The following is a 55,950-nucleotide window of genomic DNA, read 5'->3' as shown; positions in this document are numbered from 1 at the left end:
GCATCGGCCGAGGGCGAAACGCTGCTGTTTGCCGAAATCCGCCCCGAGGATTATGCGAAGTCGCGGGCGGAAAACACCTATCTGGTGGATCTCGGCCGCCCGGCCTAGAGGCTGATCAGGGCCGTTCCGACGACGGCCAATGCCGCGCCAGCCCAGGCGCGCGGAGCGGGCACGATGCCGGTGCGCGCCCAGACCATCGGCAGGATGACGACCGGCGTCATCGACGAGAGCGTCGAGACGATGCCGATCGTGCCATGCGCCAGCGCCGCCATCAGCAGCGACATGCCAAGCCCGACGCCGAAGAAGGCGGAGCCGACTGCAAAACCCAGAGAGTGCCTTTCGATGCGGGTCGCGGGTTTCAGCGCGGGCAGGGGCACGAGCATCAAAAGCAGGAAGAACAGCGCCGCGATGCCGGAGCGCACGGCCATCGCCGTGAACGGCTCCACGCCGCTTGCCATGGCCGGACGCGCGGCAAGGCTTCCGAGCGCCTGGCCGAGCGCGGTGACGACGCCGAGCGCAATGCCGAGCCACGGCGTTTTCTCGCCACCCTTGGCTTTGGCGCCGCTTCGAGCGCCGATTGCCAGCACGATGCCGCAGAGCACGCAGGCGATGCCGATGCCCTGCTGGAGATCGAGCGTCTCCCCGAGGAAGATATAACCGAGCCCGACGGCGAAGGGCGCCGTGAGCGAGAACAGCAGCGCGGTAGTGCGAGGACCTGCCGCATAGATCGCCGCGAAATAGGTGGTGCTGGCGATGATGATGCCGAACAGGCTGGAGGCGGCGAGGAAGCCGAGCTGCCAGGCTTCCACCGTGCGCCAGCCGCCGACGACGAGCGATGCCGCCGCCGTCATCAGGAAGGCAGCGCCCATCTGCACGCGAGCGAGGTCGAGGAGGGCCAGACGGCCGCGCAACTCGCCGACGAGCATGCCGCTCAGCGCAATGCAAACGGCGGCCGACAGGGCAAGGATTTCAGCGATGTACATGGAAAGGCCGGATGATTGATCGTCCGGCCTATCGCATAGTTTCCGGGCTTCGGATAGGGCTTTTCAGAGCCGCCCGTCCAGCGTGCCGACACGGCCGTAGAGATCCGGGCGGCGGTCGCGGAAAAGGCCCCAGCCCCAGCGCTGCTTCTCGATGGCGTCGAGGTCGAAACTGGCGACCAGCACGCCCTCGTTCTCGCGGTCCGCTTCCACCACCTTCGCACCGGTATGGTCGGCGATGAAGGAGGAGCCGTAGAAGGTCATCGACGTGTTGTTGCGGCCATCCTCGGTGCCGATGCGGTTTGAGGCGATGAGCGGCACCATGTTGGCGCCCGCATGGCCCTGCATGACGCGCTGCCAGTGCCCGGCGCTGTCGATGGTCGGGTCCTGCGGCTCCGTGCCGATCGCCGTCGGGTAGAGCAGGATTTCCGCGCCCATCAGCGCCATGCTGCGCGCCGCCTCTGGGAACCACTGGTCCCAGCAGATGCCGCAGCCGATCGTGCCGAACCGGGTCTTCCACACCTTGAAGCCCGTGTCGCCCGGCGAGAAGTAGAATTTCTCCGTATAACCCGGCCCGTCCGGAACGTGGCTCTTGCGGTAGTTGCCGAGCACCGTGCCGTCCGCATCGACGATGGCGAGCGAGTTGAAGAACGCCCGCTCAGCCTTTTCGAAATAGCTGACCGGAAGCACGACACCGAGTTCGGCGGCGAGTTTCGCGAAATGGCCGATCAGCGGGTTGCCCTCGAACGGTTTTGCCAGGTCGTAGAAGCCGGCATATTGGTCCTGGCAGAAATAGGGCGTCTCGAACAGTTCCTGGATCAGGATGATGTTCGCGCCCTGCCGGGCGGCCTCGCGCACCAGCCGTTCGGCGGTGGCGATGTTCTGCTCGATGTCCCAGGTGCAGGCCATCTGGGTGGCGGCGAGCGTTACGGTTCTCATGGCAAAGCTCCCGGTCAGGCCTGGTAGGTGACGCGGCCGTCGCAAATCGTCGTGACGGGGCGGATCGCCGCAAGGTTCGCATGTTCGGCGGCTTCCACATTGCCGGAGAGCACGACGATATCGGCGAGATAGCCGGGCTTCAGCACGCCCTTGCGGTCTTCCATGAACTCCACCCAGGCGCCGTTCTTCGTATAGGCGGCGAGCGTTTCGTTGAGCGAAAGCCGCTCGTCCTTCATGCCGTCCTTCCAGACCTCGCGCGACATGGCGCACTGGATGCAATTCATCGGATCGAGCGGCGAAACGGGCCAATCCGTCGCAAAGACAATCTCTGCCCCGGCATCGACCAGCGTGCGCCACGCGAAAGCATACGGCCAGCGGTCTTCACCGATGTAGGAAAGGTAGGGTTCGAGCGGCAGGCCGGCGCTGCCCGGCGGATGGGTCGGCTGCATGGAGGCGACGGTGCCGAGTTCCTTGAAGCGCGGGATGTCGTCCGGATGCACGACCTCGATATGCTCGATGCGGTTGCGGCTGTCGCGCTTGCCGTTCGCCTTGATCGCCGCCTCGTAGCCGTTCAGCACCATGCGCACCGCGCCGTCGCCGATGGCATGCACCGCGACCGGCAGGCCGAGCTTGTCGGAGGCGATCGCGACATCGTTGAAATGGTCTTGCGAAAACAGCGGATCGCCCTTCAGACCCGGCTGGTGGGCATAGTCCTCGACGAAGACCGCCGTGCCCGATTCCGTCACGCCGTCCATGAAGAGCTTGACGAAGTCGCAGCGTAGGCGATCGGAGTTGAAGCGCTCGCGCCAGGCGGCGGCCTTGGTTTCAAGGTCCGACAGCGGCATGAAGTTCTTCATGTGGAAGGGCATGCGCACGCGCACCGGAAGGCCGACCGTGCGCTCGATCTCGTCCAGCATTTCGAGCTGGTAGAGGCTGCCGTCCATGTTCTGCAACGAGGTGATGCCGAGCGAGGCGACATAGGCGAGGCCCTGCTTGATGATCGCGATGTCGCCGGCGCGTTCTTCCGCCGTCACATGCTCCGGATCGCCGCCGGTGCCGACGCCAAGCATTTCGCGGCCGCCGGTTTCGCCCAGGGCCGAGACCGGGCGGATGGCGTTGCTTTCGCGCAGTTCGCCGTTGGCAAGGCCGTCGTCGCCCATGACGATCTCGTTGCCGACGCCCACGTCGCGGCCTTCCAGGATGCCGCCCATCTTGAGGGCGAGCGTGTTCGCCCAGGCGGTGTGGTGGTCGGGCGCGAAGATGAGCAGCGCGCGGTCTGACAGGATGCGGTCGAGGTGATGGCGCGTCACGCGCTCGTCGTCGGAGAGGATCGTGTAATCGGCCTGCTGGGCGACCAGCAGCTGGCGCTCCGGATATTCGGCCGCATAGGCCTTGACCGCGGCTTCCAGCGCGTCAATACCCTTGACGCCGGAAAGCGACAGTTCGCTGAGTTCGGCGGAGCCGCCGAAAATATGCATATGGGCTTCGTTGAAGCCCGGCAGCACCGTGCCGCCCTTGGCGTCGATCACATGAGTGTCGGGGCCGGAAAAAGCGTCGATCTCGGCTTCGGAACCGACGGCCAGGATGCGGTTGCCGGCAACGGCGACCGCGGCTGCCCGCGGGTTCGCCTCGTCCATCGTCAGCACCCGCGCGTTGCGGATGATAAAGCTCGCTTCGGTCTGCATGGCGTGTTTCCTCGATGTTTTTTAGATTGCCCGGCGGCTGAGCGCCCGGAGGAACGTGAACAGGTCCTGGTTCTCCTCGTCGCCCAGCGGTTCGGGGTGGGAGGAGAGCTTGACGATGACCGTTTCGCTGCTGGGATCGACATAGAGCCATTGGCCATGGATGCCGATGGCGCAAAAGGCCTGGTCGGCCTCGCCGGATTGATACCATTGGCTGCGGTAGCGCCCGTTCGGCAGGTCGACATTGCGGCCCTGCTGCCAGGCCTCCTTGTCGCCGTTTTCCTGCATGTCGCGGATCCAGGCTTCCGGCACGATCTGCTTGCCATCGCGCGCGCCGCCGTTGCGCAGCAATTCGCCCAGACGCGCGAGGTCGCGCGCCGTCATGGAGACGCCGCCGGCGGTGCGCGGCGTGCCGATCGCATCCACGCTGATATCGGCATTGCCCTTGGCGCCCATCGGCTTCCACAGCAGTTCGGAGGTCAGGTCGGCGAAGCGCGCACCCGTGACGCGCTCGATGACGACGCCGAGCAGGTCGGCGTTGGGCGAGGCGTAGTAGAACGGCCCGCCATGCGGCCGCTCGGCCTTCTGCAGGGTGACGAGGAAGGAGGCGAGCGTCTCGGGCTGAATATTCGGCTCCGGCGGGTTCCAGAGCATGGCGCGGCGATAGCGCGCGAAGGCGCCGTGCGGGTCGAGATAGGCTTCCTCGAAATCAAGGCTGACGCGCATGTCCAGCACGTCGCGATAGGTGCAGTCGCCATAGACGCCGCCCTTGGCCTCGGGAAGGTAGTCCGTCACCGGCCGGTCGGGATCGATGAGCCCCTGGGCTTCGAGAATGCCGGAAACGACGGCCGTCAGCGACTTCGAGATGGAGAAGACGAGATGCGGCGCGTTGGCGTCGGCATGCGGCGCGTAATATTCCGCGACGATTTCGCCCCGGCGCATCATGACGAAGGCGTCGGTATGGGCGAAATCGAGGAAGGCGCGCGCGCTTGCGGCACCCGCAAGGCCGGTTTCCATTGCGGCGTCGAGGAAGGCGTCGCTTTGAAGCGGCACTTCCGCCGTCGCGGCCTCCGCGGAGATCACCGCCGTCGGCACGAAATCGCGGACATTCTGAAAGGTCCAGCGGCTATAGGGGGCGGTGCGCCAATTGGCGAGGGTGACATCGGCGCGGGCAAAGCCGTGCTGGTCCTTGAACGTCTTGATCATGACACATCCAGCCGAAGCGCGGGAAGGCGATGTGCCTTCCCGCGTAGGGCAGTCCTCATTTGTTTCGGCCGGGGCCGCTTACTTCTGCAGTTCGGTCCAGAGCTTGGTGTAGAGCTCCTGCACTTCCGGCGCGCAAGCGAGGTTGAACTTGCCTGCGGCCTTCAGTTCGGCCGGAATGTTGATTTCCGGCGCATCCTTCATGTCTGCCGGCATGAAGGGCTCCGAGCCCTTGATGCCATTGGCGTAGCGCGCGAAGGTCGAGATCATCGCCGCATTTTCCGGATCCATGATGAAGTTCAGGAAAAGCTTGGCGTTGTCGACGTTCTTGGCATCCTTGAGGATCGCGGCATTGTCCATCCAGACCGGATAGCCTTCCTTCGGATAGCCGTAGACGACGTCCGGATTCTGCAGACGGGCGCGGAACGAGGCGCCGTTCCAGTTCACGCCGGCGGCAAGGTCGACCTTCGAATATTTCTCGATATTGCCGTAGTCCATCGAGATCCACTTCGGCTTGGCGGCCGTGAGGATGTCGCGCGCCTTCTTGAGGACCGTGAGATCACCCGTGCAGGGCTCGCCGCCCGCATAGGTCACGACCATGTGCATGACGTCGGACATTTCCGGCACGACATTGACCTTGCCGACGAGTTCGGCCGGCGGATCGAGGAAGATGGCGGACGTGTTGATGTCGCCCTTGTAGATCGACTTGTTGACGGTCACGCCCGTGGTGCCCCACAGCCACGGAACCGTATAATGGCGACCCGTGTCAAACGGCACGTCAACCCACTGCGGATCGACGTTCTTGAAATTCTCCATCTGGTCGGGGCGCGATTCGAGCAGCAGGCCTTCCGAAATCCAGATCGGCACGACGCTCGCCGACGGCACGACGATGTCGAAGCCGTGGCCGCCCTGGCGGATCTTGGCAAGCGCCGTATCGTTCGAATCGTAGTCAGTGACGGTGACCTTGACCTTGTAGGCCTCTTCGAACTTCTTGATCATTTCGGGGCTGGTATAGTTGCCCCAGTTGAAGATGTTGAGTTCACCCTCGGCATGCGCGATGGCGGTGGAGGCCATCATGCCGGCCGCGAGTGCGATCAATCCCAGTTTCATTTTCATTGGCTGTTCTCCTTTGTCTATTCGTTGTTTTTGTTGGGGTTCCGGCTGAGGAAGAAGAAGACGGTGACGATTGCGAGCGACAGCACGAGGAAGGCTGTCGAGATCGCGTTCATCTCCGGCGTCACGACACGGCGCAACTGACCCAGCATGTAGGTCGGCAACGTATCCTGTCCACCGGACTTGACGAACTCGGTGATGACGACGTCGTCGAGCGAGATCACGAAGGCCAGCATCAGGCCGGCGAGAATGCCCGGCCAGAGCAACGGCAGCGTGACATAGCGGAAGGTCTGGAAGGACGAGGCGTAGAGGTCGGATGCCGCCCGTTCCAGCGAGAGGTCCATGCTTTCGAGCCGCGCGCGGATCGGCATGTAGGCGAAGGGAATGCAGAAGGCCGCATGCGCGACGATGAGGTAGCCGAGGCCGGAATAGCCGGTCCACACCTTGATGCGCGAGAAGAGGATCAGGAGCGCCACCGCAGTGACGATTTCCGGCACCAGCAGCGGCATGTTGATGATGGAATATTTGAAGGTGAGGCCGCGATAGGGCGCGGTGCGCGTGGTGGCGATGGCGGCGAGCGTCGCGCAGGCCGTGGCGATGACGGCCGCGACCGCTGCGATGCGCAGCGACCGCCAGGAGGCCTCCATCACCTGCTGGTTGTTCCAGGCGCTTTCGAACCAGCGCAGCGAAAAGCCTTCCCAGGTGGCGATCGAGGTGCCCGAATTGAAGGAATAGACGACGAGCGTGGCGATTGGCAGGTAGAGCAGGAAGAAGCACAGCATCGCGATCGTTGCGAAACCCGGCTGCCGTTTGATCGAGAAGGACTTAGCCATGGGCGCTGCCTCCGCTCTTGGATGCATTGCGCACGTAGTAGAGCATCGCAAACAGCACGATGATGACGAGCGTGACGGAGAGCGCCGCGCCGAGCGGCCAGTTCCGCCCCTGGCCGAATTGCAGTTCGATCAGGTTGCCGAGCATCAGGTTCTTGCCGCCGCCGAGAACGCGCGGCACGACATAGGCCGAGAGCGCCGGCACGAAGACCAGGATAGAGCCGGCGATGATGCCGGGTTTGACCAGCGGGATGACGATGCGCCACAGGACGCCGAAGCGGGAGGCGTAGAGGTCGTAGCCCGCCTCGATCAGCCGGAAATCCAGCTTTTCCAGGCTGGCATAAAGCGGCAGCACCATCAGCGGCAGGTAGACATAGGTCATGCCGAGCATGATGGCGAAGTCGGTGAACATCATCTGGATCGGCGACGAGATGAGACCGATCGACATCAGGAAGGAATTGACGATGCCCTCGCTGCGGATCACCTCCTGGATGGCGAAGGTGCGGATGAGCATGTTCGTCCAGAACGGAATGGTGATCAGGAACAGCCAGAGCGAGCGGTTGTGCGGCGCGCGCGTCGCGATGAAATAGGCCGTCGGGAAGCCGAAGATCAGGCAGAGCACGGTGGTGGCGAAGGCAAGCTTCACGCTGCGCCAGAAGATCAGGAAATGCGCGTCGGCGAGCGAAACGGTCTCGTCGAAAATATCGCGCGTGAAGAGCACGTTGAACCAGCCCTCCGAGGAGAATTCCAGCTTCACGTCGCCATAGCTGCCCGGCGCGAGGAAGGAATAGAACACCACGATGAGAAGGGGGCCGACCCCTGCGGCGAGGATCAGAACCAGGGCGGGCGCGCTGAGCAGCCAGCGATCCCGGACGTCCTTCTTCTGTCTCTGTTCGCCGACGTCCTGAGCACTGTCCGTCATCTCTAGTCCCTCAGGATCTGTGCGACGTCATCATTGATGGCGACGCTGATGCGTTCGCCAACGGAGAAGCCGCACGGGGCGCTGTTGGCGTTCTGCTGGCGCACGGTGAAGGTCTTTCCGTCGTCGATCGTGACGTGGAAATGGTTGTCCGTGCCGAGATAGACGATGGTGTGGATCGCGCCTTCCAGCACGCCGGAGCCTGGCGGGCCGAGGCGGGCGTGTTCGGGGCGGATGACGATGGTGACATTGCCCTGCGGCGTGACGCCTTCCGGATAGGTGGCGGAGATTTCCGCGCCGGAAGAGAGCCGCACGCGGGCCTTGTCGCCGGAAACCGAAACGACGTCGGCCTCCAGGAAGTTCGTCTCACCGATGAAGTCGGCGACGAAGCGTTCGGACGGGCGGTCGTAGATGTCCCAGGGTGAGCCGATCTGGCGCACCGTGCCCGTCGACATGACGGCGATGCGGTCGGACATGGTGAGCGCTTCTTCCTGGTCGTGGGTGACGAAGACGAAGGTGATGCCGGTTTCGGTCTGGAGCCGTTTCAGTTCCACCTGCATGGACTTGCGCAGCTTGAGATCGAGGGCGGAGAGCGGTTCGTCGAGCAGCAGCACCTTCGGTCGCGGTGCAAGGGCGCGGGCAAGCGCCACGCGCTGCTGCTGGCCGCCGGAAAGCTGGGTGACAGGGTTGTTGCCGCGCCCGTCGAGATGCACGAGCTTCAGCATGTCGCCCACGACCGAGTCGATTTCCGACTTCGGCTTGCCCAGCATCTTCAGGCCGAAACCGATGTTTTCGGCCACCGTCAGGTGCGGGAAGAGCGCGTAGTTCTGGAAGACCGTGTTGACCGGCCGCTGGTTCGGCAGCAGGCGGGAAATGTCCGTGCCGTCGAGCAGGACCTGCCCTTCGGTGGGCAGTTCGAAACCGGCGATCATGCGGAGGAGGGTGGTCTTTCCGCAGCCGGACGGGCCGAGAAGGGTGAAGAATTCATTCGAGCGGATTTCCAGCGAGACGTCGTTGACGGCCTGGAAGTTGCCGAACCATTTCTTGATGCCATGCATGCCAATGGCGCCGCCATGGGCACCGGTCGTTCGGGTCTCAGTCATCGGTTCCCCGTTTTTCGGCAGGCGTGTCCCGAGCTTTGCCCGATCCGCCGGCTGTCCTCTCGTCCGGCCGCTAATCACGGCTCTTATGTGATAGGCTTGTCTTGCTTATGATCACAACAAACCATAATTTGATCAAATCTGTAAAGGGCCATTTTGTGCTTTGGGAATTTATCCGCCCTGCGTGCAAAGATCACGGAATTCAGCCCTGAGACGAAAGACGGCATAGGCCGGGTCTGCAGACGGGAGGATTTGAGCATGTTGGTTGCAGCCAGTCGAGAGACTTCCGAATCGGCCAAGCAGTGGGTCTACCGCGTGCTCAGGCGGGGCATCATGACGGGCCAGTTCGAGCCGGGTGACCCGGTCACCATCAACGGCCTTGCCGAGACGCTCGGCGTCAGCGCGATGCCGGTGCGCGAGGCCTTGCACCGCCTCGTCGCCGATGGCGCGCTGGAGCTTCTCGACAACCGCCGGGTGCGCGTGCCGGACCTCGATCCGCAGCGTTTCGAAGAGGTGCTGGAGGCTCGGGTGGCGCTGGAAACCCGGGCTGCCGAGCGCGCCATGCCCTTTATCGACGAGACACGGCTCGCCCGCATGCGGGCCTTCGACAAGCAGGCTGACCAGGCGCTGGCGGAGGGCGCTTTCGGGCGGCTGGTGGAGGCAAATTTCGATTTCCACCGCTGCCTCTACGAGGCGCGGCCGGGCACCGTGCTGCTGCCGCTGATCGAATCCCTCTGGCTGCGCCTCGGCCCCTTCATGCGCCGGGCGGGCGAGACTTTGTCGGAGACCTACCAGGTCGACCGGCACGCCGAGGCGCTCGTGGCAATCGTCAAGCAGGATGCGGAAGCCCTGAAGGCCGCCATCGCCGCCGATATCCGCGACGGCGCCGGTCTTCTCGGGCGCAGCCATTTCGAACGCATCGCCGCGCTCGGGAAAACGGCCTGACGGAAAGACGGGAACTTTTGCTCTCAGGCGCTTGCCGGTCGGGGTCAATCGCCGGTAAATCTCTGCGCGATTTGTTCTGCCCGTGCGTCGGAGGCCGCCTTGAACGACAACAATGTTCTGAAATTCGAACGCCGGAAGCCGGAACCCGAGAACAAGCCCAAGGCGCCGGGACCGAAAAAGGGCCTCATCTGGCTCGCGGTCATCGCCGTGATCGCGCTCGTCTGGGCCTATTACCAGTTCCTCGCGCCGCAGGCTCTCTGAGCCCTCAATGCAGGCCGAGATAGGCCTTGCGCACCTCGGCATTGTCGAGCAGCGCGGCGCTTTCACCGGAGAGGTGGATCCGGCCGTTGACCATCACATAGGCGCGCTGCGAGAGTTTCAGCGCATGATTGGCGTTCTGCTCGACGAGGAAGATCGTCTTGCCCATGGCGGCGATCTCCGCCAGCACCTCGAAGACCCGCTTGACGACGAGGGGTGCCAGACCCAGCGACGGCTCGTCGAAGAGGATCAGTTCCGGCCGCGCCATCATGGCGCGGGCGATCGCCAGCATCTGCTGCTCGCCGCCCGACATGGTGCCGGCCGTCTGGCTGCGGCGCTCCTTGAGGCGCGGGAAGAGCTCGAACATCTGCGCTCGATCCTCCTCGAAATGCCCCATGCCGATGGGCGTCGTGCCCATCATCAGGTTCTCCTCCACGGTCATGTCCTGGAAGATCTGCCGGCCTTCCGGCACCAGCGCGATGCCGCGCCGCGAAATGCGGTTCGTCCGCAGGCTTGAAATGTCCTCGCCACGATGCAGGATGCGGCCGGACGAGGTGCGCGGCGCACCGAAAATGGTGGCGAGCAGCGTCGTCTTGCCGGCGCCGTTGGCGCCGATCAGGCTGACGATCTCGCCCTTCGAGATCTGCACGTCGACCGCTTTCAGCGCCTCGACAGGCCCGTAATGGGCATGCACGCCTTCGAATTGCAGCAGCGGGCCGGCGGTGGTTTCTGTCGTGCTCATGCCGTCACCACTTCCTCGCTGACGCCGAGATAGGCGGCGATCACCGCCGGGTCGTTGGCGACGCTGTCCGGCGTGCCGTCGGATATGACCTCGCCGTGATCAAGCACGACGATATGGTCGGCGATGCGCATGACGAGGCCCATGTCGTGTTCGATGACGAGCACGGATAGATCGCGTTCGGCGCAGAGCCGCTGGATGACCTCGGAGAGTTCCCGCGTCTCCGACGGGTTGAGGCCTGCGGCCGGTTCGTCCAGGCAGATCAGCGCCGGCGAGGTGCACATGGCCCGCGCGATCTCCAGCCGGCGCTGGCGGCCATAGGGCAGTTCGCCGGCAAGGCGGTTGGCGTCGCTGGCGAGGTTCATCTGGGACAGCCAGAAATAGGCGCGGTCGACCGCTTCGGTCTCGGCGGCGCGGTAGGCGCGGGTGCGGAAGACGCCGCTCAGCAGGTTGTTGCGGGTGGCGAGATGCTGGGCGACCAGCAGGTTTTCCACCACCGACATTTCCTTGAACAGCCGGATGTTCTGGAAGGTGCGGGCGATGCCGGCGCGGGTGACGAGGTGCGAGCCGCCGGTAATCGGCCGCGTCATCAACTGGCCGATATCCTGCGCGCCGTTGCGGCCGTTGAGCAGGATGCGGCCTTCGCTGGCGCGGTAGAAGCCGGTGATGCAGTTGAAGATCGTCGTCTTGCCGGCGCCGTTCGGGCCGATCAGCGCGGTGATGGCGCCCCTCTCGGCGGCGAAGCTGACATCACGATTGGCGACGATGCCGCCGAAGCGCATGGTTACGTTCTGCACTTCCAGAATAGGCGCTTTCATCGTCCGGCCTCCGTCTGCGGCTCAAGACGGAGCGCGATGCCCGCCTCGCTGTGGCTGGAGGGGAAGAAGGCGGGGCGGGTGAGGCGCACCAGGCCGCGGGGCTTCCAGATCATCATCACCACCATGAGGATGCCGAAGACCAGCACGCGGTACTCGGCGAAATCGCGCAGCAGTTCCGGCAGGATGGTCAGCACGATCGCGGCGAGGACGACGCCGACCGTGGAGCCGAGGCCGCCGAGCACGACGATGGCGAGGATGAGGGCGGATTCGAAGAAGGTGAAGGATGTCGGGTTCACGAAGCCCTGGTGGACCGCGAAGAACACGCCGGCAATGCCGCCCGTCGAGGCGCCGAGCATGAAGGCGGAAAGTTTCGTGAAGACGTGGTTCACGCCGAGCGAGCGACAGGCGATCTCGTCTTCGCGCAACGCTTCCCACATACGCCCGAGCGGCATGACGCGCAGCCGGTGCACCGCGTAGATGACCGCGCAGACGACGAGGAACAGCACGACATAGATGAACCAGAACTTGTAGTCGCCGCTATAGCTGATGCCGAGAAATTCATGGATCGGCACGCCGCCCTGCTTGGCCGTGCGGGTGAATTCCAGGCCGAAAAGGGTGGGGGCGGGCACGGGCGCGCCGTTCGGCCCGCCGGTGAATTCCAGCCAGTTGTTCAGCACCAGGCGGATGATCTCGCCGAAGCCGAGCGTGACGATGGCGAGATAGTCGCCATGCATCTTCAAGACCGGGAAGGCGAGGACCATGCCGAAAAGCCCTGCGAGGAACGGCGCGATGACCAGCGCGCTCCAGAAGCCGATGCCGAGATACTGATAGCCGAGCGCCAAAAGATAGGCGCCGACCGCATAGAAGGCGACGAAGCCGAGATCGAGCAGGCCGGCAAGGCCGACGACGATATTGAGGCCGAGGCCGAGCAGGCAATAGATCAGCGCGAGGATCGCGATGCCGAGGAAATATTTGTCGGCAAAGAAGGGCAGCGCGAGCCCGGCGAGGAAGAGCACGGCGAGCGGCAGGACGGGCGAGCGTTCCTGCCCGGTATTGACGGTGACGCCGGAATTGCTGCTCGTGAGCCGGCCGCGCAGGCGTTTTCCGAATTCGCTCATGCCGGCAAGCGAGACGAGCAGGCGGCCGGCCGTGATGATGGCGGCGAGCGTCACCGCGCGGCCGAGTTCGTTGCGAAAGCCGAACCCGTCGAGCACCAGACCGGAGATCGGCCCGAACAGGATGAGCGAGATGACGAAGGTGAGGACGGCTTCCTTGAGAAGGGAGGCGAGGCGGTTGTTCTGCATGGTTTTTCCTCCCGTCAGACCTTCTGCACTTCCGCCCGGCCGAGCAGGCCGTAGGGGCGGAAGAACAGGAGGATGATGAGGAGCGAAAAGGCGAAGACGTCCTTGTAGTCGGTGCTGACATAACCGGCGAACAGCGCCTCCGTCAGCCCGAGCAGGATGCCGCCGAGCACGGCGCCCGGAAGCGAGCCGATGCCGCCGAGCACGGCCGCGGTGAACGCCTTGATGCCCATGACGAAGCCGATGAAGAAGTTGAACGAGCCGTAGTTGAAGGTCACCAGCGTGCCGCCGACGGCGGCCGTCGCCGCGCCGATGACGAAGACGGAGGAGATGATCCGGTCCGTATTGACGCCGAGGATGGCGGAAATCTGCCGGTTCTGCTGGGTGGCGCGGCATTCGCGGCCGATGCGCGTGTAGTTGATCACATAGGTGAGGATGCCCATGGCGACCAGCGCTGCAATCAGGATCACCGTCTGCATATAGGTGATCTGCACGAAATGCTGGCCCTCGCCGAAGCGGAAGGCGCCTTGGATGAGGATCGGCACGCCCTGGTCGCGCGCGCCCTGCGAGATCTGCACATAGCTCTGCAGCATCAGCGATATGCCGATCGCCGAGATCAGCGGCGCGAGCTTGGTGGAGCCCCGAAGCGGCCGGTAGGCCACCCGCTCGATCGCCCAGCCGTAGATGCCGGTGATGACGCAGGTGATGATGAGGATCGAGATCAGCGCGAAAGGCACGGACTGGAAGCCGAAGAAATGCAGCACGGCGAGCGTGATCGCGGCGATATAGGCGGAGACCATGTAGACATCGCCATGGGCGAAGTTGATCATGCGGATGACCCCGTAGACCATGGTGTATCCGACGGCGATGAGGCCGTAGATCGTGCCGAGCGTCACGCCGTTGACGAGCTGCTGCGCCAAGATGAACGCGTCCATGGCGAACCCCTTTATGGATTGTTCTGGCAATCGGAGGCCGGCTGAAGGCGGGCTTCAGCCGGCCGGCTCGAAGGAGCTTAGTTGCTCGGAACCGGGGTGCCCGCGTCGTCGAAGGCGTAGAAGACGAACTTGAAGTCCTTCACGTCGCCCTTGTCGTTCCAGGCGAGATCGCCGACCGCCGACTTGACGGAGTTGCTGCGAAGCCAGGCGATCTGGTCCTCGACGGAGCCTTCCTTGGTGCCCTGGACGGCCGCGACGATGGTCTGCGCGCTGGCATAGCCGAAGAGCGTGTAATTGTCGGGCGCGATGTTCGCCTTCTTCAGCGCTGCCTGCGCGTCCGCCGTCGCCGGGTCTTCGAGCGGATTGGCGGCGGAGGAGTAATAGACGTTCTTCAGGTTCTGCGCGCCGCCGGCGGCGGTGACGATTTCGGTCTGGGCGAGCGCATCGCCGCTGACGAACTTCACGTCGAGGCCCTGTTCGTGGATCTGGCGGATGAGGGGGCCGGCTTCCGGAATGAGGCCGCCGAAATAGACGGCGGTGGCGCCGGCGCTCTTGATCTTGGTGACCAGCGCATTGAAGTCGCGCTCGCCGCGCGTCAGGCCCTCATAGAGCACCGGCTCGACGCCGCGCTCTTCCAGCGTCTTCTTCAAGGCATCGACGAGGCCCTGGCCATAGGTGTCCTTGTCGTGGATCAGCGCGATCTTGTCGAGCTTCAGCGTATCGAGAATGAAGGCGCCTGCGACCACCGCCTGCTGGTCGTCGCGTCCGCAGGTGCGGAACATGGTGTCGAAGCCGCGATCGGTGACGATCGGGTTGGTCGAGGACGGCGTGACGGTCAGGATGCCGTTGTCGTTGTAGATCTCCGAGGCCGGGATCGTGCTCGACGAGCAGAAATGGCCGACGACGGCCTGCACCTTGTCCTGGTCGACGAAGCGGTTGGCGACGGCGACGGCCTGTTTCGGCTCGCAGGCATCGTCGCCCTTCACGAGCTCGATCTGCTTGCCGTCAATGCCGCCGGCGGCGTTGACCTCGTTCACATAGGCCGAGACGCCGGTCCAGACCTGTTCGCCGAAGGTGGCGTTGGCGCCGGTCATCGGGCCGGCGACGCCGATCTTGATGGTGTCGGCAGCAAGCGCCGGAATGAGAAACAGCGAAGATGCGATCGCGGTGGCCGCGAAGAATGTCGAGAAACGAGTCATGAAAGGCTTCCCTCTGGTTAAGCCGTTGATCTTCCTTGATGCGACGCGCGTTCAATCGGCGTTCTGGTTCTTTTTTCCCGCCCGCCGCGGCTCTTCCGGCCGGGTTGGTGGCAAACGGTCTCTGTCGTGATTGCGACGCTTCCCCTGTCGCAATCCGTCGGTATTTCAAGTTGACACATGTATGATAAGTGATATATCCAAAATCCGTCAAGCAGAAATCTTGCATCGCTGCGCTAGCCGTGGAAACTGGTGCTCAAAGGTCAAAGCGACAGGGAATCGAGTGTGGGGAACGACATGGTGAACAACGCACAGCGGAACTGCCGCGTCGGGGTGGATATCGGCGGCACCTTCACGGACATCGCCCTCGATGTGGATGGCACGCTCCATTCGACGAAGGTGCTGACCGACTACACCGCGCCGGAGCGGGCGATCCTGAAGGGCGTCGCTGCCGTCGCCGAACTTGCCGGCATCGCGCTCTCGGAAATCGGCCTGCTGATCCACGGCACGACGCTTGCCACCAATGCGCTGATCGAGCGGCGCGGCGCCAAGACCGCTTTCGTCACCACCGAGGGTTTTCGCGACACGCTGGAAATGCGCACGGAAAACCGCTTCGAGCAGTACGATCTCAACATCACCCTGCCGCCCGCACTGATCGCCCGTGCCGACCGCTTTACCGTGCGCGAGCGTATGAACGCCGCCGGCAAGGTGCTGCTGGCGCTGGACAATACCTCCGTCGAGGCCGTCGTCTCGGCCATCGCGGCAGGCGGCTATGAAAGCGTCGCCATCGGCTTCATCCACGCCTATGCCAACGGCGCGCACGAGGCCGCCGTGCGCGACGCCATCGTGAAGCGCCTGCCGCATGTCTCCGTGTCGATTTCGTCGGAAGTTTCGCCGCAGATGCGGGAATTCGAGCGTTTCAACACGGTCTGCGCCAATGCCTATGTGAAGCCCGCGATCAAGTCCTATCTCGACCGTCTCGTCGTCTCGCTGAAGCAGATCGGCGTCGGATGTCCGGTCTTCATGATCCATTCCGGCGGCGGCATCGTCTCGGTGGAAAGCGCCTCGGAGTTTCCGGTGCGCCTCGTCGAATCCGGTCCCGCGGGCGGCGCGATCTTCGCCGCCGATATCGCCCGGCGCCACGGTCTCGATACGGTGCTCTCCTTCGACATGGGCGGCACGACGGCCAAGATCTGCCTGATCGAGAACCAGGTGCCGAAGACGGCCAAGACCTTCGAGGTCGCCCGCACCTATCGCTTCCGCAAAGGCTCAGGCATGCCGATCTCCATTCCGGTGGTCGAGATGGTGGAAATCGGTGCCGGCGGCGGCTCCATCGCCGGCGTCGATGCCATGCGCCAGATCCGCGTCGGCCCGCATTCCGCGGCCTCCGAACCAGGCCCGGCCTGTTACCAGCGCGGCGGCAAGAGCCCGACCGTCACCGATGCCGACCTCATTCTCGGCAAGCTCGATCCTGACAATTTCGCCGGTGGCGCCATTCCGCTTTCCGTCGAGGCGAGCCGCCAGGCGATGGCCGACGATATCGGCGCGGTGATCGGCCTCGATCCGGATGGCGCCGCCTACGGCACCTGCGAAATGGTGGACGAGAACATGGCCAATGCCGGCCGCGTCCACACGGTCGAAAACGGCAAGAACATCGCCGATTTCACCATGATCACCTTCGGCGGCGCCGGCCCGCTGCATGCCGCAAGGCTCTGCGAGAAGATGGGCATCTCCACCTTCCTCGTACCGGCCGGTGCCGGCGTCGGTTCGGCCATCGGTTTCCTCCGCGCGCCCTTCGGTTATGAATCGGTGCGCAGCGCCGTCTTCAATCTCTCTGACTTCGATTTTGCCGCTGCCAATCAGCTGCTGGACAGCATGAAGGCCGAGGCGACCGGTTTTGTGGAAGGCGGGCTCGATGCCGGCGCACCGGTGATCGAACGCACGCTCTTCATGCGCTATGCGGGGCAGGGCTGGGACATTCCCGTGGCACTCGCCGCCGATCGCTTCGATGCTCAGAGCGCGGAAAAGCTCGTGGAGCTGTTCGAAGCCGATTATGCCCGCTTCTTCGGCCGCGCCATCGAGGGGCTGGACATCGAGATCGTCAGCTGGTCCGTGAAGGCCAGTTCGCCGCTGCCGCCGGTGGAGCGGGTTGCCGCTGTCGATGAGGGCAGCCTCATCACGCCGGCAAAGACCCGCCGCCTGTTCGAAGCCGCGCAAGGTGCCTTCCTCGATGCCGGCATTCATGAGCGTGACGACCTGAAGCCCGGCGATGTCGTCAAAGGCCCCGCCATCGTCGTCGAGCGCGAGACCTCCACCATGCTCACCGCCGCCTTCAAGGCCATCGTGCAGAACGATGGCTGCCTGCGCGTCACCCGGCTGTAAGGAACGAACCGATGAACCAGTCGATGATCGATATCCATATGCAGGTCATGTGGAACCGCCTGATCTCCGTCGTGGAGGAACAGGCCCAGACGCTGATCCGCACCGCCTTTTCCACCTCCGTGCGCGAGGCGGGCGACCTCTCTGCCGGGGTCTTCGACCTCGAAGGCCGCATGCTGGCGCAGGCCGTCACCGGCACGCCAGGCCATGTCAACGCCATGGCCGAATCCGTCGCCCATTTCATCCGCGATATCGGCCCGGAAAACATCTTTGAAGGCGACGTCTACATCACCAACGACCCATGGAAGGGCACCGGCCATCTGCACGACATCACCGTCGTCACGCCCTCCTTCCATCATGGCAAGCTGGTCGGCTATTTCGCTTCCACCGCCCATGTGGTCGATATCGGCGGGCGCGGCTTCGGGCCGGATGCGCGCGAGGTCTATGAAGAAGGCCTCTTCATCCCGATCATGAAGTTCTTCGAGCGCGGCGAACTGAACCGCACGCTCATCCACATCGTGCGCAACAATGTGCGGGAGAACGACAAGGTGGTCGGCGATTTCCATGCGCTCGCCGCCTGCAACGAGACCGGCCACCGCCGGCTTATCGACATGCTGACGGAATTCAACCTCGAAGACCTGTCGATGATCGGTGGCTTCATCCTGAAGCACAGCCGCGAGGCGACGCTGGAGCGGCTGAAGAACCTGCCGCACGGAAGCTGGTCCTACAGCCTCGATCTCGATGGTTACGACGAGCCGGTCCATCTCGCGGCAAAACTCACCATCGGCCCGGAGGGCGTGCTGGTCGATTTCGACGGCACCTCGGGCATGAGCAAGTTCGGCATCAACGTGCCGCTCGTCTATGCCAAGGCCTATGCCTGCTACGGCATCAAATGCGTGGTCGCACCGGAAATCCCCAACAACGCCGCCTCGCTCGCGCCCTTCGACGTCGCAGCGCCCGAAGGCTGCATCCTCAACGCCAAGCGCCCGGCTCCCGTCGCCGTGCGCCATGTGCTCGGCCATTTCGTGCCGGATCTCGTGCTCGGCGCGCTGCACCAGGCGCTGCCCGGCCAAGTGCCGGCGGAGGGTGCCAGCGCGCTCTGGAACCTGCATATGAGCGTGCGCCCCCTCTCCGACCAGATCGGCGGCAAGGGGGCGGAAATCCTGATGTTCAATTCCGGCGGCTCCGGTGCGCGTGCCTCGCTGGATGGGCTGAACGCCACCGCCTTCCCGAGCGGCGTGCACACCATGCCGATCGAGGCGACGGAGAATGTCGGCCCGGTCATCGTCTGGCGCAAGGAACTGCGCGAAGGTTCCGGCGGTGCTGGTGCCCAGCGCGGCGGTCTCGGCCAGATGATCGAGATCGAAGCGGCCGAAGGGTTTTCGTTCCGCTTCTCCGCCATGTTCGACCGCCTGAACCATCCGGCCCGCGGCCGCGACGGTGGCCTCGACGGCGCGCCCGGCGGCGTGGCGCTCGATGACGGCACGGCGCTGAAGGGCAAGGGCCTGCAATTCGTGCCGGAAGGTCGTCGCCTTGTGCTGTCGCTGCCGGGTGGCGGCGGTTACGGCGATCCGGTCGCGCGCCCTGCGGAAGCCGTCGCGCATGACGTCAGGCATGGTTACATCACAGAGGAGCAGGCCGCGCTTTATGGCAAGGCGGGAGGCAAGGCATGAACATGATCGCGTTTGAAAGTCTTCGGGCATCCACCATCAAATCCTCGCCCTCCATGGCTGTTTCCATGGCGGCGAAGGCCATGCGGGCGAAGGGTGAGCAGGTGATCGACCTGTCGCTCGGTGAGCCGGATTTCGACACTCCCGCCCATATCGTGGACGCCGCGGTGGATGCGATGAAGCGCGGCATCACCCGCTACACCGCGCCGGACGGCCTGCCGGAACTGCGCGAGGCGATCGTCCGGAAATTCAAACGAGAGAACGGCCTCGACTATGCCATGGACGAGATTTCCATCGGCAATGGTGCCAAGCAGATCCTGTTCAATACCTTCCTCGGCACGCTGGAGCCCGGCGACGAGGTGGTCGTACCGGCGCCTTACTGGGTGTCCTACACCGACATCGTCATCCTGCATGGCGGCTTGCCCGTCATCGTGCCCTGCGGTGTCGAGCAGGCCTTCAAGATCACGCCCGAACGGCTGGAAGCGGCAATCACGCCGAAGACCCGCTGGTTCCTGTTCAACTCGCCCTCCAACCCGACGGGCGCGATCTACACCGCCGCCGAGCTGAAGGCGCTGGGCGAGGTTCTGGCCCGCCACCCCCGCGTCGCCATCATGTCGGACGAGATCTACGAGCACATTGTCTGCGCCGACGTGCCCTTCACCTCCTTCGCCAATGCCTGCCCGGAGCTTCGCGACCGCACGCTGCTCATCAACGGCGTCTCCAAGGCCTATGCCATGACGGGCTGGCGGCTCGGTTATGCGGCGGGGCCGAAGGCCCTGACGAAGGTGCTGAACAAGATGCAATCGCAGAGCACGACCTGCCCCTCGTCGATCACGCAGGTCGCCGCCGCGGCGGCGCTGAACGGCCCGCAGGATTTCGTGACGACGGCTGTCGCGGAATACAAGGCGCGCGGCGAGCTGGTGACGCGCGGCTTCCGCGCCATTCCAGGGCTTGAGGTGCGCGCGCCGGAAGGTGCCTTCTACCTCTTCCCGAAATGCGCCGCCCATATCGGCAAGACCGCGCCGGATGGCACCGTGATCGAGAACGACACAGCGCTTGCCGCCTACCTGCTGACGGAAGGCAAGGTCGCGACCGTGCCGGGCGCCGCCTTCGGCGTCGAGCCCTATATCCGCCTGTCCTTCGCCACATCGCGCGACAATCTCACCCTGGCCATCGCGCGCATCGCCGATGCCTTGGCCCGGCTTCGCTAACGAGGAACCCCATGTCCCATTTCCAGAGAGTTTTATTGACAGGGGCGGCAGGCAGCGTCGGCACGGCGCTTCGCCAGTCCGGCACGCGGCTCGGCAGGATCGTCCGGCTTTCCGATCGCAAACCTTGTGAAAACGTCGCCCCGCATGAGGAGGATTTCCCGCTGGAGCTTGCCGATTTCGATGCGGTTTCGGAAGCGGTGAAAGGCTGCGACGCCATCGTGCATCTCGGCGGGCAACCGCTCGAAGGGGCCTGGAAGACCATCCTCGATTCCAACATTTCCGGCGGCTACCACATCTATGAGGCCGCGCGCCGCCATGGCGTCAAGCGCATCGTCTATGCCAGCTCCGTGCACGCCATCGGCTACTACGAGCGCACGGAGACGATCGACGGCAGCGTGCCGACGCGGCCGGATAGCCTTTACGGCGTCTCGAAAACCTTCGTGGAAAACCTAGGCCGCTACTATTTCGACAAGTTCGGCATCGAGACAGTCTCGCTCCGCATCGGCTCCTGCTTTCCGGAGCCGACCGACCGACGCCACCTCATCACCTGGCTGTCCTATCGCGATTGCCGCCAGTTGGTCGAAAAGAGCCTGTCGGCGCCGCGCGTCGGCTTCATGGTCGCCTATGGCATGTCGAACAATTCGCAGGCCTTCTGGGACAACCGCACCGCCGCCGTGCTCGGCTACAAGCCGGAAGACAGCGCCGACGACTATGCCGACAAGGTTTTCGCCAAGACCGAGCAGGGCGACCCGAACGACCCGGCCGTGCGCTACCAGGGCGGCAGTTTCACGGCAGCCGGTCATTTCGAGGACGAGTGATGCAGGCTTCGAAGACATCTTATGACGTCGTGATCGTCGGCGGTGCCGTGGTTGGCAGCGCCACGGCCTATTTCCTCGCGACCAATCCCGATTTCACCGGCTCCGTGCTGGTGATCGAGAAGGACTGGACCTACCAGCGCTCGGCCACCGCACTCTCCTCCAGCTCCATCCGCCACCAGTTTTCCAACGCGATCAACGTCAAGGTCTCGCAGTTCGGTACGGAATTCATCCGCAATTTCAAAGAGAACGTCGCGGTCGACGACGACACGCCGGAAATCGGCTTTCACGAGAACGGCTATCTCTTCCTCGCCGGCGATGAGCGCGGCAGCGAGGTGCTGCGCCGCAACCATGAGACCCAGGTCGCCTGCGGCGCCGAGGTGTCGCTGCTCGATCCCGAGGGGCTCGGCCGGCGGTTTCCCTGGCTGAACGTCGAGGGGCTGACGCTGGGCAGCACCGGCGAGCGCGGCGAGGGCTGGTTCGACAGCGTCGGTCTCCTCCAGGGCTTCCGCAAGAAGGCCCGGTCGCTCGGCGTCGAATATATCGAGAACGAAGTTGTCGCGGTGAACCGCGAGGGCGATCGCGTGGTCTCGGTGACGACGAAGGGCGGACAGACGATCGCCTGCGGCACGATGGTCAACACCTCGGGCACCAACGGCAAGAAGATGGCCCGCATGGCCGGCCTCGACATTCCGGTCGAGCCACGCCGGCGGTCGCTGTTCGTCGTGGATTGCCGTACGCCGCTCGAAGGCCCGGTCGGCCTCACCATCGACCCGACCGGCGTGTTCTTCCGCCCGGAGGGGAAATTCTACCTGATGGGCACCTATCCGAAACACGATCCCGAGGTCGATCCAAACGATTTCGAGGTGATGCATCACGAATTCGAGGATGAGATCTGGGAGACGCTCGCCTATCGCGTGCCGGCCTTCGAGGCGATCAAGGTCGTGAACAGCTGGGCGGGGCACTACGATTATTGCACGCTCGACCACAATGTCATTCTCGGCCCGCACAGCGAGGTAAAGAACTTCCTCTTCGCCAACGGCTTTTCCGGCCATGGCCTGCAACAGTCGCCGGCCATGGGGCGGGGGCTTTCGGAACTGATCACCTATGGCGGCTTCCGCACGCTCGACCTTTCGCCCTTCGGCTACGCGCGCGTGGCCGCGAACCGCCCCTTCCTTGAAGACGCCGTGATCTGACGGCCGGGAGACAGATATGAAAACCGAGAACAAGGCCCGCAGCGGCGGCCAGGTGCTGGTCGACGCCTTGAGGATCCATGGCGTCGAGCGGGTGTTCGGCGTGCCGGGCGAGAGCTATCTGGCCGTGCTGGATGCCTTCCATGATGCGGAAAAGGCGATCGAATTCGTCATCTGCCGGCAGGAAGGCGGGGCGGCCTATATGGCGGAGGCCTATGGCAAGCTGACGGGTAAGCCCGGCATCTGCTTCGTCACCCGCGGGCCGGGCGCCACCAATGCCTCGGTCGGCGTGCACACGGCTTTCCAGGATTCGACGCCGATGATCCTGTTCATCGGCCAGGTGGCGCGCGACCAGATGGAACGCGAGGCCTTCCAGGAGATCGACTATCGCCGCATGTTCGGCCAGATGGCGAAATGGGTGGTGGAGATCGAGGATGCGGCGCGCATTCCGGAGCTCATCAGCCAGGCCTTCCACCGCGCGGTCAACGGTCGTCCGGGGCCGGTGGTGGTGGCGCTGCCGGAGGATATGCTGACGGATCTTGTGTCGGTTGCCGATACGCCGGCCTTCAAGCGCGTTGAGGCCTATGCCGGCGAGCCGCAGCTCGATGAATTGACCACGCTGCTGGCGAAAGCCGAGCGTCCGATGGTCGTCGCCGGTGGTGGCGGCTGGACGCCGCAGGCCGTTGCCGATCTCAAGACCTTTTCGGACGCCTTCTCGCTTCCGGTCGCCGCCTCGTTCCGCTGCCAGGACCTGTTCGACAACACGCACCCGAACTACGCGGGCGACCTAGGTCTGGCCGCCGGGCCGAAGCTGATCCAGCACGTCAAGGACTGCGATCTGCTGATTTCCATCGGTGCCCGCCTCGGCGAGATGACCACCGGGGCCTATACGCTGATCGATATTCCGGTGCCGAAGCAGACGCTGGTGCACATCCATCCCGGTGCGGAAGAACTCGGCCGCGTCTATCATGCGACGCTGCCGATCAATGCGAGCGTCGCCGGCTTCCTGTCGCAAGCGGCGAGGCTTAAGCCCGCCGCTGCACCCAGCTGGGCCGAATGGACGAAGGCGGCGCATGCCGACTATCTCGCAAACATCGATTACCCGCAGGTGCCCGGCCTCGTGCAGATGGGCGCGGTGATGGAATGGTTGCGCGGCCACCTGCCGGCCGATGCGATCCTGACGACGGGGGCGGGCAACTATTCCGCCTGGGCGCACCGCTTCTACCAGTACCGCACCTTCCGCACCCAGCTTGGGCCGACCAATGGCTCGATGGGCTACGGCGTGCCGGCGGCGATCGCGGCAAAAATCATCGCGCCGGAGCGCACGGTGGTCGCCTTCGCCGGCGATGGCTGCTTCCTGATGAACGGGCAGGAACTGGCGACGGCCATGCAATATGACGCCCGCGTCATCTTCCTCGTCATCAACAACGGCATGTACGGCACGATCCGCATGCACCAGGAACGAAACTATCCCGGCCGAGTTTCCGGCACGCGGCTCACCAATCCGGATTTCGCCGATCTTGCCCGCTCCTACGGCCTGCACGGCGAGACGGTGGAGAACACGGAAGAGTTCGCCGATGCCTTCCGGCGCTCGGAGGCATCCGGCAAACCGGCGCTGATCGAGATCCGTATCGATCCGGAGGCGCTGACGCCGAAGATGAGCCTGTCGCAGATCCGCGAGCAGGCGCTTGCGGCGGGCCGGTGACGGCGCTCAGTCGTCCGCTTCGCTGCCGGCCGGTTCGTCGAGCATCAGCCGGTAGCGGCTCAGGCTTTCCTCCAGATGCGCGGCCAGGGCCTGCTTGGCCGCCTTCGGGTCGCCCTGGGTGATCGCCGCGAGGATGGCGGCGTGCTCCTTGTTAATCTTCTTCAGATAGGCATTGTAGGAGCGGCCGGACTGGCGGTGTTTCAGCACGAGGTCGAAATTGATCTCGCCCATCACCGCGACGAGGAAGCGCGGAAAGTGCGGGTTGCGCGTCGCCTTGGCGATGGCGAGGTGGAATTCGAAGTCCGCGCGCGCCTCGATTTCCGCATCGCTCGTGTCGAGGTTCTCGATATAGTCGAAGGCGCGGGCGATTTCGGCGAGCGCTTCGGGCGTGCGGCGCTGGGCGGCAAGTGCGACGGACTGCATTTCCACGCCGAGCCGGAGTTCGAGGATCTGCATTGCCGAGCGGATGTCGTCGATGCGGCTGATCTCGAAGTTCAGCGTCTTGGCGTCCTTCTCCGTGACGTAGACGCCCGCACCCTGGCGGGCCATGACGCGGCCTGCCACCTTGAGCGAGGTCAGCGCCTCGCGGATGACGGTGCGCGAGACGCCGAACTCCTCGCACAACTGCGCGCTTGACGGGATCTTCTCGCCGGGCGCATAAAGTCCGGAGTCCATGCGCTCGGCCAGTTTGGCGACGACGATTTCCGCGAGATTGCCGCGCTGCGTGATGATCGACATGGCGGTCCCGCCTTTGTTGAAGTTTGCATTTATCACATATCATACATGGCGTCGTCCTTGAGGGGAAGCGCTGCGTCGTCTTCAAGTCTTTGGTTCCGGAAGCGGCTTGCACTTCGTAAAAGTTAGCATATAAGTGATAACATACCAATATGGCCACGCAACTTGAAAATCGCGAGGAGTGAAACGTGAAGAACCAGTCTGTTGTCATCGTCGGCGGCGCTTCGGGCCTCGGTCTCACGACGGCGAAGCTGATGATCGCGCATGGCGCGCAGAAGATCGGCCTGATCGACCGCAACGAGGCGCTGCTCGCCACCTCCGCGGCGGAACTGGAAGCCCTCGGCGCCGAGGTGGCGACGGCGGTGGCGGACATTTCCCGCGCGGAGACGGCGCATGCGGGTTTCGACGCGGTTACCGGCAAGCTCGGCCGCGTGCACGCCCTCGTCAACAGCGCGGCGATCTATCCGCGAAAGGCCATTCTCGACATTACCGACGAGGACTGGGACCTGGAAAACGCCATCAATGTGAAAGGCACCTATCACATGATGGTCGCCGCCGTGCGGCACATGCGCCAGTTCGTGAGCCCGCCGGAAGTGACCGGCCGCATCGTCAACATCACCTCGGTCGATGCCTTCAAGGCCCATCCGCAGAACGCGCATTACGCGGCCACCAAGGCCGCCGTCGTCAGCCTGACGAAGTCGTTCGCGCAGGAATGCGCCAAGGACCAGATCCTGGTGAATTCCGTGGCGCCTGCCGGCTTCGCCACGGACCGCGCCAAGGAACTCGGCTTCCTGCCGGAACTTGCGAAAGCCAGCGCGCTCGGCCGCGCGGCAGAACCGGTTGAAATGGCCGAATGGATCGTCATGATGGCCTCCAGCCGCAACACCTATGCGACCGGCGAGAATGTCGTGATCAGCGGAGGTTACATCTATGTCTGACGCCTATCGCGTCGCCGTCGTCACGGGCGCGACCAGCGGCATCGGCAAGGCGATCGTGCCCATGCTGCGCCGGCGCGGGCTGACGGTCCATGCCGTCGGCCGCAACGAGGCGGTGCTGGCCGAGCTTGCCGAAAGCTGCGGCGCCGTGCCCGTGGTGGCGGATGTGCGCGACACGGCGCGCATCGCAGACGCGCTGGCCGGCGTCGAGGTCGATATCCTCGTCAACAATGCCGGCATCCTGTCGACCCGTGCGGCCTTCCAGGATATTGATCCTGCCGAAATCGACGCGATGATCGACGTCAACCTCAAGGCGCCGATGCATCTGACACGCGCCTTCCTGCCCGGCATGGTCGCCCGCAAGCGCGGCCATCTGCTCTATATCGGCTCCAGCGGCGGGCAGGCGCCCTATCCGGGCATGGGCGCCTACGGACCTTCGAAGGCCGGGCTCAGCCTGTTTTGCGATAACCTGCGCTGCGATCTGCTCGGCACCTCGGTGCGGGTCAGCGAGATCGTGCCGGGCCGGGTCCAGACGGCGCTCTACCGCACCTCGATCCCCGACAACCAGGCCGCCGCCGTACTCTATGACGGCTATCGGCCGATCCAGCCGGAAAACATTGCGCAGGTCGTCAACGACGTGATCGCGCTGCCGGCCCATGTCGACGTCGCCCGTATCGAGGTTTTCCCGACCGACCAGGCGACCGGCGGCGGGACGATGGTGAAGTTCGAGGCACCGTAGGAGGAACACGATGGCGGGGGATGCCGACAAGGAAAAAGAAAAGACGGAGAAGGCGCCCGATCTCGTCCGGCACTATCGCCCTGTCGCTATCCGCTCCGTGCTCGCCGTCCACGCCATGATTCCGCGAACGCCCGTGCCCGCCGTCTCGGAACCGACATCGGACATGGGCTTTGCCCTGCCGTCGGGGTTTCATTCCATTCCAGAGGATTGAGCCTCCCGGCTTGATTTCGCCGCGCGCATGGCGCATCTGGCATGCGACCTCAACGCGGTGGCGGCATGAAAGCAAGCGGACTGAACGTACTGGTCATCGACGAGAACCGGATTCGCGCCGCCATCATCGAGGAGGGCCTGCGCGATTCGGGTTATGACCAGGTCACCGTCATCGACGTGATGCACGGGCTCGCCCGGCGCATCGCCGATCTCAACCCGGACGTGATCGTCATCGATCTCGAAAACCCCAACCGCGACATGCTGGAGAGCATCTTCCAGCTTTCCCGCGCGGTGAAACGTCCCATCGCCATGTTTGTCGACAAGTCGGACGAGGCCTCCATCGAGGCCGCGGTGGAAGCGGGCGTTTCCGCCTATATCGTCGACGGGCTGAAGCAGGAGCGCGTGCGGCCGATCCTGAAAATGGCGATCAGCCGCTTCAACGCCTTTTCCCGCCTCAGTCGGGAGTTGGAGGAGACGCGCGGCGAGCTGGAGAACCGCAAGGCGATCGACCGCGCCAAGGGGCTGTTGATGCGCTCTCGCGGGCTTTCGGAAGAGGAAGCCTATGCGCTGCTGCGCCGCACGGCGATGAACCAGAACCGCAAGATCGTCGAGATCGCCCAAAGTCTCATCACGGCGGCCAGCCTGCTCGATCCGGGAGCCAAGGAATGACGATGCGCCACGCCATCACCGCCGGCTTCGTGCCGCTCCTCGACAGCGCGCTCCTCGTCGTCGCGCGGGAAAAGGGTTTTGCCGAGGCGCAGTCGATCGACCTTACCCTCGTGCGCGAACGCTCCTGGGCGAGCATTCGCGACCGCCTTGCCGTTCGCCAGTTCGACGTCGCGCATATCCTCGGCCCCATGCCAATCGCCTGCAATCTCGGCCTGAGCGCGCCGGCACCCGAGATGATCGTGCCGATGGCGCTGGGGCTCGGCGGCAATGCCGTCACCGTCTCGGCAGCGCTCTGGCAGGCGATGGCGGGGGAGGCGGCGAAGGCCGATCTCGACGCGCGTGCCAATGGCGCGGCGCTTCGCAAGGTCATCGACGGGCGGAAAGGCGAGCCGCTGCGCTTCGGCGTCGTGCATCCCTATTCGGGGCATAATTACGAGTTGCGCTACTGGCTGGCGGCCAGCGGCATCGATCCGGACCGCGACATCGAGATCGTCGTGCTGCCGCCGCCGGACATGGGCGATGCGCTCGCCGAAGGCGCCATCGACGGCTATTGCGCCGGCGAGCCCTGGAACACGTTCGGCGTGATGAAACGCGGCGGGCATCTCGCCACCGTCAAGGCCGCGATCTGGCGGTCGAGCCCGGAAAAGGTGCTGGGCGTCAATGCCCGCTGGGGCGAAACACACCCGGAGGCTTTGGCGGCCCTGCTCGTGGCGCTCTACGAAGCGTCGCTATGGTGCGCCAGGCCGGAAAACCGCGAGGAACTGGCGCAGTTGCTCGCAAAACCCGCCTATGTCGGGCGGGACGCCGCGCTGCTGCTGCCGGCGCTGAGTGGGGAGCTTCCGGTCGGCGGCGGTTTCGTGCAAAGCGTCAGGGACTTTTTCGTGCCCAATGCGAAGGCCGCGACCTTCCCCTGGAAAAGCCATGCGCTATGGTTCTACACCCAGATGGTCCGCTGGGGGCAGGTCGCGCACACCGCGGAACGCCAGAAGATCGCCGCGGAAACCTATCGGCCCGATCTCTATCGCGCTGCGCTGAAGGGGCTCGGCATCGCCATGCCGTCCGCCAGCTCCAAGGTCGAGGGTGCCCTGACGGTAGAGACGCCGGTCGGCTCGTCCGGGGCGCTGACGCTCGGGCCGGACGGCTTCTTCGATGGCGGGCGTTTCGATCCGGATGCCGTGGATGCCTATATCGCGGTGCAAATGCGATAGCGCTTATTTTATGCGCACTGCACAAAAAGTGGCTTCGTTCGTGCGCATACGCCAAGCATCGTCTTGCGCCGTGGCCTCGAAAATTTCCCAATAGCTTTCAGAATCAAGCGCTTGAAGAAACTGGCACGCTGATTGCTTTGTTTCTTGCGGGCCTTCGGGTCACGAAATCGGCGTCCAACGACGGGCGCCTCCAGCAAAGCCGCTGATCAGGATTGTGCGCACCCTTGAGGGTCGCGCGTGCCTGGCCAGCGGCTTTTTGTTTTTCAACCCCATGATGGATCGGCACGACCTTGTCGGGCCTCGGAGAAGCCATGTCTGAGAACAAGCAGCCCCTGTCCCCGCGCGAACCGGCAATCGCGCTCTGGATGTCCACCTTCGCCTTCACCATCTGTTTCGCCGTCTGGACGATCTTCGCGATCATCGGCATCCGCATCAAGGACGACCTCGGGCTCTCCGAAGCCCAGTTCGGCCTGCTCGTCGGCACGCCCATCCTCACCGGCTCGCTGGTGCGCATCCTGCTCGGCGTCTGGACGCCGCGTTACGGCGGCCGCCTCGTCTATACGCTGACCATGCTGGCGGCCGCGCTTTCGACGCTGCTGCTCTCCCATGCCACCACCTTTCCGCAGATGCTGCTCGCCGGCCTCGGTGTGGGGCTGGCCGGCGGGTCCTTTGCCGTCGGTGTCGCCTATGTCTCGCCCTTCTTTCCAGCGGAAAAGCAGGGCACGGTGCTCGGCATCTTCGGCGCCGGCAATGTCGGAGCGGCGCTGACGAAATTCCTCGCGCCCCTCGTGCTCGTCGCCGCCGGCTGGCAGATGGTGGCGGAACTCTGGGCCGCGGCTCTGATCCTCACGGCCTGCCTCTTCTGGTTCACCACCAGCGACGACCCGGCCTTCTGCAACCGCCGCGACGGCAAGGCGCCGAAGCGTAGCCTCGCGCAGGAATTCGCACCGCTGAAGAATGCCCGCGTCTGGCGCTTCTCGCTCTACTATTTCTTCGCCTTCGGCGGCTTCGTCGCCCTGTCGCTCTGGCTGCCGCGTTATCTGGTCGGCGTCTACGGCTTCGATATCGCCACCGCCGGCATGATCGCCGCCGCCTATTCCATTCCCGGCAGCATTTTTCGCGCCCTCGGCGGCATGCTGTCCGATCGCAAGGGCGCGCGTTCCGTCATGTACTGGATGTTCGGCGTGTCGGCCGTCGCCACGCTCATCCTGTCGCTCCCGACCGGTGTCACGCCCATCATCTTCATCGCCGTCGTCTTCGTGCTCGGCTTCGTCATGAGCCTCGGCAAGGCGGCCGTCTACAAGCACATCCCGGCCTACTACCCCGATAGCGTCGGCGCGGTCGGCGGCGTCGTCGGCATGGTCGGCGGGCTCGGCGGCTTCGTGCTGCCCATCGCCTTCGGCCTGCTCAAGGATGCGACAGGCCTCTGGTCGAGCTGTTTCCTGCTGCTCTTCGCCGTCGTCGCCGTCTCGCTTCTCTGGATGCACCTCTCCATCCGCCAGATGGAGCGCCCCTCCGTCTCCGCCGTCGCCGCGTAATTGTAAGGAAACACCATGACCGAGAAACTCGTCATCATCGGCAACGGCATGGCCCCGGGCCGCATGCTGGAGCATCTGCTGGAAAAGGCGCCCGGCCAGTACGAGGTCACCATCTTCAACGCCGAGCCGCGGGTGAACTACGACCGCATCATGCTCTCGCCGGTGCTTTCCGGCGAGAAGGACTACGAGCAGATCATCATCCACGGCGATGGCTGGTACATCAAGCACGGCATCACCCTCTACAAGGGCCACCGCATCATCTCGATCGACCGTGATGCCAGGACGGTCACCTCCGATCACGGCGTCACCGAAAGCTACGACAAGCTGGTGATCGCCACCGGCTCCGTGCCTTTCATCATCCCGGTGCCGGGCAACAACCTGCCCGGCGTCATCACCTATCGCGACCTCGACGACGTGCAGGCCATGCTGCTCGCCGCCCAGTCGCGCGAAAAGGCCATCGTCATCGGCGGCGGCCTGCTCGGCCTCGAAGCCGCCGCCGGCCTTGCCGGCCGCGGCATGGATGTGACGGTCCTCCACGTCATGCCCACGCTGATGGATCGCCAGCTCGACCCCGCCGCCGGCTACCTCCTGCAGAAGGAGCTCGAAGGCCGCGGCATCAAGATCCTCTGCAAGGCGAACACCAAGGCCATTGTCGGAAACGGCAGGGTCGAGGGTATCGAGCTTGATGATGGCCGCGTCATCCCCGCGACGCTCGTCGTGATGGCCGTCGGCATCCGCCCGAGCGTCAACCTCGCCAAGGAGGCGGGCCTTGCCGTCAACCGCGGCATCGTCGTCGATCATGGCATGCAGACCTCGGACGGCAGCATTCTGGCGCTCGGCGAATGCGCGGAAGTCGGCGGCATGGTCTACGGCCTCGTCGCGCCGCTTTACGAGATGGCCCGCGTCGCCGCCTCGCATCTTGCCGGCGAGCGTTCCGCCGCCTTCGTGCATTCCGATACGCCGACCAAGCTGAAAGTCACCGGCATCGAGCTCTTCTCACTCGGCGATTTCGCCGATGGCGACGACCGGGAGGAGATCGTGCTGCGCGATGCCTCGGCCGGCGTCTACAAGCGGCTGGTGCTGAAGGACAACCGCATCATCGGCACGGTGCTCTATGGCGAGACGGCGGACGGCGCCTGGTTCAACGACCTCAAGAAGAAGCAGACCGACATTTCCGAGATGCGCGAGACGCTGATCTTCGGCCAGGCCTACCAGGGGGGCGCCCCGCTGGACCCTATGGCGGCCGTTGCAGCCTTGCCGGATGATGCGGAAATCTGCGGCTGCAACGGCGTCTGCAAGGGCCGGATCGTCTCGACCATCACCGACAAGGGCCTGACCTCGCTCGACGACGTGCGCGCCCACACCAAGGCATCCGCCTCCTGCGGCTCCTGCACCGGCCTCGTAGAGCAGCTGATGACGCTGACGCTCGGCGACAGCTACAACCCGGCCGCCGTGCAGCCTGTGTGCGGCTGCACCGATCTCGGCCATGACGACGTGCGCCGCCTGATCAAGGCCAAGGGGCTGAAGACCATCCCGGCCGTCATGCAGGAACTGGAATGGAAGACCTCCTGCGGCTGCGCCAAGTGTCGCCCGGCGCTCAATTATTACCTCGTCTGCGACTGGCCGGACGAATATGCCGACGACTACCAGTCGCGTTTCATCAACGAGCGCGTGCACGCCAACATCCAGAAGGACGGCACCTATTCCGTCGTGCCGCGCATGTGGGGCGGCGTCACCAATGCGGGTGAATTGCGGGCGATTGCCGATGTCGTCGACAAGTTCGAAATCCCGCTGGTGAAGGTGACGGGCGGCCAGCGCATCGACCTGCTCGGCATCGAGAAGGAGGACCTGCCCGCCGTCTGGGCCGATCTTGGCAAGGCGGGCTTCATCTCGGGGCAAGCCTACGCGAAAGGGTTGCGCACCGTAAAAACCTGCGTCGGCTCCGACTGGTGCCGCTTCGGCACGCAGGATTCCACCGGGCTCGGCATCCGCATCGAAAAGTTCATGTGGGGCTCATGGACGCCGGCCAAGCTGAAGCTCGCCGTCTCCGGCTGTCCACGCAACTGCGCCGAGGCGACCTGCAAGGATATCGGCGTGATCTGCGTCGACAGCGGTTTCGAGATCCATTTCGCCGGTGCGGCGGGCCTCGATATCAAGGGCACCGAGGTTCTCGGCCTCGTCAAGACCGAGGACGAGGCGCTGGAGCATATCGTGGCGCTGACGCAGATGTACCGCGAGCAGGCGCGCTATCTGGAGCGCATCTACAAATGGGCCAAGCGCATCGGCCTGGAAGAAATCCGCCGCCAGATCATGGGCGACGAGGCGAAGCGCAAGGCCTTTTACGGCCGCTTCGTCTTCAGCCAGAAGTTCGCCCAGGTCGATCCGTGGTCGGAGCGCGTCTCCGGCAAGGACAAACACGAATTCCGGCCGATGGCGACGGTCGGCTACACGCAGGCCGCGGAGTGAGCCCCATGGACATGAACTGGATCGCCATCGGCAACATCGCCGATATCCCGCTGCGCGGTGCGCGTTGCGTGAAGACGCCGCAGGGCAGGATCGCCGTCTTCCGCGCGGCCGAAAACGAGGTCTTCGCCATCGAGGATCATTGCCCGCACAAGGGCGGGCCGCTGTCGCAGGGCATCGTGCATGCCAGGGCCGTGACCTGCCCGCTGCACAACTGGGTGATTTCGCTCGAAACCGGCAAGGCACTCGGGGCCGACCAGGGGGCGGTGAAGACCGTGCCGCTGCGCAACGAGGACGGCGCCCTCTTCATCGCGCTCGAAAGCCTGATGATGGCGGCGGAATAGGCCATGGCAGGAACCCGCCTCGCCCCTCATCCGGCTGCCGCCACCTTCTCCCCGTCCCGACGGGGAGAAGGATGCCGGAGCACCGGCATCGCCACATCTTCCTTCTCCCCGCTCGCGGGGAGAAGGTCCCGGCAGGGGGATGAGGGGCGTCCGGTGCTCCCAACAGGAGCCGCCGATGCCCGTTGAAACGAAAACCACCTGCCCCTATTGCGGCGTCGGCTGCGGCGTCGTCGCCAAGATGGGCGACGACGGCACGGTTTCCGTCAAGGGCGATCCGGACCATCCGTCGAACTACGGGCGGCTCTGCTCCAAGGGATCGGCGCTCGGCGAGACGGTCGATCTCGACGGACGCCTCCTCCATCCGGAAATCGGCGGAAAGCGCGCGGCGTGGGACGAAGCGCTCGACCTCGTCGCCCGGACGTTTTCCACCGCCATCGCCGAGCACGGCCCGGACTCCGTCGCCTTCTACGTTTCCGGCCAGCTTCTGACCGAGGACTACTACGTCGCCAACAAGCTGATGAAGGGGTTCATCGGCTCGGCCAATATCGACACCAATTCGCGGCTCTGCATGTCGTCCTCCGTCGCCGGCCATCGCCGCGCCTTCGGCGCCGATACGGTGCCGGGGACCTATGAGGACCTGGAACTGGCCGACCTGGTCATCCTCACCGGCTCGAACCTCGCCTGGTGCCACCCGGTCCTCTACCAGCGGCTGGCCGTCGCCAAGGCGAAGCGGCCGGGCATGAAGATCGTCGTCATCGATCCGCGCCGCACGATGACGGCCGATATTGCCGACCTGCATCTGGCGATCCGCCCCGACACCGATGTCGCGCTGTTCGTCGGCCTCTTCTCCCATCTCGTCCTCAACGATGCGATCGACCAGAACTATGTCGCGGCGCATACGAGCGGCTTTGCGGAAGCCTTCGTGGCCTCGTCTTCGGTCTCCTTTGCCGACGTGCTGGAGCAGACCGGTCTGCCGGCCATGCAGCTGCGCGAATTCTACCGGCTTTTCACCACGACCGAGAAGGTGGTGACCTGCTACAGCCAGGGGGTCAACCAGTCGTCGTCGGGCACCGACAAGGTCAACGTCATCCTCAACTGCCACCTTGCGACGGGTCGCATCGGCCGGCCGGGCATGGGGCCGTTCTCGCTGACCGGCCAGCCGAACGCCATGGGCGGGCGCGAGGTCGGCGGGCTCGCCAACATGCTGGCCGCCCATATGGCGATCGAGAGCGCGGAGGACCGCGACCGCGTGCAGCGTTTCTGGCAATCGCCGCGCATTGCCGACAAGCCGGGGCTGAAGGCGGTCGATCTCTTCCAGGCGGTCGCGGACGGCCGCATCAAGGCGCTGTGGATCATGGCGACCAATCCCGTCGTCTCCATACCGGATGCCGATGCCGTCGAAGCGGCGATCAAGGCCTGTCCCTTCGTGGTCGTCTCCGACATCCTGAAGACGACGGACACCGCCCGCCACGCCCACATCCTGCTGCCCTCGCTCGGCTGGGGCGAGAAGAGCGGCACGGTCACCAATTCGGAGCGCCGAATTTCAAGGCAGCGCAGCTTTCTCGACGCGCCGGGCGAGGCCCGCGCCGACTGGTGGCAACTTGCCGAAGTCGGTCGCCGCATGGGCTTTGCCGCCGCCTTCGACTATGAAGCGCCCGCTGAGGTTTTCGACGAGCACGCAGCACTTTCCGCGTTCGAGAACGAGGGCGGCCGCGATTTCGACATCGGCGCCTGTGCCGGGCTCACCCCTCAGGCCTACGATACGCTCGCCCCGTTCCAATGGCCGCGGCGGGTGGAGGGCGGCAGGGCCGAAACCCGTTTCTTCGCCGAGGGCGGCTTCTACCATGCGGATGGCAAGGCGCGGTTCGTCGCGGTCGAGCCGACCGCGTCGGATCGCACCAGCGCCGCCTATCCCTTCACCCTCAACACCGGCCGCATTCGCGACCAGTGGCATACGATGACCCGCACGGGGAAAAGCGCGCGGCTGTCCTCGCATATCGCCGAGCCTTTCGCCGAGCTGCATCCGCGGGACGCGATGGAGATTGGGGTCGGCAATGCCGGCCTCGTCGAAATCGAAAGCCCGCAGGGCAAGGCGGTCGTGCGCGCCCTCATCACCGATCGCCAGGCGCGCGGCAGCCTCTTCGTGCCGATGCACTGGAACGATCAGTTCGCGGCGGCGGGCCGTATCGATGCCGTCGTGCCGCCCGTGACCGACCGGATCTCCGGCCAGCCCGCCTCGAAAAACGTCGCCGTCGCAGCCCGCAAATTCAAGGTGGCGCACTACGGCTTCGCGGTGTCGCAGGCAAAGCCGGATGGCCTCGACGCGGCCTATTGGGCGCTGGCGAAAGCGGAAGGCGGGTGGCGGCTCGAACTGGCGTTCGACCAGCCTGTCGAGGACTGGTGTGAATGGTGCCGCAAAACCCTGTCCATTCCCGACGGCATCGAGCCGCTCGGTTATACCGACCGCCCGTCCGGCGAAGTCAGGCTCGCCTTCTTCGACGGTCTGCGCCTGCTTGCGGCCTTTTTCCTGGCGCGCGAGCCGGTCGCCGTCGCGCGCAGCTGGGCAGTCGCGCAGCTCGGTGCCGAACACGCCAACCTGCGCAAGCGTTTCGCCCTCGTCGCCGGGCGCCCGGGGGCCGACAAGCCGGACCCCGGCGCCACCGTCTGCGCCTGCTTCGGCGTCGGCGTCAACCAGATCGTCGCTGCCGTGCGCGGCGGATGCCGCAGTGTCGACGCGGTGGGCAAGGCGCTCAATGCGGGAACCAATTGCGGGTCCTGCCGCGGCGAAATTCAAAACATCGTCGATGGATGCCTCGCCGCCGCCGCGGAATGAAGACTGAGGTGCTTCAGCCGAACTCCACCGTCACGAAGACCAGTTCCGTGGTGCCGGTATTGGTGAGGTCGTGCACGAAGGCGGTGTCGGGCGTCAGGTCCGGAAAGTGACGCGTGTCGCCGGCGGCATAGGTCACGTCGACCACCCGCCCGTCGCCATAGCGGGAGCGCGCCGTGCCATCGCCCAGCACCGTCCAGAAATACGGCCTGTCATGCCGGTGCGGCGCCAGGCTTTCGCCCGGCTGGAGCCGCAGGTGCCAGATGCGCATGCCGGGCTGATCGAGCACCAGCACGGTGCCGATCCTGTCGTTTGCCCGCGCCGCCGCGCGTTCCTTCTCGGAGAGCGGCGTCATGCGGCGCTGCTCCAGGCCGGATAGGTGGCGTAGCCTTCATTGTCGCCGCCGAACAGCGTCGTCGCGTCGAAGGCGGAGAGCGGCAGGTTTTCGCGGTAGCGGCGTGGCAGGTCGGGATTGGCGATGAAGGGGCGTCCGAAGGCGGTGACATCCGCCAATCCCTCCGAAAGGATCGCCTCCGCGCGTTGCGGATCGTATTTGCCGGCGACGATGATCTTGCTGGAAAAGGCCGCCCGCAGGTCGCGGCGGAAGGAGGCAGGGGTGACGGGCGCATCGTCCCAGTCAGCCTCGGCGAGGTGGATATAGGCAAGCCCCAGGCGGTCGAGTTCCCGCGCCGCCTTCAGCGTCGTCGGCACGATCTCGTCATCGACCATGCCGCGCTGGGTGATGAACGGCGACAGGCGGATGCCGGTGCGTGCGGCACCCGCCTCAGCCGCGACGGCTTCCGCCACTTCGACGAGAAAGCGGATGCGGTTCTCCTGGCTGCCGCCGTAATCGTCCGTGCGCTGGTTTGCCGAGCGGCGCAGGAACTGGTCGACCAGGTAGCCGTTCGCGCCATGGATCTCGACCCCGTCGAAACCGGCCTTCATCGCATTGGCCGCCGCTTTGGCAAAATCGACGACGACCGCACCGATTTCCGCCGTCGTCAGCGCCCGCGGCACCGGGCAATCGGCAAGGCCGCCTTCGCCTGTCGCGGGATCGACGATCCAGACTTTGGCCTCGGGTGAAATGGCGGACGGGGCGACCGGCAGGCCATCGGCATGGAAGCTCTCATGGCTCATGCGGCCGACATGCCAGAGCTGCAGCACCATGCGCCCGCCGGCCGCGTGGACCGCATCGGTCGCCGCGCGCCAGCCCGCAGCCTGTGCGTCGGAATGGATGCCAGGCGTGAAGGAATAGCCCTGGCCCTGCGGCGAAATCTGCGTGGCCTCGCTGATGATGAGCGCGGCGGAGGCGCGCTGGGCATAGTAGCGCGCCATCATATCGTTCGGCACATTGCCCGGCTGCGTGCTGCGCGCGCGGGTCATCGGCGCCATGGCGATGCGGTGCGGCAGGTCGATGGCGCCGAGCGAGACGGGCTGGAAAAGCGAAGCGGTCATGGTCGTCCTCGATGTTTAGGCAGCGGATAAGCCCGGCCGCCATGGTTCGAGGTGGACAGTACTGCTTGCGGAAAGTCCCGATAATTGCTTTGATCCGGAAATCATAATTCGGAAAAGCCGATCAATGCTGCTTGAGAACCTGTCTCTCTTCCTGCGTATCGTCGAAAAAGGCGGCCTCGCCGTCGCGGGCCGCGAGGTCGGGCTTTCGCCCGCGACCGTCTCGGAGCGTCTTGCCGCGCTGGAGGCCTATTACGGGGCGACGCTGCTCACCCGCACGACGCGCGCCATCAGCCTGACGGAGGAAGGGCGGGCGCTCGTCGAGGGCGCCCGGCGGCTGCTGGCGGAGGCGGAGGAGCTGGAAAGCCGCGTGCGGCGCGGCGCGGACGTCATTTCCGGTCCGATCAGGCTGAGCGCGCCGGAAGATCTCGGCCGCCGCCTGCTGGTACCCGTCATCGATGCTTTCCTCACGGACCACCCCGCGGTGACGATCGATCTCAACCTGACGGATGGTTATGTCGATCTCGTCGGGCAGGGCATGGATTTCGCCATCCGGCATGGTGTGCTCGCGGATAGCAGCCTTCGGGCGAAACCGCTCGGCGACAACAGCCGCATCGTCTGCGCCTCGCCCGCCTATCTGGAAAGGCACGGCACGCCGCAGCATCCGGACGAACTCGAAAACCATGAATGCATCGTCATGCGCTTTGGGCAGAACATCGACCGCGAATGGTCCTTCGTCATCGACGGCGTGGTTCGCAAGGTCACAGTGCACGGCCGGCGTGTGGTGAACGACGGCGGGCTGGTGCGCCAATGGTGCAAGCAGGGGCTGGGCGTCGCGCTCAAGTCGATCCGCGACGTCGATGCCGATCTCGCATCCGGCGCGCTGGTGGAGCTGCTCAAGGATTTTTCCACCGGCAGCACAGCCTTGCAGATCGTCTATCCGCCGAGCGCCGTCCAGCCGCGGCGCGTGCGCCTGTTGATCGAGCGCATCGCCGCGGTCCTTTCACCGGGCCGCGGCGCGTAGTCGTCAGGCGGATACCTGGTCGAGGAAGATCAGGCGCAGCGGCTCGGCGAGCAGGTCGTCGATCGTCACGGCGAAGGCCTGGAAATAATCCGCCGCGATGTGCTCATCCAGCGCCGCCTGGCTTGCGAAGGCTTCGCGCATATAGAAGGTGCCAGGCTCCTCACGCAGCTCGAAGAGCACGTAGTCGAGGTTTCCGGGCTCCGCGCGGGTCGGCTCGATGAGGGCGAGCAGGCCCGCGCGCAGTGCGTCCCGCTTGCCGGGTTTCGCCTTCAGGACGGCGATGGCGATGAGTTTTTCGGCTGGTGTCGTCATGGTGATGTCCCTCCTCAGAAGCCTTCGAGCACGATCTTGCCCTTGGCCTTGCCGGATTCGATGAGCGCATGGGCGCGCTTGAGGTTTTCCGCGTTGATGGCGCCGAAATGGTCGGCGAGCGTCGACTTGATCTTGCCGGCATCGACCAGTTCGCTGATGCGGTTCAGCAGGTCATGCTGCTTCTCGATATCGGCGGTGGCAAACAGCGAGCGGGTGAACATCAGCTCCCAATGCAGCGAGATCGACTTGCGCTTCAGCGGCAGGGCGTTCAGCACCTTCGGATCGTCGATCAGGCCGAACCGGCCCTGCGGCGCGATCAGCTCGACAATGTCGGCGAGATGGTCGTCCGTGTTGGTCGTGGAGAAGACGAAGGCGGGTTGGCCGATGCCGAGCGCCTCGATCTGAGGGGCCAGCGGCTGACGGTGATCGACGACATGGTGGGCGCCGAGCGCCTTTACCCAGTCCTGGGTTTCCGGCCGGGACGCGGTGGCAATCACCGTGAGGTCCGTCAGGGCGCGGGCGATCTGGATGGCGATCGAGCCGACACCGCCGGCGCCGCCGATGATCAGGATAGCATTTGCAGCACCCGCAACCGGACGGGTCACCTCCAGCCGGTCGAACAGCATTTCCCAGGCGGTGATCGACGTCAGCGGCAGGGCTGCGGCGGCGGCGAAATCGATCGACGCCGGCTTCCTGCCGACGATGCGCTCGTCGACGAGGTGGAACTCTGCATTGGTGCCGGAGCGGTTGATCGCGCCGGCATAGAAGACAGCGTCGCCCGGCTTGAACAGGCTGGTTTCCGGCCCGACGGCGGTAACGACACCGGCGGCATCCCAGCCAAGCACCTTCCAGTCGCCCGGTTCCGGCTTGGCGGAGGCGCGGATCTTGGTATCGACCGGGTTGACCGAAACGGCCTTTACCTCGACGAGGATATCGCGCCCCTGCGGCTCGGGCCGCGGCAGGTCGAAATCGACAAGCGCCGTCGCGGCGTCGATCGGTTGCGGGGTCTGGTAGCCAATGGCACGCATTTCAATCTCCTGAATGTGCAAAAGTCGGTTCGTATGGGGTGAAGATAGGACCATACGGCATGCACCGATAATTTGCCGAAATCCAAAATGATAATTCGAATTTTTCGAAGTTGTCTTCTGGGCGTGCCGTGCGGGGCCTTCGGCGTTGACAAGCGGCCACGAAATTCTCATATATAAAATAGTAATTCAAATAAGAATTCTGCGGAATCTTTCGGGGCGTCGCAGGGAGGAGCCTTCATGCAGGATGAACCCGGATTGCTCGCCGGTCTGACCGTGGTCGATATGAGCCAGTTCCTTTCCGGTCCCTATTGTTCGCTGCGGCTGCTGGATCTCGGCGCCCGGGTCATCAAGATCGAGCGGCCCGATGGCGGCGACCTGTCGCGCCGGCTCTATCTGAGCGACACCGAGGTCGGCGGCGATTCGACGCTGTTCCACGCCATCAACCGTGGCAAGGAGAGCCTCGGCATTGACCTCAAGAACCCGGACGATCTCGCCTTCCTGCGAAAACTCATCGCCAGGGCCGACGTGCTCATCCAGAATTTCCGGCCGGGCGTCATCGAGCGCCTCGGCCTGGATTATGCGGCGGCGAAGGCGATCAACCCGGCCATCGTCTATGCCTCGATCAGCGGTTACGGCGAGGATGGCCCCTGGGTGATGCGGCCGGGGCAGGATCTTCTGGCGCAGGCGCGTTCCGGCCTGATGTGGCTGAACGGCGACGAGGAGCAGGGGCCGGTGCCCTTCGGTCTCGCGGTCGCCGACATGCTGGCCGGCGCCAATGCCTGCCAGGGCATTCTGGCGGCGCTGGTGCGGCGCGGCATTTCCGGCAAGGGCGCCCATATCCAGACGAGCCTGCTCGAAGGTCTGGTCGATTTTCAGTTCGAGGTGCTGACGACCCATCTCAACGACGGCGGCCGCAAGCCGAAACGCTCCGGCTTCCGCAGCGCGCATGCCTATCTTTCCGCGCCCTACGGCGTCTATCCGGCGAAGGACGGCTATCTGGCGATCGCCATGACGCCGCTCGGCCGGTTGCAGGATCTCTTGCAGATCGAGGCGCTTGGCATCTATCGCGACGACAGCAAGGCGTGGTTCACGGCGCGCGACGCGATCAAGCGGATCATTGCCGAACGCATCGCGACCGAGACCGTCGATCATTGGCTGTCCATCCTCGAACCGGCGGATATCTGGTGCTCCAAGGTGCTGGAATGGCCGGAACTGCTGGCGAGCGACGGTTTCCAGATGCTCGACATGTTGCAGACCGTCACCCGCGAGGACGACGTCTCGATCGGCACGACCCGCTGCCCCGTGCGCGTCGATGGCCGCCGGCCGCTCGGCGGGCAGGCGGCGCCGCGAGTCGGCGAACATACCGGCCGCATCCGGGCGGAGTTCGCTTGATGCGCACTACATTGAAGGGCATGACCTGGAGCCATCCGCGCGGTTACGATCCGATGGTGGCCTGCTCGGAAAATTGGCTGCAGAAGACCGGCGTCGCGATCGAATGGGACAAGCGGTCGCTGCAGGATTTTGAGAGTTTTCCCGTCGAGGAACTGGCGCGCCGTTACGATCTCATCGTGATCGACCATCCGCATGTCGGCCAGATCACGGCGGAAAACTGCCTTGCGCCGCTGGACGTGGCGAGCCGGAAAGCCGGCTTCGCAGCGTTGGCCGAAGGCTCTGTCGGCAGATCCTTCCCGAGCTATAATTGGCAGGGCCGCCAATGGGCGTTCCCGATCGATGCGGCGACGCAGGTGCTGGCGTTCCGGCCGGACCGTCTCGACGCGCCGCCGACGACCTGGGCGGACGTTCTCGACCTCGCAAAAGCCGGCGAGGTGCTGTTGCCGCTGCGCCCGCCGCATTCGCTGATGTGCCTGTTCACGCTGTGCGGCAATCTCGGCCACCCGTGTTCGGTGGAGCGGGACCGGCCGTTTGTCGATGCCGAAGTCGGCGTCCAGGCGATCGAGATGATCCGCGAACTGGCGGCGCTCGTCGAACCCGCCTGCATCGGTATGGATCCGATCGCCGTGCTCGACCTTATGGGCGAAGAAGGCGCGCGTTACAGCCTCTCGCCGCTGATCTATGGTTATGTCAGCTATTCCCTTGATGGTTTTCGCGCAAACCGCATCGCCTTTGCCGACATGCCGGTTGCTGGCGCAGGCGGGCCAGCCGGATCAGCGCTCGGCGGCACGGGCATCGCCGTCTCGGCGTTTTCGGAGAACCGCGAGGCGGCCATCGATTTCGCCTACTGGATTGCGGGCGGTACGGTGCAGGCCGATCGCTACTGGCGCTCCGGCGGCCAGCCCGGCCATGCCGCGGGCTGGGAGGACGAGGCCGCCAATGCCGCGACGCTCGGCTTCTACCAGAACACCCGCCGGACGCTGGAAGGCGCGTGGCTGCGGCCGCGCCATGACGGCTACATGCCGTTCCAGGAGGCGGCGTCGCAGCGCATCAACCGGGCCGTGACGAGCGCGGAGCCGGCGGCGAAGGCCGTTGCCGACCTCAACGATCTGTTCGTGAAGAGTTTTCGCTAGGCGCTCACGCCTCCGGCTTGCCGTCCCGGTATTTGACCGTCTGGATGTGCTCGCAATAGAGCACCAGCTCGCCCTCGCCCTTGAAGACCTCGTAGGAGGCGCGGATGAGGCCGAGCGCGTCATACTTCGGCTGTTTGTCGAGGTTGGTGCGGATCGTATAGATCGTGTCGCCGATGAAGACGGGCTTGATGAAGCGCAGGCGGTCGTAACCGTAGGAGAAGGCGTTGACGCAGTTGGTCGCGACCAGCCCGAGCCCGGCGGAAAACACGAAGGCACCGGCCACGAGGCGGCGACCGAACAGGCCTTCCGTCTCGGCAAAGATCTGGTCGCCGACATAGGGGTGCATGTCGAGCACCAGCGCGTTGAACTGCATCGATTCGCCTTCGGAAATCGTGCGGCGCAACGAGCGGATCTTATGGCCGACCGCGAAATCCTCGTAGAACCAGTTCTCCGAATTCCACACCGGCAGGGCAGCATGTGCCTCCGGCATGGTCTTGGGATGGGTGCTTTCGATTCCAACGGTCGACGTCATGCAGGCCTCCTCTGAATGAGGAGACCATGCCACAGAAGAATGATCCATTCAAATACGAATTGATTAATCGCCGGGCTTGAAGTCGGCGCCGGTCATTTCGGAAAGCTTGCTGGTCGTCTCGCTGATGAGCTGGATCGTCGTGGAAATGTCGGGCGCCACCGGCGTGTTGATCAGCGTGATATAGGGCACGGTCAGGGCGGCGATCGCGGTGCCGTCCGCGCCGAGCACGGGGGCCGAGAGGTTGATGACGCCGGCCGTCTGGGCGCTCGGCATCATCTCGTAGCCACGCGTGCGGATGAGGTCGAGCCGCGCCAGGAATTCCGGCGTCACGCGCCCGTCCGTGCCGCCATCGCCGACATGTTCGGCGATCATGCGCTCGCGTTCCAGCCCCGGGCGGAAGGCGAGCAGGACATGGCCGGAACCCGTGTCGAACAGGCCGATGCGCGAGCCGACGCGGATGGAAATCCCCCAGTAACCCGGGGCTTCCTGCTGGGCGATGACCACCGGATTGCCGCGGTCGAAGACGACGAGCTGATTGGCCTGGCGCGAGGCTTCGGCAAGTTCGCGCATCAGCGGCACGGCGAAGGAAACGAGCCGCCGCACGGGGGCGTGGAGCTGCGCGAGGCCGAAGAGTTTCAGCGTCAGCGAGAAGCGGTCGCCGTCGATGCGCGTGACGTAGCCGCGTTTCACCAGTCGGTCGAGCATGCGGTAGAATTCGTTCGGGCTGCGGTCGAGACGCTTGGCGATTTCCGCCTGGGTCAGGCCGCCATCGACGCCGGCGAGCAGTTCCAAGATGTCGAGGCCCTTGTCGAGCGCCGGCGCGCGGTAGCGATCGTTTTCGTCTTCCGACACCTGAAATCCCTCTAGTGAATGTGTAAATTCATATACGCAGAAATACCCCATGGCAATGCCGGAATCCGGTTTTCCGCTTGACGATGAATGAATAATTGGTTTGTATATGAATGAAGCTCTTATTGGTGAGGGCTGGCGAAAGCCACATGGGAGGAGAACATGTCGAGATTTCTAGCCGGCGTCGCGGTCGGTGCATTGATGTGCGCGGGTTCCGCGTTCGCTGCCGACCTGCCGGGAAAATTCGAGGGCGTCACCGTCGATGCGAAGCTCATCGGCGGTCAGCAGTATGAGGCGCTCTACGCACGCATCGCTGAATGGGAAAAGGCGACGGGCGCCAAGGTGAACGTTCTATCGAAGAAGAACCACTTCGAGCTGGACAAGGAAATCAAGTCGGATATCGCAACGGGCAACATCACCTGGTGCGTCGGCTCGAACCACTCGTCCTTCGCCCCGCAATATCCGGATATTTATACCGATCTTTCGGCGCTGCTGCCGAAGGAAGAGATCGACGCCTTCGTGCCGGCCAACATCTCGTCCTCGACGCTCAGCGGCAAGCTGGTGATGCTGCCGCGCGCGCAGTTCGACGTTTCGGCGCTCTACTACCAGAAGAGCCTCTACCAGGACGACGCCAAGAAGGCGGCGTTCAAGGAGAAATACGGCTACGACCTGACCCCGCCGGACACCTGGCAGCAGGTCACCGACCAGGCGACGTTCTTCTCCAATCCGCCGGATTTCTACGGCACGCAATATGCCGGCAAGGAAGAGGCGATCAACGGCCGCTTCTATGAGATGCTGGTGGCCGAAGGCGGCGAATATCTCGACGCCGACGGCAAGCCGGCCTTCAATTCCGAAGCGGGCGTGCGTGCCCTCGACTGGTTCGTCAACCTCTACAAAGCGAAGGCCGTGCCGGCCGGCACGACCAACTATCTGTGGGACGACCTCGGCCAGGGCTTTGCCTCCGGCACCATCGCGGTCAACCTCGACTGGCCTGGCTGGGCAAGCTTCTTCAACGACCCGAAGTCGTCCAAGGTCGCCGGCAATGTCGGCGTGAAGGTGCAGCCGGCGGGTTCTTCCGGCAAGCGCACCGGCTGGTCCGGCCACCACGGCTTCTCGGTCACGGAAAGCTGCGCCAACAAGGAAGCGGCCGCCTCGCTCGTCTGGTTCCTCACCAACGAGGACAGCCAGAAGCTGGAATCCTCCGCCGGTCCGCTGCCGACGCGCACGGCCGTCTGGGATTTCAACATCAAGCAGGCTGAAAGCGACCCATACCGCAAGGAAGTGCTGACCGCCTTCCAGGAAGCCGCAAAGAACGCCTTCGCGGTGCCGCAGACGGCATCGTGGATCGAGATCTCCAACGCCGTCTATCCGGAGCTCCAGGCCGCCATCCTCGGCGACAAGACCTCCAAGGAAGCGCTGGACGCCGCCGCCGAAAAGGCGACGCAGATCCTCGAAGACGCCGGCGCGCTCTGAGACCAACCTGTGGCGCCGGGCAACCGGCGCCACTTGCCACCCCTTTTGACATTTCGGAAAATTTCAACGCCGCCGGTTTCGGCAGGCGGTTTTCCCTGCATTCGCGAAGACTGGAGAAGCCGATATGAAAGGCTGGAGGCCACCGGCACCGTTTCTGCTTCTGCTGCCCGCCATCCTGGTGCTTGCAGCCGTCGTCATCGTCCCGCTGATCCTGTCGCTCTATTCGAGCTTCACGCCGTTCCGTCTGACGCAGCCGGCCTCGCTCTACATGTTCGTCGGCTTCCGCAACTATGCGCGCATCCTGACCGACCTGGAGTTCTGGACGGCCTTCGGCCGCACCGTGCTGCTTTTGACCATTGCGCTCAATGTCGAGATGCTGCTCGGCCTCGGCCTTGCCATGCTGGTGGAGAAGGCGACACGCGGACAGCGTCTGCTGCGCACCATCATGATGTTCCCGATGATGTTCTCGCCGATCCTTGTCGGCTTCCAGTTCAAGTTCATGTTCAACGACAATATCGGCCTGGTGAACAACGCGCTGCAATCGCTCGGGCTGACCGACCAGGCGATCCCGTGGCTGATCGACGGCACGCTCGCCTTCACGGCGATCCTGATCGCCGAAGTCTGGTCGTCCACCTCTGTCTTCGCGATCCTCATCCTCGCAGGCCTGCTCGCCATGCCGAAGGAGCCGATCGAGGCGGCGCGCGTCGACGGTTGCACGCCCTGGCAGACATTCCGCTACGTCACCTGGCCCTTCATCATGCCCTTCGCCTATATCGCCATGACCATCCGCTCGCTCGACGTCGCGCGTGCCTATGACATCGTCAAGATCATGACGGATGGCGGCCCGGCCAAGCGCACGGAGCTGCTGTGGACGCTGGTCTCGCGCACCGCCTATGCGGACGCCCGCATGGGCCTCGCCAACGCCATGGCCTATGTCGCGATCCTGCTCTCCATCCTCTTCACCGTCTATTTCTACCGCAAGCTAGCGGCAGCGCGGACCCAGATTGCGGCGGAGTGGTAAGTAAGATGAACGAGAACGCAAAAGCCCGTATCAACGGCATCCTCCTGTCGATCGCGCACAAGATTGGCCTGTTCCTGGCCATGACCGTCATCTGCCTGCCGGGGCTCTGGATCGTGCTCGCCTCGTTCCGGCCGACGGTCGAGATCATGGCAAAGCCGCCGGTCTGGATCCCGCAGGACCTGTCGCTCGATGCCTATGTCGCGATGTTTTCCGGCGTGGGGCAGGGTGGCATTCCGGTCATCGAATATTTCCGCAATTCGCTGATCATCTCCGTCACCTCGACGGCGATCGCGCTCGCCATCGGCATGGCCGGCGGCTATGCCTTCGCGCGCTTCCGCTTCAAGGCGAAGTCCTCGATCTTCCTCGGCCTGATGCTGACGCGCACCGTGCCCGGCATCGCGCTCTCGCTGCCGCTGTTCTTCGTCTATTCGAAGCTCGGCATCATCGATACGCATTTCGGGCTGATCATGGCCTATGTGGCGCTCAACGTGCCCTTCACCATCTGGCTGATCGACGGCTTCTTCCGGCAAGTGCCGAAGGATCTGGCGGAGGCCGCACAGATCGACGGCTGCACGCGCTGGCAGGCCTTCTGGCAGGTGGAGTTTCCGCTCGCCGGCCCCGGCATCGCTTCCGCCGGCATCTTCGCCTTCCTCACCTCGTGGAACGAGTTCGCGCTCGCCTCGCAACTCACCCGTTCCGTCAACTCCAAGACCCTGCCCGTCGGCCTGCTCGACTATACGGCGGAGTTCACCATCGATTGGCGCGGCATGTGCGCGCTGGCGGTGATCATGATCATCCCCGCCCTCGTGCTGACCTTCATCGTGCAGAAGCATCTGGTTTCCGGCCTCACCTCCGGCGCAGTCAAAGGATAATCCATGGCAACCGTTTCTCTCGAAAAGCTGGTCAAGCGCTACGGCGCGGTCGAAGTGGTGCATGGTATCGACCTCGAAGTGGCGGACCGCGAGTTCATCGCGCTCGTCGGCCCGTCCGGTTGCGGCAAGTCCACCACGCTGCGCATGATCGCGGGCCTGGAGCCGATCTCCGGCGGCAACCTCAAGATCGGCGGCAAGATCGTCAACGACCTGCCGCCGCGCTCGCGCAACCTCGCGATGGTTTTCCAGTCCTACGCGCTCTATCCGCACATGACAGTGCGCGAAAACATGGGCTTTTCGCTGAAGATCGCCGGCCAGAAGCCGGAGGAGATCGCGCCGCAGGTGGAAGAGGCGGCCAAGACGCTCGACCTCACGCATCTGCTCGACCGTCGCCCCTCGCAGCTTTCCGGCGGCCAGCGCCAGCGCGTCGCCATGGGCCGCGCCATCGTGCGCAATCCGGAGGTCTTTCTCTTCGACGAGCCGTTGTCGAACCTCGATGCGAAGCTGCGCACGCAGATGCGGGTCGAGATCAAGAAGCTGCATGCCAAGGTCCAGTCGACGGTGATCTACGTCACCCATGACCAGGTGGAGGCGATGACGCTTGCCGACCGCATCGTCATCATGCGCGATGGCTATATCGAACAGGTCGGCACGCCGGAGGACGTTTTTCAGCGCCCGCAATCGAAATTCGTTGCCGGCTTCATCGGCTCGCCGCCGATGAACCTCAAGGATGCCGAGGTGGCGGACGGCCAGCTCGTCTTCGAAAACGGCGACCGCCTGCCGCTGCCCGCCCGCTTCAGGGAGCGTGTGACGGCCGGGCAGAAAGTAACTTTTGGTCTGCGCCCAGACGATCTCTATCCGGCTGGTCACGGCATCCATTCCGGCGAGGATGCCGATGTGCATGACCAGGATCTGCGGGTCATCCTCACCGAGCCGCTCGGCAACGAGACACTGGTCTTCGCCGATTTCGGCGGCGCCGAATGGGTCGGCCGCATGCTGAACCCGCGGCGGCTGACGCCCGGCGAAACGCTGCCGTTCTGCTTCGACCTGTCGCAGGCCCATCTTTTCGACCGCGACAGCGGCCGCACATTGCGAGGCTGACATGGCGAAGATCGAACGCATCGAGCTGAAAATGGTCGACCTTCGCCCGAAGGTCGAGCGCACGGACGCCATCCAGAGTTTCGTCAGCCAGGAAACGCCGCTCGTCACTATTACGGACAGCGATGGCGCGGTGGGCACGGGCTACAGCTACACGATCGGCACCGGCGGCTCCTCCGTGATGCGGCTTCTCGCCGATCATCTCGCGCCGCGCCTGATCGGCCGCGATGCCGACCAGATCGAAGCGATCTGGCACGAGCTGGAATTCGCCACCCACGCCACGACGATCGGCGCGATCACCTCGATCGCGCTTGCTGCGATCGACACCGCGCTGTGGGACCTTCGGGCTCGGAAGCAGAATCTGCCGCTGTGGAAGCTCGCCGGCGGGGCAAAGGATCGCTGCCCGCTCTACACGACGGAAGGCGGCTGGCTGCATATCCCGGTGGAAGCGCTCGTCGAGGACGCGCTCGACGCCAAGGCGAACGGCTTCACCGGCTCAAAGGTGAAGATCGGCAAGCCGCACGGTTCCGAGGATTTTTCGCGCCTTTCGGCCGTTCGCAAGGCGGTCGGCGATGGCTACGAGATCATGACCGACGCAAACCAGGGTTTTTCCGTCGACGAGGCGATCCGCCGTGCCGAGCGTCTGCGCGACCTCGATCTCGGCTGGATCGAGGAGCCGCTGCCGGCGGACGACATCGACGGTCATGTGCGCCTCAACCGGTCGACTGCGACGCCCATCGCCGTCGGGGAATCGCTCTATTCGATCCGCCATTTCCGCGAATATATGCAGAAGGGCGCCTGCTCGATCGTGCAGGTCGATGCCGGCCGTATTGGCGGTATCACGCCGTGGCTGAAGGTGGCGCATGCGGCGGAAGCCTTCGACATACCGGTCTGCCCGCATTTCCTGATGGAGCTGCATGTCAGCCTGACCTGCGCGGTGCAGAACGGCAAATATGTCGAATACATCCCGCAGCTCGACGACATTACCACTTCGCGCCTGACGATCGAGAACGGCATGGCGCTCGCGCCGATGACGCCCGGCCTCGGCATCGACTGGGACTGGGATGCGATCCGCAGCCGGTCGATTGCCGAATTCGAGCACGAGATCCGCAAGGGAGCCTGAGACATGCAGCGCATCGGCATGGTGATCGGCGTCAAGCCGGAGAAGATCGCGGACTACAAGCGCCTGCACGCTGCCGTCTGGCCGGACGTGCTCGCGATGATTTCCGCCTGCAATATCAAGAATTACTCGATCTTCCTGAAGGAGCCGGAGAACCTGCTGTTCTCCTTCTTCGAATATCACGGCACCGACTATGCCGGTGACATGGCGAAGATGGCGGCGGACCCGAAGACCCAGGAATGGTGGGCCGTCTGCATGCCCTGCCAGGCGCCGCTTGAGACGCGGAAAGAGGGGGAATGGTGGGCGAGCATGGAGGAGGTGTTCTTCCATGCCTGACTTCGACCCGAAATCGCTCTCCCAATCCTGGCCGCTGCCCTCGAATCCATGCCCGATCGTCACCTTCGGCGCGGGCTCCATCGTTGGCGACGCGCACTACCCGGCCTATCGCAAGGGCGGCTTCCCGATTGCCGGGCTCTACGACCCCGATCATGACAAGGCGAAGGCGCTTGCGGAAAAATGGGGCGTCACCGCCTACCGCACCGTCGAGGAAGCAGCCTCCGTCGAGAACGCGATCTTCGACCTCGCCACCCCGCCGGCCGCCCATGCCAAGGTGCTCGCAGCGCTTCCCGAAGGTGCTGCGGCGCTGATCCAGAAGCCGATGGGGGCCGATCTTGCGGCGGCGACTGAAATTCTAAAAATCTGCCGCGCCAAGAAGCTCAAGGCCGCCGTCAATTTCCAGCTGCGGTTTGCACCGATGATGCTGGCGCTGAAGGATGCGATCGCCAAGGGCCTGCTCGGCGAAGTGGTCGATTTCGACGTCTATCTCGCGCTCGATACGCCCTGGCAGCTCTGGTCCTTCCTCGAAGGCCTGCCGCGCATAGAGATCGCCATGCACTCGATCCACTATCTCGATGTCATCCGCCAGGTGCTGGGCGACCCCAAGGGTGTGCATGCCAAGTCGATTGGCCACCCGAACCATGCGATGGCGCAGACGCGCACCACCGCGATCCTCGACTATGGTGACCGCGTCCGCTGCGCCGTCTCGATCAACCACGACCACAAATTCGGCCGCAAGCACCAGGCCTGCGAGTTCCGCGTCTCGGGCACGGAAGGTGCGGCCTATCTCCAGCTCGGCGTCAATCTCGATTATCCGCGCGGCGAGCCGGACATCCTGGAAATCTATCCGAAGGGTGGCGATGGCTGGGTTACTGTGCCGCTTGAGGGGACGTGGTTCCCGGATGCCTTCGTCGGCCGCATGGCGAACCTCCAGCGCTTCGTTTCGGGCGAAGACGCCGAGCTCGTCTCCTCGGTGGAAGATGCCTGGATGACCATGGCGCTCGTCGAGGCGGCCTATGCTTCCAGTGCCGCGCCCGCCACCTCGCTCGCCGCCCGGCCCCAAAGCAATTCCAGCAAAAGTGCGTAGCGGTTTTGCGTCCGGAATTGCGTAAAAACAGAAAGTTAGAGCATTTTCGCGAAGCGGAAACGCTCTAGACAGGAACAGGACATGGAACAGGTCAGATATTTCGAGGACTATGCCATCGGCGACGGCCGCAAGACGATGGGGCGCACGATCACCGAGACCGACTTCGTCGTGCATGCGGGCCATACGGGCGATTTCTTCCCGCATCACATGGATGCGGAATTCATGAAGACGCAGCCCTTCGGCCAGCGCATCGCGCATGGCACCATGGTCTTTTCGATCGGCGTCGGGCTGACGGCGAGCGTCATCAATCCGGTGGCCTTTTCCTACGGCTATGATCGCATGCGCTTCATCAAGCCCGTCTTCATCGGTGATACCATCCACACCCGCGTGACGATAACGGCCAAGGAAGACGATCCGAAACGCGCCGGCTTCGGCCGCGTGATCGAGCGCACGGAAGTCATCAACCAGAAGGGCGAGGTCGTGCTCGCCGCTGACCACATCTACGTCGTCGAGCGCCGGCCGAACGCCGCCTGACGCCCCATCCAAGGAGCCATCATGTCTTTTTCTCTCGAAAACAAGCGCGTCCTCCTCACCGCCGCCGGCCAGGGTATCGGCCGGGCGAGCGCGATCGCCTTTGCGCGTGCCGGCGCCACGGTCGTCGCGACGGATATCAATGCCGATGCGCTGAAGAGCCTGGCGGGCGAAGCCAATATCGAGACCTATGTTCTCGACGTGCTGGACGACGAGGCGGTCACGCGCGTGATCACCGCCACCGGGCCGTTCGACGTGCTGTTCAACTGCGCCGGTTTCGTGCATGCCGGCTCGATCCTTGAGATGCCGGACAAGGATCTCGACTTCGCCTTCGATCTCAACGTGCGGGCCATGGTGCGCACCATTCGCGCGGTGCTGCCGTCGATGCTGGAGCGCAAGGATGGCGCCATCATCAACATGGCCTCCGTTGCCTCCAGCGTGAAGGGCGTGCCGAACCGCGCCGCCTACACCATCACCAAGGCTGCCGTCGTCGGGCTGACGAAGTCGGTTGCGGCCGACTATGTCGGGCAGGGCATCCGCTGCAACTGCATCTGCCCCGGCACGGTCGAAAGTCCCTCGCTTCAGGACCGCCTGAAGGCGCAGGGCGACTATGAGGCGGCGCGGGCGGCCTTCATCGCCCGCCAGCCGATCGGCCGCATCGGCACGCCGGAGGAGATCGCCGATCTCGCCGTCTATCTCGCCGGCGCCACCTATACGACGGGCCAGGCCTACGCCATCGACGGCGGCTGGACCATCTGAAATACTCGAAACCGACCATTGCAAGGGCCGCTCCCATGACCAAGATCACCAGCCTGCGTTCGATCGACCTGCGCTTCCCCACCTCGCAGAGCCTCGACGGCTCGGATGCCATGAACCCCGATCCGGACTATTCGGCCGCCTATGTCGTGCTCGGCACGGATGCGCCCGGTCTCGAAGGCCACGGCCTGACCTTCACCATCGGCCGCGGCAACGAGATCTGCTGCATGGCGATCGAGGCGATGAAACATCTGGTGGTCGGCCTCGATCTCGACTGGGTGCGTGAAAATCCCGGCCGCTTCTGGCGCCATGTGACGAGCGACAGCCAGTTGCGCTGGATCGGCCCGGACAAGGGCGCCATGCATCTGGCGACCGGGGCAGTGGTCAATGCAGTTTGGGATCTTCTTGCCAAGCAGGCCGGCAAGCCGGTCTGGCGCCTCGTCGCCGAAATGAGCCCGGAGGAAATCCTCTCCATCGTCGATTTCCGCTATCTCACCGACGCACTGACGCCGGAGGAGGCGCTCGCCATCCTCAGACAAGCCGAAGCGGGCAAGGCGGAGCGGATCGCGACGTTGGAGGCCGAGGGTTACCCCTGCTACACGACGTCAGCCGGCTGGCTTGGCTATGATGACGAAAAGCTGCGGCGCCTCTGCCAGGAGGCCGTCGACCAGGGCTTTACCCATATCAAGATGAAGGTCGGCCGCGATCTGGAGGACGACAAGCGGCGGCTCCGCATCGCCCGCGAGGTGATCGGCGACGATCGTTTCATGATGATCGACGCCAATCAGGTCTGGGAGGTCGGGCAGGCGATCGACTGGGTGAAGGAACTCCAGCCCTACAAGCCCTATTTCATCGAGGAGCCGACGAGCCCGGACGACGTCTTCGGCCACAAGACGATCCGCGAGGCCATCGCGCCGGTGAAGGTCGCGACCGGCGAGATGTGCCAGAACCGCATCATGTTCAAGCAGTTCATCGCCGAGGGCGCGATCGACATCGTGCAGATCGATAGTTGCCGCATGGGCGGCCTCAACGAGGTGCTCGCCGTGCTGTTGATGGCGGCGAAATACGACCTGCCGGTCTGGCCGCATGCCGGCGGCGTGGGGCTGTGTGAATATGTCCAGCACCTCTCGATGATCGATTACATCGCCGTCTCCGGCACGAAGGAGGGCCGTGTGATCGAGTTCGTCGACCATCTGCACGAGCACTTCATCGACCCCTGCCGCATCGAGAACGCCGCCTATATGCCGCCGTCTCTGCCGGGCTTTTCCATCGAGATGAAGCCGGAGTCGATTGCGGCCTATACGTTCGGCGGTTGAAGCCCTAGGCCTGCGGTCTGGACAGTCCTTGATTGAAGGATTTATGATCGCAACCCCGAACAATGCGATATGCACATCATGAATATGGTCAAGCCGCCTTTGCCGTCTGAAGGCCGGGAGGATAGAATCCAGTCGAATCCGGTGCGGCTCGGTGCGCGGTTGCGGCTGACGCGCCAGACGCGCGGGCTGACGCTGAAGGCGCTGGCGCTGGCGGCGGATTGTTCGGAAAGCCTGCTCTCGAAGATCGAGAACGGCAAGGCCTCGCCGTCGCTTCCCATGCTGCACCGGCTGGTGCGCGCGCTCGATTCCAACATCGGCTGGATGTTCGAGGAGACGGATGGCGAGGAGGGCGTGGTGTTTCGCGCCGGCACGCGGCCGCTCATCACGCTCGACCCGCTGCGCCGCGGCGAGGGCATCTCGCTCGAGCGCATCATTCCCTATTCGGCCGGCCATCTGCTCCAGTGCAACATCCACCATATCGAGGCGGGCGGCCAGAGTGCCGGGCCGATCCAGCATGTGGGCGAGGAGGTCGGCTATCTGCTGGTCGGCGAAATCGAGCTGATGATCGGCGACAAGACCTTTCGGCTTTCCGCGGGCGACAGTTTCGTGTTCAATTCCGAACTTGCCCACTGGTATCGCAATGTCGGGGAGGAGCGCGCCTCGATCTTCTGGGTCAATACGCCGCCAACCTTCTGATATCGTTTTCTAAAATCCTCTTCGACCGATTTTGCGAACCGGAAATTCAAGTAACTTGACATGCATTCAAGTTACTTGAATAATGCCTCTCGTAAATTCCTGTGGCCGCCAACGGCTTCAAACAAGGGGAACATCAAAATGGGTCGGACAAAATATCTTCTCGGCTGCGCTGCGGCCGCCACGCTGACGCTCATGAGCGCGGGCAATGCCTTCGCCGATACATTCGCACTCGTCACCATCAACCAGCAGGCACTGTTCTTCAACCAGATCAATGACGGCGCCAATGCCGCGGCCAAGGCTGCCGGCGTCGACCTCGTCATCTTTAACGCCAACAACGTGCCGTCCGCACAGAACGATGCGATCGAGACCTACATCACGCAAAAGGTCGACGGCATCATTCTCGTCGCCATCGACGTTAATGGTGTGAAGCCGGCGATCACCGCGGCCAAGAATGCCGGCATTCCGGTCATCGCCATCGATGCGCAGATTCCGGAAGGCGACAACATCGCCTTCGTCGGCGTCGACAACACGGCCGCTGGCGGCGATATCGGCAAGTTCTTCTCCGACTACGTGAAGAGCGACATGAGCGGTGCCGCCAAGGTCGGCGTTGTCGGCGCACTCAACTCCTTCATCCAGAACCAGCGCCTCGATGGCTTCAAGGCGGCGGTGACAGAAGGCGGCCAGAAGGTCGAGTTCCTCGACACCGTCGATGGCCAGAACGTGCAGGACGTGGCGCTCTCGGCCGCCGAAAACCTGATGACTGCCAATCCCGACATGAATGCGCTCTACGCCACCGGCGAGCCGGCGCTGCTGGGTGCGGTTTCCGCCGTTGCCAGCCAGGGCCGCGGCGACAGCATCAAGGTGTTCGGCTGGGACCTGACCAAGTCCGCAATCGACGGCATCGATCAGGGCTTTGTCACGGCCGTCATCCAGCAGGATCCGGCCGGTGAAGGCAAGGCTGCCGTGGAAGCGCTCGTCAAGGTCAAGAAGGGCGAGACGATCGAGCCGATCATCAACGTGCCGGTGACCATCGTCACTAAGGAGAATGTCGACCAATATCGCGACATGTTCAAGTAAGCCGTCCGCCGCTGCCCGGCCGGAAATCCGGGCAGCGGTGCTTTTTGGGAAGGGCCACTGAACATGACCGACACGCAAGTCAGCCGCGTCCGGATGACCGGCATATCCAAGCGCTATGGCGCGCTGCAATCGCTCGACAATGCCTCGTTGAACCTCATGCCGGGCGAAGTGCTCGGGCTGGTGGGCGACAATGGCGCGGGCAAATCCACCATCAGCAAGGTGCTTTCGGGCGCCGTCATCCCGGATTCCGGCACGATCGAGATCGACGGCCGGCCGGTCTCCTTCACCTCTCCGGCGGAGGCGCGGGCCGCGCGCATCGAGATGGTCTACCAGGACCTCGCGCTCTGCGACACGATCGACGTCGCCGGCAATCTCTTCCTCGGCCGCGAGCCGAAACGCCACATCGCCGGCGTGCCGATGCTCGACAAGAAGCTGATGCACGAGCGGGCACGCGACATGCTCTCCAATCTCGGCATCGTCATTCCCGATACGTGGATGAAGGTCGAAAACCTCTCCGGCGGCCAGCGCCAGTCGATCGCGATCGGCCGCGCCGCGTCCTTCGATCCCTCCGTGCTCATCATGGACGAACCGACGGCGGCGCTTGCTGTCGCCGAAGTGGAGGCGGTGCTCGAACTGATCCGCACCGTGTCCCGCCGTGGCGTCTCCGTCATTCTCATCACGCATCGCCTGCAGGATCTCTTCCTCGTCTGCGATCGCATCCAGGTGATGTATGAGGGCCGCAATGTCGCCGAGCGGCGCATCGAGGACACCAATATCGAGGATGTCGTCAATCTCATCGTCGGGCGGAAATTCGCTGCCCGTTCCGCCGGCCATCAGGCGAGCCACAGTCAGGCTGGCCACAATCAGGCCGGCCAAAATCAGGAAAGAGGCGCTTCCGCATGAGCTCCGAGCCCAACGCCTATTCCAGCCATCCGCCCCGCATGCGCGAGACGACCATGCTCGACAAGATCATCGCCAATGGCGGCGTCATGTCGATCGCGCTGTTCTTCGTCGTCTGCTGCTTCTTCTTCGCGGTAACGACAGACGCCTTCCTGACGGCGCCAAACCTGCTCAACATCATCCGCCAATCCGCGCCGCTGCTGATCGTCGCGGCCGCCATGACCTTCGTCATCACCACGGGCGGCATCGACTTGTCGGTCGGCTCCGTGCTGGCGTTGACCGCCACCCTTTCGGCGGCGGCCTTGCAGGCCGGCATTCCCTGGCCGCTTGCCATCGTCTTGAT

55 protein-coding genes (2 of these 55 only partly in view) are annotated in these 55,950 nt (G+C 64.3%); 35 read left to right on the top strand and 20 right to left on the bottom strand.

All coding sequences use genetic code 11. The features are described from left to right. Window positions 1–108: the final stretch of a carbon-nitrogen hydrolase family protein gene (locus tag AC1RWL_RS06765; RefSeq protein WP_493093993.1), read on the top strand. 675 nt of this gene lie to the left of the window's left edge; the window shows 108 of its 783 coding nt (coding positions 676–783); the start codon falls outside the window, past its left edge; the stop codon is at window positions 106–108. Here AC1RWL_RS06765 and AC1RWL_RS06760 read toward each other — a convergent pair. From AC1RWL_RS06760 to AC1RWL_RS06725, 8 genes are all read right to left on the bottom strand, one after another. Next, a complete protein-coding gene (locus AC1RWL_RS06760) occupies window positions 105–983 on the bottom strand; it encodes a DMT family transporter (protein ID WP_493093992.1) in 879 nt (292 codons plus the stop codon). The two genes, AC1RWL_RS06765 and AC1RWL_RS06760, sit on opposite strands and share 4 nt — an antisense overlap. A gap of 63 nt (window positions 984–1,046) precedes the next feature. Beyond that, window positions 1,047–1,919, bottom strand: coding sequence for an N-carbamoylputrescine amidase (gene aguB, locus AC1RWL_RS06755; RefSeq protein WP_493093991.1), 873 nt, complete (start codon window positions 1,917–1,919; stop codon window positions 1,047–1,049). Window positions 1,920–1,933: 14 nt separating this feature from the next. Beyond that, window positions 1,934–3,604 carry an amidohydrolase gene (locus AC1RWL_RS06750; RefSeq protein ID WP_493093990.1) on the bottom strand — a complete coding sequence of 557 codons (1,671 nt, stop codon included), beginning with the start codon at window positions 3,602–3,604 and terminating at the stop codon, window positions 1,934–1,936. A 21-nt stretch (window positions 3,605–3,625) separates the two neighbouring features. Continuing rightward, window positions 3,626–4,807, bottom strand: a complete 1,182-nt coding sequence (locus AC1RWL_RS06745) for a serine hydrolase domain-containing protein (RefSeq protein WP_493093989.1) — start codon at window positions 4,805–4,807, stop codon at window positions 3,626–3,628. Between the two features lie 78 nt (window positions 4,808–4,885). Further along, a complete protein-coding gene (locus tag AC1RWL_RS06740) occupies window positions 4,886–5,920 on the bottom strand; it encodes an extracellular solute-binding protein (protein ID WP_435265677.1) in 1,035 nt (344 codons plus the stop codon). A gap of 17 nt (window positions 5,921–5,937) precedes the next feature. After that, complete coding sequence (locus AC1RWL_RS06735; RefSeq protein ID WP_256116523.1) at window positions 5,938–6,750, bottom strand: ABC transporter permease; 813 nt, start codon at window positions 6,748–6,750, stop codon at window positions 5,938–5,940. Next, window positions 6,743–7,669, bottom strand: a complete 927-nt coding sequence (locus AC1RWL_RS06730; RefSeq protein ID WP_256116525.1) for an ABC transporter permease — start codon at window positions 7,667–7,669, stop codon at window positions 6,743–6,745. Before AC1RWL_RS06730 ends, AC1RWL_RS06735 begins: the two co-directional genes overlap by 8 nt. Window positions 7,670–7,671: 2 nt before the next feature. Beyond that, window positions 7,672–8,769 carry an ABC transporter ATP-binding protein gene (locus AC1RWL_RS06725; protein ID WP_493093988.1) on the bottom strand — a complete coding sequence of 366 codons (1,098 nt, stop codon included), beginning with the start codon at window positions 8,767–8,769 and terminating at the stop codon, window positions 7,672–7,674. 255 nt (window positions 8,770–9,024) lie between these two features. On the opposite strand from AC1RWL_RS06725, the gene AC1RWL_RS06720 reads away from it, so the two are divergent. Then, window positions 9,025–9,711, top strand: coding sequence for a GntR family transcriptional regulator (locus AC1RWL_RS06720; RefSeq protein WP_256116526.1), 687 nt, complete (start codon window positions 9,025–9,027; stop codon window positions 9,709–9,711). 99 nt (window positions 9,712–9,810) lie between these two features. After that, entirely contained in the window at window positions 9,811–9,972 is a 162-nt protein-coding gene (locus AC1RWL_RS06715; protein ID WP_256116527.1) for a hypothetical protein, read from the top strand. A 4-nt stretch (window positions 9,973–9,976) separates the two neighbouring features. Here AC1RWL_RS06715 and AC1RWL_RS06710 read toward each other — a convergent pair whose 3' ends face one another. The 5 genes from AC1RWL_RS06710 to AC1RWL_RS06690 all read right to left on the bottom strand — a co-directional run bounded on the left by AC1RWL_RS06710 (window position 9,977) and on the right by AC1RWL_RS06690 (window position 14,961). Beyond that, a complete protein-coding gene (locus AC1RWL_RS06710; RefSeq protein ID WP_493093987.1) occupies window positions 9,977–10,711 on the bottom strand; it encodes an ABC transporter ATP-binding protein in 735 nt (244 codons plus the stop codon). Then, the gene (locus tag AC1RWL_RS06705; protein WP_493093986.1) at window positions 10,708–11,526 is read right to left on the bottom strand and encodes an ABC transporter ATP-binding protein; all 819 of its coding nucleotides are present in this window, start codon (window positions 11,524–11,526) and stop codon (window positions 10,708–10,710) included. The genes AC1RWL_RS06710 and AC1RWL_RS06705 overlap by 4 nt, the downstream gene beginning before the upstream one ends. After that, the gene (gene livM, locus AC1RWL_RS06700; protein WP_493093985.1) at window positions 11,523–12,830 is read right to left on the bottom strand and encodes a high-affinity branched-chain amino acid ABC transporter permease LivM; all 1,308 of its coding nucleotides are present in this window, start codon (window positions 12,828–12,830) and stop codon (window positions 11,523–11,525) included. Before livM ends, AC1RWL_RS06705 begins: the two co-directional genes overlap by 4 nt. Before the next feature lie 14 nt (window positions 12,831–12,844). Next, window positions 12,845–13,762 carry an ABC transporter permease subunit gene (locus tag AC1RWL_RS06695; protein ID WP_439615673.1) on the bottom strand — a complete coding sequence of 306 codons (918 nt, stop codon included), beginning with the start codon at window positions 13,760–13,762 and terminating at the stop codon, window positions 12,845–12,847. Between the two features lie 77 nt (window positions 13,763–13,839). Then, complete coding sequence (locus AC1RWL_RS06690; protein WP_493093984.1) at window positions 13,840–14,961, bottom strand: ABC transporter substrate-binding protein; 1,122 nt, start codon at window positions 14,959–14,961, stop codon at window positions 13,840–13,842. A gap of 294 nt (window positions 14,962–15,255) precedes the next feature. Here AC1RWL_RS06690 and AC1RWL_RS06685 point away from each other — a divergent pair, with 294 nt between their 5' ends. The 6 genes from AC1RWL_RS06685 to AC1RWL_RS06660 are packed head-to-tail and all read left to right on the top strand — an operon-like array spanning window position 15,256 to window position 23,931. Next, window positions 15,256–17,340 (top strand): hydantoinase/oxoprolinase family protein, encoded by a 2,085-nt coding sequence (locus AC1RWL_RS06685; RefSeq protein WP_493093983.1) that lies wholly within the window; start codon window positions 15,256–15,258, stop codon window positions 17,338–17,340. 11 nt (window positions 17,341–17,351) lie between these two features. Further along, a complete protein-coding gene (locus AC1RWL_RS06680; RefSeq protein ID WP_493093982.1) occupies window positions 17,352–19,010 on the top strand; it encodes a hydantoinase B/oxoprolinase family protein in 1,659 nt (552 codons plus the stop codon). Beyond that, on the top strand, window positions 19,007–20,218 hold the full coding sequence (locus tag AC1RWL_RS06675; RefSeq protein ID WP_493093981.1) for a pyridoxal phosphate-dependent aminotransferase: 1,212 nt from the start codon (window positions 19,007–19,009) through the stop codon (window positions 20,216–20,218). The genes AC1RWL_RS06680 and AC1RWL_RS06675 overlap by 4 nt, the downstream gene beginning before the upstream one ends. 11 nt (window positions 20,219–20,229) lie before the next feature. Further along, window positions 20,230–21,036 (top strand): NAD-dependent epimerase/dehydratase family protein, encoded by an 807-nt coding sequence (locus AC1RWL_RS06670; RefSeq protein ID WP_493093980.1) that lies wholly within the window; start codon window positions 20,230–20,232, stop codon window positions 21,034–21,036. Beyond that, complete coding sequence (locus tag AC1RWL_RS06665; protein WP_493093979.1) at window positions 21,036–22,229, top strand: NAD(P)/FAD-dependent oxidoreductase; 1,194 nt, start codon at window positions 21,036–21,038, stop codon at window positions 22,227–22,229. Before AC1RWL_RS06670 ends, AC1RWL_RS06665 begins: the two co-directional genes overlap by 1 nt. A gap of 16 nt (window positions 22,230–22,245) precedes the next feature. Beyond that, on the top strand, window positions 22,246–23,931 hold the full coding sequence (locus AC1RWL_RS06660) for a thiamine pyrophosphate-binding protein (protein ID WP_493093978.1): 1,686 nt from the start codon (window positions 22,246–22,248) through the stop codon (window positions 23,929–23,931). Between the two features lie 6 nt (window positions 23,932–23,937). On the opposite strand, the gene AC1RWL_RS06655 is transcribed toward AC1RWL_RS06660, so the two are convergent. After that, on the bottom strand, window positions 23,938–24,669 hold the full coding sequence (locus AC1RWL_RS06655; protein ID WP_256116540.1) for a FadR/GntR family transcriptional regulator: 732 nt from the start codon (window positions 24,667–24,669) through the stop codon (window positions 23,938–23,940). A 185-nt stretch (window positions 24,670–24,854) separates the two neighbouring features. Between AC1RWL_RS06655 and AC1RWL_RS06650 the strand changes: the two genes are divergently transcribed. From AC1RWL_RS06650 to AC1RWL_RS06610, 9 genes are all read left to right on the top strand, one after another. Continuing rightward, the gene (locus AC1RWL_RS06650; RefSeq protein ID WP_493093977.1) at window positions 24,855–25,604 is read left to right on the top strand and encodes an SDR family NAD(P)-dependent oxidoreductase; all 750 of its coding nucleotides are present in this window, start codon (window positions 24,855–24,857) and stop codon (window positions 25,602–25,604) included. After that, complete coding sequence (locus AC1RWL_RS06645; protein WP_493093976.1) at window positions 25,597–26,340, top strand: SDR family oxidoreductase; 744 nt, start codon at window positions 25,597–25,599, stop codon at window positions 26,338–26,340. Before AC1RWL_RS06650 ends, AC1RWL_RS06645 begins: the two co-directional genes overlap by 8 nt. Window positions 26,341–26,350: 10 nt before the next feature. Beyond that, entirely contained in the window at window positions 26,351–26,551 is a 201-nt protein-coding gene (locus AC1RWL_RS06640) for a hypothetical protein (RefSeq protein WP_493093975.1), read from the top strand. Window positions 26,552–26,616: 65 nt separating this feature from the next. Next, complete coding sequence (locus tag AC1RWL_RS06635; RefSeq protein WP_256116546.1) at window positions 26,617–27,219, top strand: ANTAR domain-containing response regulator; 603 nt, start codon at window positions 26,617–26,619, stop codon at window positions 27,217–27,219. Further along, entirely contained in the window at window positions 27,216–28,427 is a 1,212-nt protein-coding gene (locus AC1RWL_RS06630; RefSeq protein ID WP_493093974.1) for a CmpA/NrtA family ABC transporter substrate-binding protein, read from the top strand. The genes AC1RWL_RS06635 and AC1RWL_RS06630 overlap by 4 nt, the downstream gene beginning before the upstream one ends. A 311-nt stretch (window positions 28,428–28,738) precedes the next feature. Then, a complete protein-coding gene (locus AC1RWL_RS06625; protein WP_493093973.1) occupies window positions 28,739–29,965 on the top strand; it encodes an MFS transporter in 1,227 nt (408 codons plus the stop codon). Window positions 29,966–29,980: 15 nt separating this feature from the next. Next, on the top strand, window positions 29,981–32,431 hold the full coding sequence (gene nirB, locus AC1RWL_RS06620) for a nitrite reductase large subunit NirB (protein WP_493093972.1): 2,451 nt from the start codon (window positions 29,981–29,983) through the stop codon (window positions 32,429–32,431). A gap of 5 nt (window positions 32,432–32,436) precedes the next feature. Continuing rightward, window positions 32,437–32,772, top strand: coding sequence for a nitrite reductase small subunit NirD (gene nirD / locus AC1RWL_RS06615; protein WP_493093971.1), 336 nt, complete (start codon window positions 32,437–32,439; stop codon window positions 32,770–32,772). Between the two features lie 175 nt (window positions 32,773–32,947). After that, the gene (locus AC1RWL_RS06610) at window positions 32,948–35,605 is read left to right on the top strand and encodes a nitrate reductase (protein ID WP_493093970.1); all 2,658 of its coding nucleotides are present in this window, start codon (window positions 32,948–32,950) and stop codon (window positions 35,603–35,605) included. A gap of 13 nt (window positions 35,606–35,618) precedes the next feature. Here AC1RWL_RS06610 and AC1RWL_RS06605 read toward each other — a convergent pair whose 3' ends face one another. Together AC1RWL_RS06605 and AC1RWL_RS06600 are read right to left on the bottom strand one after the other, a co-directional pair. Then, window positions 35,619–35,957: a cupin domain-containing protein gene (locus AC1RWL_RS06605; RefSeq protein ID WP_493093969.1), complete on the bottom strand. Its 339-nt coding sequence runs from the start codon at window positions 35,955–35,957 to the stop codon at window positions 35,619–35,621. Then, entirely contained in the window at window positions 35,954–37,057 is a 1,104-nt protein-coding gene (locus AC1RWL_RS06600) for an alkene reductase (protein ID WP_493093968.1), read from the bottom strand. Before AC1RWL_RS06600 ends, AC1RWL_RS06605 begins: the two co-directional genes overlap by 4 nt. 124 nt (window positions 37,058–37,181) lie before the next feature. On the opposite strand from AC1RWL_RS06600, the gene AC1RWL_RS06595 reads away from it, so the two are divergent. Further along, complete coding sequence (locus AC1RWL_RS06595; RefSeq protein WP_493093967.1) at window positions 37,182–38,078, top strand: LysR family transcriptional regulator; 897 nt, start codon at window positions 37,182–37,184, stop codon at window positions 38,076–38,078. 3 nt (window positions 38,079–38,081) lie between these two features. On the opposite strand, the gene AC1RWL_RS06590 is transcribed toward AC1RWL_RS06595, so the two are convergent. Together AC1RWL_RS06590 and AC1RWL_RS06585 are read right to left on the bottom strand one after the other, a co-directional pair. After that, window positions 38,082–38,390: a putative quinol monooxygenase gene (locus AC1RWL_RS06590; protein WP_493093966.1), complete on the bottom strand. Its 309-nt coding sequence runs from the start codon at window positions 38,388–38,390 to the stop codon at window positions 38,082–38,084. A gap of 14 nt (window positions 38,391–38,404) precedes the next feature. Then, window positions 38,405–39,418, bottom strand: coding sequence for a zinc-binding alcohol dehydrogenase family protein (locus tag AC1RWL_RS06585; protein WP_493093965.1), 1,014 nt, complete (start codon window positions 39,416–39,418; stop codon window positions 38,405–38,407). A 237-nt stretch (window positions 39,419–39,655) separates the two neighbouring features. On the opposite strand from AC1RWL_RS06585, the gene AC1RWL_RS06580 reads away from it, so the two are divergent. Beyond that, the gene (locus tag AC1RWL_RS06580) at window positions 39,656–40,810 is read left to right on the top strand and encodes a CaiB/BaiF CoA transferase family protein (protein WP_493093964.1); all 1,155 of its coding nucleotides are present in this window, start codon (window positions 39,656–39,658) and stop codon (window positions 40,808–40,810) included. Then, window positions 40,810–41,943 carry an extracellular solute-binding protein gene (locus AC1RWL_RS06575; protein ID WP_493093963.1) on the top strand — a complete coding sequence of 378 codons (1,134 nt, stop codon included), beginning with the start codon at window positions 40,810–40,812 and terminating at the stop codon, window positions 41,941–41,943. Before AC1RWL_RS06580 ends, AC1RWL_RS06575 begins: the two co-directional genes overlap by 1 nt. A gap of 4 nt (window positions 41,944–41,947) precedes the next feature. Here AC1RWL_RS06575 and AC1RWL_RS06570 read toward each other — a convergent pair whose 3' ends face one another. Next, on the bottom strand, window positions 41,948–42,475 hold the full coding sequence (locus tag AC1RWL_RS06570; protein WP_439615650.1) for a MaoC family dehydratase: 528 nt from the start codon (window positions 42,473–42,475) through the stop codon (window positions 41,948–41,950). A 63-nt stretch (window positions 42,476–42,538) separates the two neighbouring features. Then, window positions 42,539–43,327: an IclR family transcriptional regulator gene (locus AC1RWL_RS06565; protein ID WP_256116561.1), complete on the bottom strand. Its 789-nt coding sequence runs from the start codon at window positions 43,325–43,327 to the stop codon at window positions 42,539–42,541. A 159-nt stretch (window positions 43,328–43,486) separates the two neighbouring features. Between AC1RWL_RS06565 and AC1RWL_RS06560 the strand changes: the two genes are divergently transcribed. The 14 genes from AC1RWL_RS06560 to AC1RWL_RS06495 form a co-directional block, all read left to right on the top strand. Further along, window positions 43,487–44,797: a type 2 periplasmic-binding domain-containing protein gene (locus AC1RWL_RS06560; protein ID WP_493093962.1), complete on the top strand. Its 1,311-nt coding sequence runs from the start codon at window positions 43,487–43,489 to the stop codon at window positions 44,795–44,797. A 124-nt stretch (window positions 44,798–44,921) separates the two neighbouring features. After that, the gene (locus AC1RWL_RS06555) at window positions 44,922–45,818 is read left to right on the top strand and encodes a carbohydrate ABC transporter permease (protein WP_493093961.1); all 897 of its coding nucleotides are present in this window, start codon (window positions 44,922–44,924) and stop codon (window positions 45,816–45,818) included. A gap of 5 nt (window positions 45,819–45,823) precedes the next feature. Continuing rightward, the gene (locus AC1RWL_RS06550) at window positions 45,824–46,690 is read left to right on the top strand and encodes a carbohydrate ABC transporter permease (RefSeq protein ID WP_493093960.1); all 867 of its coding nucleotides are present in this window, start codon (window positions 45,824–45,826) and stop codon (window positions 46,688–46,690) included. A 3-nt stretch (window positions 46,691–46,693) separates the two neighbouring features. Continuing rightward, window positions 46,694–47,791: an ABC transporter ATP-binding protein gene (locus AC1RWL_RS06545; protein ID WP_493093959.1), complete on the top strand. Its 1,098-nt coding sequence runs from the start codon at window positions 46,694–46,696 to the stop codon at window positions 47,789–47,791. A gap of 1 nt (window position 47,792) precedes the next feature. Then, window positions 47,793–48,911 (top strand): mandelate racemase/muconate lactonizing enzyme family protein, encoded by a 1,119-nt coding sequence (locus AC1RWL_RS06540; RefSeq protein ID WP_493093958.1) that lies wholly within the window; start codon window positions 47,793–47,795, stop codon window positions 48,909–48,911. Between the two features lie 3 nt (window positions 48,912–48,914). Next, the gene (locus AC1RWL_RS06535; protein WP_493093957.1) at window positions 48,915–49,244 is read left to right on the top strand and encodes an L-rhamnose mutarotase; all 330 of its coding nucleotides are present in this window, start codon (window positions 48,915–48,917) and stop codon (window positions 49,242–49,244) included. Further along, window positions 49,237–50,331, top strand: coding sequence for a Gfo/Idh/MocA family protein (locus AC1RWL_RS06530; protein ID WP_493093956.1), 1,095 nt, complete (start codon window positions 49,237–49,239; stop codon window positions 50,329–50,331). The genes AC1RWL_RS06535 and AC1RWL_RS06530 overlap by 8 nt, the downstream gene beginning before the upstream one ends. Before the next feature lie 81 nt (window positions 50,332–50,412). Beyond that, a complete protein-coding gene (locus tag AC1RWL_RS06525; protein WP_435265639.1) occupies window positions 50,413–50,865 on the top strand; it encodes a MaoC/PaaZ C-terminal domain-containing protein in 453 nt (150 codons plus the stop codon). A 21-nt stretch (window positions 50,866–50,886) separates the two neighbouring features. Continuing rightward, the gene (locus AC1RWL_RS06520; protein ID WP_493093955.1) at window positions 50,887–51,621 is read left to right on the top strand and encodes an SDR family oxidoreductase; all 735 of its coding nucleotides are present in this window, start codon (window positions 50,887–50,889) and stop codon (window positions 51,619–51,621) included. A 35-nt stretch (window positions 51,622–51,656) separates the two neighbouring features. Continuing rightward, complete coding sequence (locus AC1RWL_RS06515; RefSeq protein WP_493093954.1) at window positions 51,657–52,934, top strand: L-fuconate dehydratase; 1,278 nt, start codon at window positions 51,657–51,659, stop codon at window positions 52,932–52,934. Window positions 52,935–53,018: 84 nt separating this feature from the next. Further along, window positions 53,019–53,630 carry a cupin domain-containing protein gene (locus AC1RWL_RS06510; RefSeq protein ID WP_493094463.1) on the top strand — a complete coding sequence of 204 codons (612 nt, stop codon included), beginning with the start codon at window positions 53,019–53,021 and terminating at the stop codon, window positions 53,628–53,630. Window positions 53,631–53,768: 138 nt separating this feature from the next. Then, window positions 53,769–54,707, top strand: a complete 939-nt coding sequence (locus tag AC1RWL_RS06505; RefSeq protein ID WP_493093953.1) for an ABC transporter substrate-binding protein — start codon at window positions 53,769–53,771, stop codon at window positions 54,705–54,707. 63 nt (window positions 54,708–54,770) lie between these two features. Next, window positions 54,771–55,610 carry an ATP-binding cassette domain-containing protein gene (locus tag AC1RWL_RS06500; RefSeq protein ID WP_493093952.1) on the top strand — a complete coding sequence of 280 codons (840 nt, stop codon included), beginning with the start codon at window positions 54,771–54,773 and terminating at the stop codon, window positions 55,608–55,610. A gap of 38 nt (window positions 55,611–55,648) precedes the next feature. After that, window positions 55,649–55,950 carry the beginning of an ABC transporter permease gene (locus tag AC1RWL_RS06495; RefSeq protein WP_493094462.1) on the top strand. 667 nt of this gene lie beyond the right edge of the window, so 302 of the gene's 969 nt are visible here — the first part of the coding sequence; the start codon lies at window positions 55,649–55,651; its stop codon lies beyond the right edge, outside the window.

The organism is Shinella sp. GW821-FHT10F02, assembly GCF_058809275.1.
This window is presented reverse-complemented; position numbering and strand designations above follow the sequence as displayed.

Bases quoted from the DNA above. Each gene is read 5' to 3' on its own strand.
- livM (WP_493093985.1), bottom strand. From the start codon at position 12,830: ATGCAGAACAACCGCCTCGCCTCCCTTCTCAAGGAAGCCGTCCTCACC.
- AC1RWL_RS06640 (WP_493093975.1), top strand. From the start codon at position 26,351: ATGGCGGGGGATGCCGACAAGGAAAAAGAAAAGACGGAGAAGGCGCCC.
- nirB (WP_493093972.1), top strand. From the start codon at position 29,981: ATGACCGAGAAACTCGTCATCATCGGCAACGGCATGGCCCCGGGCCGC.
- AC1RWL_RS06630 (WP_493093974.1), top strand. From the start codon at position 27,216: ATGACGATGCGCCACGCCATCACCGCCGGCTTCGTGCCGCTCCTCGAC.
- AC1RWL_RS06635 (WP_256116546.1), top strand. From the start codon at position 26,617: ATGAAAGCAAGCGGACTGAACGTACTGGTCATCGACGAGAACCGGATT.
- AC1RWL_RS06585 (WP_493093965.1), bottom strand. From the start codon at position 39,418: ATGCGTGCCATTGGCTACCAGACCCCGCAACCGATCGACGCCGCGACG.
- AC1RWL_RS06525 (WP_435265639.1), top strand. From the start codon at position 50,413: ATGGAACAGGTCAGATATTTCGAGGACTATGCCATCGGCGACGGCCGC.
- nirD (WP_493093971.1), top strand. From the start codon at position 32,437: ATGGACATGAACTGGATCGCCATCGGCAACATCGCCGATATCCCGCTG.
- AC1RWL_RS06560 (WP_493093962.1), top strand. From the start codon at position 43,487: ATGTCGAGATTTCTAGCCGGCGTCGCGGTCGGTGCATTGATGTGCGCG.
- AC1RWL_RS06705 (WP_493093986.1), bottom strand. From the start codon at position 11,526: ATGAAAGCGCCTATTCTGGAAGTGCAGAACGTAACCATGCGCTTCGGC.
- AC1RWL_RS06505 (WP_493093953.1), top strand. From the start codon at position 53,769: ATGGGTCGGACAAAATATCTTCTCGGCTGCGCTGCGGCCGCCACGCTG.
- AC1RWL_RS06520 (WP_493093955.1), top strand. From the start codon at position 50,887: ATGTCTTTTTCTCTCGAAAACAAGCGCGTCCTCCTCACCGCCGCCGGC.
- AC1RWL_RS06540 (WP_493093958.1), top strand. From the start codon at position 47,793: ATGGCGAAGATCGAACGCATCGAGCTGAAAATGGTCGACCTTCGCCCG.
- AC1RWL_RS06500 (WP_493093952.1), top strand. From the start codon at position 54,771: ATGACCGACACGCAAGTCAGCCGCGTCCGGATGACCGGCATATCCAAG.
- AC1RWL_RS06760 (WP_493093992.1), bottom strand. From the start codon at position 983: ATGTACATCGCTGAAATCCTTGCCCTGTCGGCCGCCGTTTGCATTGCG.
- AC1RWL_RS06610 (WP_493093970.1), top strand. From the start codon at position 32,948: ATGCCCGTTGAAACGAAAACCACCTGCCCCTATTGCGGCGTCGGCTGC.
- AC1RWL_RS06510 (WP_493094463.1), top strand. From the start codon at position 53,019: ATGGTCAAGCCGCCTTTGCCGTCTGAAGGCCGGGAGGATAGAATCCAG.
- AC1RWL_RS06695 (WP_439615673.1), bottom strand. From the start codon at position 13,762: ATGGACGCGTTCATCTTGGCGCAGCAGCTCGTCAACGGCGTGACGCTC.
- AC1RWL_RS06655 (WP_256116540.1), bottom strand. From the start codon at position 24,669: ATGTCGATCATCACGCAGCGCGGCAATCTCGCGGAAATCGTCGTCGCC.
- AC1RWL_RS06735 (WP_256116523.1), bottom strand. From the start codon at position 6,750: ATGGCTAAGTCCTTCTCGATCAAACGGCAGCCGGGTTTCGCAACGATC.
- AC1RWL_RS06730 (WP_256116525.1), bottom strand. From the start codon at position 7,669: ATGACGGACAGTGCTCAGGACGTCGGCGAACAGAGACAGAAGAAGGAC.
- AC1RWL_RS06605 (WP_493093969.1), bottom strand. From the start codon at position 35,957: ATGACGCCGCTCTCCGAGAAGGAACGCGCGGCGGCGCGGGCAAACGAC.
- AC1RWL_RS06680 (WP_493093982.1), top strand. From the start codon at position 17,352: ATGAACCAGTCGATGATCGATATCCATATGCAGGTCATGTGGAACCGC.
- AC1RWL_RS06600 (WP_493093968.1), bottom strand. From the start codon at position 37,057: ATGACCGCTTCGCTTTTCCAGCCCGTCTCGCTCGGCGCCATCGACCTG.
- AC1RWL_RS06740 (WP_435265677.1), bottom strand. From the start codon at position 5,920: ATGAAAATGAAACTGGGATTGATCGCACTCGCGGCCGGCATGATGGCC.
- AC1RWL_RS06590 (WP_493093966.1), bottom strand. From the start codon at position 38,390: ATGACGACACCAGCCGAAAAACTCATCGCCATCGCCGTCCTGAAGGCG.
- AC1RWL_RS06625 (WP_493093973.1), top strand. From the start codon at position 28,739: ATGTCTGAGAACAAGCAGCCCCTGTCCCCGCGCGAACCGGCAATCGCG.
- AC1RWL_RS06595 (WP_493093967.1), top strand. From the start codon at position 37,182: ATGCTGCTTGAGAACCTGTCTCTCTTCCTGCGTATCGTCGAAAAAGGC.
- AC1RWL_RS06550 (WP_493093960.1), top strand. From the start codon at position 45,824: ATGAACGAGAACGCAAAAGCCCGTATCAACGGCATCCTCCTGTCGATC.
- AC1RWL_RS06690 (WP_493093984.1), bottom strand. From the start codon at position 14,961: ATGACTCGTTTCTCGACATTCTTCGCGGCCACCGCGATCGCATCTTCG.
- AC1RWL_RS06660 (WP_493093978.1), top strand. From the start codon at position 22,246: ATGAAAACCGAGAACAAGGCCCGCAGCGGCGGCCAGGTGCTGGTCGAC.
- AC1RWL_RS06745 (WP_493093989.1), bottom strand. From the start codon at position 4,807: ATGATCAAGACGTTCAAGGACCAGCACGGCTTTGCCCGCGCCGATGTC.
- AC1RWL_RS06720 (WP_256116526.1), top strand. From the start codon at position 9,025: ATGTTGGTTGCAGCCAGTCGAGAGACTTCCGAATCGGCCAAGCAGTGG.
- AC1RWL_RS06580 (WP_493093964.1), top strand. From the start codon at position 39,656: ATGCAGGATGAACCCGGATTGCTCGCCGGTCTGACCGTGGTCGATATG.
- AC1RWL_RS06710 (WP_493093987.1), bottom strand. From the start codon at position 10,711: ATGAGCACGACAGAAACCACCGCCGGCCCGCTGCTGCAATTCGAAGGC.
- AC1RWL_RS06750 (WP_493093990.1), bottom strand. From the start codon at position 3,604: ATGCAGACCGAAGCGAGCTTTATCATCCGCAACGCGCGGGTGCTGACG.
- AC1RWL_RS06515 (WP_493093954.1), top strand. From the start codon at position 51,657: ATGACCAAGATCACCAGCCTGCGTTCGATCGACCTGCGCTTCCCCACC.
- AC1RWL_RS06575 (WP_493093963.1), top strand. From the start codon at position 40,810: ATGCGCACTACATTGAAGGGCATGACCTGGAGCCATCCGCGCGGTTAC.
- AC1RWL_RS06675 (WP_493093981.1), top strand. From the start codon at position 19,007: ATGAACATGATCGCGTTTGAAAGTCTTCGGGCATCCACCATCAAATCC.
- AC1RWL_RS06725 (WP_493093988.1), bottom strand. From the start codon at position 8,769: ATGACTGAGACCCGAACGACCGGTGCCCATGGCGGCGCCATTGGCATG.
- AC1RWL_RS06535 (WP_493093957.1), top strand. From the start codon at position 48,915: ATGCAGCGCATCGGCATGGTGATCGGCGTCAAGCCGGAGAAGATCGCG.
- AC1RWL_RS06570 (WP_439615650.1), bottom strand. From the start codon at position 42,475: ATGACGTCGACCGTTGGAATCGAAAGCACCCATCCCAAGACCATGCCG.
- AC1RWL_RS06645 (WP_493093976.1), top strand. From the start codon at position 25,597: ATGTCTGACGCCTATCGCGTCGCCGTCGTCACGGGCGCGACCAGCGGC.
- AC1RWL_RS06670 (WP_493093980.1), top strand. From the start codon at position 20,230: ATGTCCCATTTCCAGAGAGTTTTATTGACAGGGGCGGCAGGCAGCGTC.
- AC1RWL_RS06530 (WP_493093956.1), top strand. From the start codon at position 49,237: ATGCCTGACTTCGACCCGAAATCGCTCTCCCAATCCTGGCCGCTGCCC.
- aguB (WP_493093991.1), bottom strand. From the start codon at position 1,919: ATGAGAACCGTAACGCTCGCCGCCACCCAGATGGCCTGCACCTGGGAC.
- AC1RWL_RS06545 (WP_493093959.1), top strand. From the start codon at position 46,694: ATGGCAACCGTTTCTCTCGAAAAGCTGGTCAAGCGCTACGGCGCGGTC.
- AC1RWL_RS06665 (WP_493093979.1), top strand. From the start codon at position 21,036: ATGCAGGCTTCGAAGACATCTTATGACGTCGTGATCGTCGGCGGTGCC.
- AC1RWL_RS06685 (WP_493093983.1), top strand. From the start codon at position 15,256: ATGGTGAACAACGCACAGCGGAACTGCCGCGTCGGGGTGGATATCGGC.
- AC1RWL_RS06555 (WP_493093961.1), top strand. From the start codon at position 44,922: ATGAAAGGCTGGAGGCCACCGGCACCGTTTCTGCTTCTGCTGCCCGCC.